This is a genomic window from Clostridioides sp. ZZV15-6388, from assembly GCF_020657755.1.
Classification (GTDB): Bacteria; Bacillota; Clostridia; order Peptostreptococcales; family Peptostreptococcaceae; genus Clostridioides.
Map to the genome: position 1 here is coordinate 173,014 of NZ_JAGWCU010000002.1, position 41,382 is coordinate 214,395.

The window sequence follows — 41,382 nt, forward strand, 5'->3', positions numbered from 1 at the left end:
TGCAATCTCATTTATACTTTTTGTAGTATTTTCAAGTAAATCAATAGATTTTTCTATTCTTATATGATTTAGATATGATATAAAAGTCGTATTCAAATTACTTTTAAAAATCCTAGATATATTAGATGGATTGGTTAAAAATAATTTAGCACAATCATTTAACTTTAAGTCATTGCTATAATTTAGATTTATATATTCCAGTATTTCATTTAATAAATCATTATTAGTATATTGATATCCGATAATCTTTTCTACAGACTTAGTAAATTCTTTCATATCTAATGGTTTAAGGAGTATATCTTTCACATTTAATCTCAAAGCTTTTTGAGCATATTCAAAATAGTCAAAAGCAGTTATTACTACAAAATTTATTTTTTTAGATAGGTGAGATGTTTTTTCTATTACTTCTAACCCATTGTATATTGGCATTTGAATATCTATAAAAACTATGTCTGGCTCTAAATCAATTATTTTCTCTACTGCTTCATCGCCGGATGTTGCTTTATCAACAATTTTTATTGGCATATCTTTCATTTCTATAAAGTGTGTTATTATTTTTAGAACAGCTTCTTCATCATCTATTATTAGTGCTCTTCTCATGAGAATTCCTCCCTTTTAGCTTAATAATATAAAAAAGCAAGATATATAAAACAACATAAAAACATCTAATATATTTCTTAATATTTATAAAACTTATTAATTTTATATAGGTTCTATACATACTCCTTATAATTTTCAATAGGAATTTTAATCATTATGTAAGTCCCATCATTATCACTTGACTTTATATCCATATCAAAATTATTTCCATAAGCAGATGTAAATTTTGTATATATTAGAGATAAACCATGACCATTATTACTACGAATACCTGCCTTTATTTTGTCTATACTATTTTCTTCTAAGATAGTTCCATTATTATGAATTTCTATAATAGCATACTGGGAATCTACTCTAGCAATTATTTCTATTCTCTTTTTTGAATCAATATCTCTAAACCCATGTGTAAATGCATTCTCTACAATAGGTTGCATAAAGTTAAAAGGTACAGAAAGGTTATATAGCTTCCTTGGAATAAGGTACTTTACTTTAAGTTCATCTCCATAACGCAATTTCTGTAAATTCAAATAATTTTTAATATATAATATTTCAGCTTCTAACTCTACAAATCTTAAATCCGACCTCATTGTATATCTAAACATTTTAGACAAATCTATTATCGCACTGTATAAATCATAACAACCATCATCAAGTGCTATGCTTGCCATTGAATTTAAAGTATTAAATAAAAAATGATGATTTATTCTCAGATTAGTAACTGTATCCTGTGCTACCTTTAGATTCATTTCAAGTTGTTCTCCATAGTGATAAGTTCTTGCAATGGTTTGTTCTTTCTCTTGTAAATCTTTCCTTATATCATTAAATGAGCAAAAATTTATTATATTTTTAGATATTTGCTTTAATAATCTTTTTATACTTCTAGCAGCACCTTCTGGAATATCATATAAATTACTATGAGTAGTATCTAGATTTAAGTCAGATAACAATACATACCCTCCTCGAATAACTCCAATACTATTGTTCTTGTATAATATTGGAATATTATATATAGTTATCCCATACTTACATATGAATTGATTGCTACTTTTTTGATTCATACAATCGCAATTTTTAGGAAACTTCATAGGATTACACTTTTCAAAACAAAATAATGGAAAATATGGATTTTTTAAAACTATATTCCAAGAATCATCATATATAATTAGTGGAATTTTAAATGGGTCAATAAACTGACCACGAATTGATTCCACTGCTGCATATAAATTTAAAGTACTTTCACTATAATTTATTAAGGTCTTTTTTAAATCACTATTAGGATTGATTTCTATAACTTCACTTTCTCCTATATTACCTACATTATTTGAAACAATAAGCTCTTTTATTGGTCTATCTCCTGTATTTATAGACTCATGTGTGCTACCAGATTCTATATAAAAAATCATACCTTGGGAAAATGGCTTCCAAACTCCATTTATAATATACAATCCCTCTCCTTCTAAAATATATATCATCTGTTCTTGCCCATAATGAACATGATTAAAATGTTTTTTACCTGGCATGGTAACTGCAATGTATATATTCATAGCTTGTTTTGGGTTATTCTCATCATAAGTATGTTTCCATTCAATATATCCCCACTCAGTATTTTGAATTTTCATAAAAAAACCCTTTCTGTTTATAGATTATTTATATTCATTTATCTTTAAATAAATTAGTAAATAAAAATGTGCACATACTCTTTCATATGATAGCTATACTATATCAATATTCATTAGTTTGTACACATTATTATATTAATTATTATTTTTTTAATTATTTATAGCTTACTTTATTATTTAAAAATATATATTTCAATTATTATTTAATAACAGAAACACCCATATATGGTCTTAAAACTTCTGGAACTATTACAGAACCATCAGCTTGTTGGTAATTTTCCAATATAGCTGCTACACTTCTTCCAATAGCCAATCCAGAACCATTTAATGTATGTGCATATTCGGCTTTAGAATTTTTATCTCTTTTAAATCTTATTCCAGCTCTTCTAGCTTGAAAATCTTCACAATTTGAACAAGATGAAATTTCAACATATCTGTTGTAGCTTGGCATCCAAACTTCTACATCATATTTAAAAGAAGCTGTAAAACCTAAGTCACCTGTACATATTTTTACTACTCTATATGGTAAGTTTAATAATTGTAGCATAGTCTCAGCATTATTAGTTAATTTTTCTAATTCATTGTAAGATTCTTCTGGTGCTACTATTTTTACCATTTCTACTTTATTAAATTGATGTTGTCTTACCAAACCTCTTGTATCCCTTCCAGCAGAACCAGCTTCTGACCTAAAACAAGGAGTATATGCCGTATAATTTATTGGTAATTGCTCAAATTTAAGTATTTCATTAGCATGTATATTAGTTAAGGGAACTTCTGATGTTGGAATTAAAAAGTAATCTAATCCTTCTATCTTGAACATATCCTCTTCAAACTTAGGTAGTTGCCCTGTACCCAAAAAACTATTTCTATTTGCCATAAATGGTGGAATAATTTCTGTGTATCCATTTACTGTTGTATTTGTATCTAGATAAAAATTTAATAATGCCCTTTCTAATCTAGCTCCTAATCCCTTATAAAGTGTGAATCTTGAACCAGTTATTTTCCCAGCTGTTTCAAAATCAAGTATACCTAACTCAGTTCCTATTTCCCAATGAGCTTTAGATTCAAAATCAAAGCTAGTCGTCTTACCCCAAGTTCTCACTTCAACATTATCTTCATCAGTTTCCCCTTGTGGTACTTCTGGATGTGGTACATTTGGAATTCTCATTAACAAATATTCCATCTTGTCCTCTACATCTTTAAGATTTTGGTCTATAACTTTAATCTTGTCAGATAACTCTTTTAATTTAGCTTTTTCATTTTCTACATCTTTACCTTCTTTTATAAGATTTGGTATATTTTTGGATGCAGTATTTAACTCATTTTTCATAACCTCAACTTCTTGAAGAATTTTTCTTCTTTCATCATCTAACTTAACTACTTCATCAAGATTAAAGGCTTTTTCACCCCTTCTTTCCATTGCTTTCTTTATACAATCTAAGTTTTCTCTTATTCTTTTTATATCAAGCATTTTTTCCTCCTCAATACTTTAAGATTGGATGTTATCTCTTAATCTCAGTTAACTTTGATAATAGTATATTTGCTTAAGGTTAAGAAATCTTTTTCTGTCTTATCCGAACCTATTATTTTTATTTAGTTATATTTTACTCACTTTTTTACACATTGTCAAATTATATTTAATTAAATTAATATTATTTAATTTTTTGTCATTAACCTTACTTTTACTTTCATTATAATTATACTAATTTTAGCAATCAATTATCTATTTTGACTTTTTCTTTATCAATCTTATATAGTTATCAATTTTCATATAAATTTTTTTACCTTATGATATAATTCTTTATATATTCTTTGTCAGATTTTAGAATAGGAGGATTTTAATGAGTAATTCAAGTATAGGCAGAAAATTGACTTTATGTAGAAAAAAATGGGCATTCTGGAGACGAAGTTGCTTATATACTTAAAGGAAGTGTTGAGCTTAGTTTGGAAGATGATATATTTGAATTAAATGAAGGTGATAGTGTAAAAATACCTTTTGGTATGAGACATAAGTGGGGAAATCCAAATGAAGTTGAAAGTAAGGTAATCTACATAGTAGTGTCCTAAAAATATAAATTTTCAAGGTAGAATTAATAAAATTATGGCAATGACCCTTTAGACCTAATAAGCTAACCATTCAGTCATATATAATATTATTAATTCTACCTATTTTATTAGATTAGATTTTATTTTTACATAATATTTTTTTACGCAATATTTTTACACAATCTCTAAAATAATATAATTCATATCTATTTTAATGAATATAATACTTCCCCTTCTACTATTGTTTGTAAAACTTTAATATCTTTTATTTTAAGAGGGTCAACTGTAAGTGGATTTTCATCTAGTATTATTAAATTAGCTAGTTTACCTTCTTTGATTGAACCCTTTTTATCTTCTTCAAAATATTGATATGCCGCATTTATAGTAACACCCTTTAAAGCTTCCAATGGGCTTATCTTTTCATTTTCACCTATCAATACTCCTTTTTTTGTAATTCTATTAACCGCACACCATATTGTTTCAAGCATATTAGGTGCTATTACAGGTGTATCTTGATGTAAAGTATAAATCAAACCTTTTTCTATAGTTGTTTTAAGGGGACTAATCTTGAATGCTCTACCTTCTCCAAGATTTTTAATATGAATATCTCCCCAGTAGTATGTGTGAGCTACAAAATATGATGGTATCATGTTTATTTTTTTCATTTCATCAACTTGGTCTTCTCTTACAGTTTGAGCATGTATCATCACAGGTCTCATATCATCTTTGATATTTTTTTCCTTTATAACTTTTTCAAATGAATTTATTAGTTGGTCTGCTGCTGCATCTCCATTACAATGAGTTAAAAGTTGCATTTTTTCTTCTACTGAAATTTTTATAAATTTCTCTACTTCCTCATCTTTATATATAGGATACCCACGATAACCATCTTCTGAATTTTCATATGGTTTCGTTAACCATGCTGTCTTTCCTTGAGGAGAACCATCCAAAAATATCTTATATCCTCCTATTTTAAATCTATTTACATATTTCTTTACAAAATTTTTATTATCATCTTTCACAGATTTACTATTTTTTAAATCTATATATCCTACAATATCCATTTTTAGTCTATTTTGATTTGACATTAATTTTAAAAGATTAAATTGATTATCTGCCATTAATCCTTCTTGCGCTGTTGTAATACCATAACTTAAGTAAATATCTTGTACTTTTTCAATTAGATTACAAATTTCATCTAATGATGGTTGTTTTATTTTAGAGGATACTTTAAAAAATGCATTTTCCTCCAAATATCCATTTGGCTCTTTACTCCCTTTGACTCTGCCTATATATCCTCCTTCTGGGTCTTGTGTTTCATGAGTAACACCTAATTTTTTTAATCCTAAAGTATTTGCAACTCCCATATGACCAGAAGCATGTGAAATTAGTATTGGGTTTTCTAAAGACGCACTATCTAATAAATCTTTATCTGGATGCATATTTTCTTCTAAAAAATTGTTATCATATGAAAACCCAATTATCCATTCACCCTTTTTTATATCCTTTGAATCTTTAAAATCTTGTATTTTCTTTACTATATCTTTAAAGCTAGTTGCATCTTCTAAAGGAACTAATCTTAGTGTAGTAGCAAAAGCTGTCAAATGACTGTGTGAATCTATAAAGGAAGGCATCAATGTTTTTCCCTGTAAATCTATGACTTCTGTTTCATCATTTTTTAAAGCTAAAATTTCTTCTTTTGTTCCTATTTTTTTTATTATTTTATCTTTTATAAGAATAGCATCTCCACATATTGAATCTTCCATTGTAATGATATTTCCATTATAATAAATTTTTTCTTTCATAAAATTCTCCTTAAACTGATGTATAAACTCTATAAATTTATATAAATACTTTATATTTTTTACAGTTTTATTTTCTTTTTCATCCTGCTCTATTTTGATAAATTTATTTTATTGTTTTCTAATTAATTATTCGTATTTCATTAAGCTTATTTTTTCATATATTAATATATGAAAATCTCATTTTTAATTATTGTTCACCAAGAAATAAATACTATTCATTATAAATATGATAATTTAATAGTCATTATAATTAATATAAAGAATTATTATATGCTTATAGAAGAAGATACTTAGCATGAATTATTTTTTTGTATAATTGTAATTTGCTAAATCATGATGTATCATTTTAAATATACAGCTGCATCATTATTTACAAGATAAGATACTTTTTTCTCAAATAAAACTTGATGTAATCTGTTGAAATCAACAAATTCAAATATTTTTTAGGAGGTTTTTATGAAAAAAGAAAATAAAAATGTAAGAGTTGCCGTTGTTCAGGCATCACCAATTATAATGGACTTAGATAAAACTGTTGAAAAAGCATTAGAATTAATTAAAGAAGCTGGTAGAAAAGGGGCAAATATAGTAGTTTTCCCAGAAGCATTTATACCTGCATATCCAAGAGGACTTTCATTTGGATTTGTTGTTGGAAGTAGAACAATGAAAGGTAGAGAAGATTGGAAAAGATACTATGATAATTCTGTACCAGTACCTAGTGCTACAACAGATTTATTAGGAAAAGCGGCCCAAGAAGCAGGGATATATCTATCAATGGGAATAACAGAAAGAGATGGAAACGATATAAATTGCACTCTTTATTGTACAAACTTATTTTTCTCACCAGAAGGTAAACTTATTGGTAAACATAGAAAGCTTAAACCTACAGGAACAGAAAGATGCATTTGGGGTGAAGGTGATGGAAGCACCCTTACAGTTGTTGATACTCCATATGGAAAAATGGGTTCATTAATTTGTTGGGAAAACTATATGCCATTAGCTAGAACAGCTCTTTATGCTAAAGGTGTAAAACTTTATATAGCTCCTACTGCTGATTCAAGAGAAGAGTGGCAATCAACTATGAAACATATTGCTTTAGAAGGAAGATGCTTCGTTATTGGATGCAATCAATATGTTGAAAAAAATATGTACCCAACTGACCTTAACTATTATAGAGAACTTGATGCAGAACCAGAGATTATGTGTCCAGGTGGAAGTTGTATAGTTGACCCTTTTGGAAAATATGTAGCAGGTCCTGTTTTCAATAAAGAAGAAGTATTAATAGCTGATTTAGATTTAGAACAAATAGTTCTTAGCAGACTAGATTTTGATTCAGAAGGTCACTATTCAAGACCTGATGTATTTGAATTAATTGTTCACGAATAGTCTTTTTATCCAAAAGCTTGCATAAATTTTTTACATAAAAATTAAAATGAGATACTCTTAAATAAAATAAATTTAAGGCATCTCATTTTTTATTTTATGATTTGATATTATAGTTTTACATTAAAACTTATTTAACTATATATTAAAAATCAATTATATATTCAAAATTAGTTAACTTAACTATAAACCTAACCTTAACTACACACCTAAATCAACTACTGTTCTTCCTACATGCTTTCCTTCTATTATTGAATCTATACTCTTACTCAATTCACTTAATGATACTACAGATACCATGTCATCTAAATCTTCTAGCTTCCATTCATTTGATAATAAATCCCATATTTTTAATCTTAAATTCATTGGGCATTCTACAGAATCTATACCATATAAAGTAACACCTTTTAATATAAATGGATATACTGAACTTGTAAAATCAATTCCACCTGCATTGCCACATGTTGTAACTGCTCCACAATAATTAGTTGTCTTTATTGCTGTTGATAAAGTATTTCCTCCTACTGTATCTATTGCTCCAGCCCATCTTGGTCTAAGTAGAGGTCTCCCTGAATTATCATCTACTTCTGATCTATGTATAACATCTTTAACTCCTAGCTTTAATAATGTTTCTTTTTGTTCTTCCAATTTTCCTGTTGAAACCACAACTGAATAGCCTAATTTAACTAATATTTTAGTTGCAATCACAGCAACTCCTCCAGTACCACCAGTAACTAGCACATCTCCCATATCTTTGTCTACAGTATTTACAAATTTATATACAGATAAAGCTGCTGTAAATCCTGCTGTACCATAATCCATTGCTTCTTTTAAAGAAAGATTATTTGGAAGTTTGACAACCCAATTAGAAGGAACTCTTATATATTCTGAAAAACCTCCAGATGTATTCATACCTAAATCATAACCTGTTACTAAAACTTCATCCCCAACTTTAAAATCATCACAACTACTAAATTCTACTACACCAGATGCATCTATTCCTGGAGTATGAGGATATTTTCTAGTGACACCCTTATTTCCATTTGCTGAAAGTGCATCCTTGTAATTTAATGAAGAATATCTTACTTTTATTAGAACATCTCCTTCTGGTAGTGCATCTATATCTCTTTCTATTATATTTCTCTTAAAACTTCCTTCTTCTTCTGTAATATATAGTGATTTAAAATTTTTACTCATAAATTTCCTCCCAATACATTTAGTTTTATGTTAAACTAATTATAGTTGAAAAATAGTTTTATGTCAAACTACTTTTTATTTCAAAGCACTTCAAATAATTTAAAGATTGGAGATTAATTTATGGAAGATAAATATATCATACATTTTATAAGTAAAACAAAAGCTAATATGCTTAAATTTATTGAAAATAGACTCAATAAAAATGGTTTAAATGAATTGTTGCCTACACATGGAAATATACTCACTGCACTTTATGAAAATAATGGAATACTTACAATGAAAGAAATTGCAACTAAAATAGGAAAAGACAAATCTACTGTTACAGTATTAGTTAATAAACTTATAAACCTCGGATATATAGAAAGACAAAAATGCAATAGTGATAAACGTATTACATATATAAAACTTACAGAAAAAGCAATACTAATAGAGGATACATTCAATAGTATTTCATCACAAGTTAAAGAAACAGCCTACTGTAACATTACAGAAAAGGAAAAGCAAGAATTCCTTAGAATCTTAAAAAAAATCAATAATAATTTCAAAAATGCTGACTAAATCGAGCATAATTATATCTAGTCTTGGAATAATAAATAAAAAGAATCAAATATTGTAAAAATTTATTGTTAATAGAGAGGTATAATATGAATTTAAAAGACAGTAAAACTAAAGAAAATTTATTAAGAGCTTTTGCAGGTGAAAGCCAGGCTAGAAATAGATATAATATTTCTGCATCTGTAGCAAAAAAAGAAGGATTATATATAATAGAATCTTTATTTAATTATACTGCTGACCAAGAAAAGTCACATGCAAAACAATTTTTTACTAAATTAAAAGAATTTGCTGGAGAAAATATAAGTATATCAGGAGCATATCCTGTAGATTTATATGATAAGACAGCTCAACACCTTAAAGCTGCACAACATAATGAGCTTCAAGAGTGGGATGATGTATATAAAAATTTTGGAAAAACAGCACGTGAAGAAGGTTTTGAAGCTATAGCTAAATTATTTGAAAATATAGCTGAAATAGAAAAAGTTCATGGTGATAGATTTGGTAGATATGCTACTGATTTAGAAGAAGGTACTTTATTTAGAAGAAATGAAGATATCCAATGGATATGTACAAACTGTGGACATATTCATATTGGTAAAGAAGCTCCAAAAGCTTGCCCTGTTTGTCTTCATCCACAAGGGTATTTCTTAGACTTTAAAAATTCATTATTTGAATAAATAAAAATAATCTGCTGTATTTAAGCAATTTATTATATTGATACTAACCAATTTTATAAATATTAAATTATTTGAATAATAAAATGAACCATAGAGATTATTATAACTATACTCTTTCTATAATTTATAATAATTCAATATGGTTCATTTTGTAATTTTTTAGAAACTATAATCTATCTATATCTACTTATAATAAGTAATTTACAATAACCTACTATGATAACTTAATACTTATATCATTTATTTCTTTCATTAGGTCAATTTCAACAATTTTAACTACATCCTTTTCAAATTTCACTTGTTTATAATCCAAGCATCCTATTACAAATGGAACACCAAACTTTCTAAACAAATAAATTCTTCCATTTTCATTGTATATTGATTTAAAATTTTCTTCTATTATATTGACTATCAATTTTAATTCTTCAAATGTTATTGTAGATTTAACTAAGAATTTCTCTATTATGCTCAATATAAGTAATTCTTTTTTACCTATACTCTGCTCTTTTTTATACAAATTTTGAAATATTTCTTTTGTATATTTACATATAGCTTCCTTCTCAAAAATAAAGTCAATATCAAACTCTTTATTGGTATCTTTTTTTGTAAACATGTTTGCAATATCATCAAGAGATGTTTCTTCTTTCATAGATAGTATTAACTCTATTCTTTCTAGTATTTTATCTCTTGGAAAAAAAGTCTCTTGACCTGTAAAAGCTGATTTTTTTATAAACCATTCTTCTGGTATTATATTTTTTCTTTTCCATCTATATAGCTGCCCATAAGATATATTAGTTTTGCTTAATAAATCTTTCTTAGATATCAATTCTTCCATAATTTTTCTAGCCCACCTTTGTACTGTTTTTTACACTCGAATTATCTGAAACTACCAACTTATCACTGTATTCAATATTTTCAACATCACAATTGCTTACTAAAGATATGCTTTTTCCTCGTATATCTTTTATTGAAACATCTTCTAATTCAATAGTATCTCCCTCTATTAAATTGCATTTAAATTTGCCTGAAAAAATGTTAATAAATTTAATCCCAAATGTAAAAATATCTTTACTTCTACCTATTTCTATATTAGTTGCTCCTATCTCTTTACAATAAGAGCCTCCTCCTGAATAGATATATATGTTTTCTCCATTTAAAAGACCATCACATTTTATTGCTCCATGAACCTTTATATCTTCACATTCTATATTTTCTTTATTTTTCATTTCACCATAAACTTTTATATCCTGTGCATAAATACTTTCACTTACAATTAATTGACCTTTTACTGTAACATTATTACACTTTAAGTTTCCATTAATTTTCTGTTGAGCAGTTATAATCAAGTCATCTATTTCTGCATCTCCATCTATACTAAGTTGCCCATTAACTCTTACACGTTCAGCTTTAAGATTACCTTTTATAGTGGCCTTTCCATTCACTACAAAGTTTTTTATACTAATGCCTCCGTCAAACTTTACATCTCCAAATACCTTTACTTCATTACATTTTATATTTCCTTTTGACCTAGCACTTCCCATAATTTTTATACTTTCATATTCTCCACTATTGATAAATCCTTCTCCAAGTATTTTTATAGATCCATTTTCCATATTATTACCTCATTTTAAATTTTATTTTAAACTTAAATATTACTTATCTTTATTTAGATTTACTTTTTCATTACTTAGATTTACTTTTCCATTTACATTCTTTATTTCAATAACTATTGAGCTTTCATCAATATCTATACTTTCACTATACTCCAAACTCTCAATATAACATCCTTTACCTATTTTAACATTTTTACCTCTTACAATTTTAACTTCACTATTTTCCAAGTTGATTTCATCTGCTTCTATAACATTTGCTAATAATCTACTTTCTGTGTATTTTTTAACTGATAGTAGACCTAGATTTCTAAGATTAGAAGATACTTTTTCAAAATCCCCACTCTTTTTTTCGGTTCTATAAAATCTTTTACAATAATCACCATGTCCTTTTTTTATATTTACACTACTTGCACCAACTTCGTTTAGATTAGAAGTTCCATGCAAACTTATCTTAAGCTCTTCACAATTTAAAAATCCATCACAATCCAAAATTCCACTTAAGTCAACACTTTCACATTCTATGCTCTTATTGATTTTTAGACATCCTTCTCCGCTAATAATATCTGACTTTAAGTTTCCTCCAACATTGATAATTCCTCCAGATTTAACTTTACCTGATTTTATGTCTCCAGTACATTTAAGAAATCCAAATATTGTCATTTGTGATGCCAATATATTGCCTTCAATTTTACTCAATCCTGCTGTAAAAAATTCATTACATTCCGTTGTTCCAATCACTTTTGCCGAACCTGAAGAATCAAATTTATTACATTTTATATTTCCATCTATTTTTCCTGTACCTGCTATATTAACTTCATCAAAAATTCCACCTTTACATTTTCCCATTCCATTAAAATTCAGTGAACGTAATTCTCCATCCATAATGATTTCCTTTCAATAACTTATTTTGTTCTTGAATATAATATAACAAAACATTGTTACGTTGTCAAGTATAACAATCTTGATGAATAAAACAATGCTCCTTTAAAGACAGATAAATAAAAAAAATAATAGAGAAGATATTTTATATGAACTATGAATCCTTCTTTCTTAGATTTCCAATTCAAATAAAATACTCCTCTATTATTTAACTATTTATATATTTGTCTCGTAACTCTCTAAACTTTATAATCTACCAATGAACTTCTATAATCTACATATTGATAAATTTCTCGATTACATCAGCCAGTCTATCCATATCTTTCGGATACACTTCTCCTATACTTCCTATTCTAAATGTATCTATGTCAGTCAATTTACCTGGATAAATAACAAATCCATTTTCTTTTAAATAAGTGTAGAATTCCATAAATTCAAATTTTGCATTCTTAGGATATAGGAAAGTTGTTATTACAGGTGATTGAGCATCATCATTCACCAATGTATCAAACCCTAGAGATTTTAATCTTGAAGATATTGTAAATTGATTTTCTTTATATCTAGCATATCTTTTTTTGACAGAACCTTCTTCTCCTAGCTCTAGTAATGCTTGATAAAAAGCTCTTACAATATGTGTAGGAGAAGTAAATCTCCATTTACCATTATTATTCTCCATAGTTTCCCACTGAGCGTATACATCAAGAGATAAAGATTTAGAAATTCCTTTGCATTTAGCTAATTCGTCTCTATTAGCTATTATAAAACCAAATCCTGGAACTCCTTGTATACATTTATTAGAACTACTCACTAGAAAATCTATATTAAAGTCTTCAACATCAATTTCAATTCCACCAAAACTACTCATTGCATCAACTATGTAAACCTTATTATATTCTTTTGCAAGTTTACCTACATTTTTTATAGGATTTAATCTACCTGTAGTAGTTTCACAATGAACCATTGATATATGTGTAATATCTTTATTTTCTTTCAATAAATTTTCCACTCTATTTAGGTCAACTGCTTCTACATCACTAAATGTACAATCAACATATTCTATATTTAAATAACTGCATATATCCTTCATTCTCTTTCCATATGCTCCATTTGCAATTACAAGAAGTTTACCATTCTTTGGAATAGTGCTTCCTATTGTAGCTTCCACTGAGAAAGTACCACTACCTTGCATTAATACACTTGTGTATTTTTCTGTATTCTTTGTAGCTAAAGACACCAATCTTCTTCTAACATCTTGTACCAAATCATTATACTCAACATCCCATGTACACCAATCTTTTAACATAGATGCTCTTACTGATTTAGTAGTAGATAATGGTCCTGGTGTAAGTAATATGTAATCATTTTCTGGTACAAAATCTGACTTAATTGTTTCATTTTCTATTTTTACTAGAACATCTTCTAATTCAGCCATAGTTTCTATAACAAAATGTGCTCCTGCTTCTTTAAACTTCTTTGAAACTGCTTCCATCTTAATTTTTAATTCTTCTTTATCCATATTTTCTACTTCTTCTTCTGTAAGACCTAATTCACTTGAACCTTTTATTACAGCAATACTCCACATTCCTGCATTTATACCTTCTTTTACATCACTTAATGTATCTCCTACTTTTACCATGGCACTCATTGGAGATACACCCAAAGCTTCAGCATTTTTATAACACATCCAAGGATATGGTCTTCCTTGAGATACTTCTGATGGTGTTACAAGAAAATCTGGCGAATATCCCTTTTTAGCTGCATTTGGTTCAACTATATTCATCATTTCTCTTGTATAACCTGTTGTAGAACCTATTTTTAATCCATTTTTTCTTAATTTCTCAATAGTTTCAACAACATGAGGAATTGGAGTTGTATACTCTTCTAGAGTTTCAAATAACATAGGTTCAAATTCAGCATAAAGTTTGTTTACATCTTCCTCTGTTGGAAATCCTCCAAAATTCTCTGCCCAAATATTTTTTATCCTATCCATTTCACACATTTCTCTTATATGGTCTATTTTTAATTTCCCCATAGGTTTTCTTGCTTCTTCCATTGTTACATCTATACCTCTTCTTTTAAATATCTCTATAAATACATTAAGAGGTGCAAAACATCCATAATCTACTGTTGTTCCAGCCCAGTCAAATACTACTGCCTTTATTTTTTCTCCATATAACTTTTTCATATTTATAACCTCCATAGATTTTCAGTTAGAATTTTTGTGTTTTTAGTTGTTTTTACTTTTAAAGTATAACTTTTTTATGTTAATTATACATCATATTTAGGTTAAATGTATATTAAATTTATGTTTTTAGTTGTTTTTAATTGATTCTGTTTGTTTTTAATATCTAATATAAAAATTCCACTAAAACTCTACAAAAAAAATTAAAATTTGTAATCTTATTTCTAGGTTAAATATATGAATTTGTTAAATTTTATAAATTTATTACTTCTATTTTGCTTCTATCCATGTTATATTTGATTCATTTAATTTATCTTTCCATTCACTTGGAGGTTCTGCGTCACAAATAACAAAATCTAATTCATTCAAATCAGCTATCTTGTACATACTGACAATTCCAATCTTAGAACTATCACATAATACAAAACTTTCCTTTGAATTTCTTATATACTCTTTTGACAATAATGCTTTATTTTGGTCTATGCTACTAATTCCAAAGCTATCAATTACACCTTCACTAGATATAAATGCTTTATCTACATATAAGTTTTTCATAGCATCTATTGACATTTGACATGCTGTTCTTTGATGTTTTAAATTTACTTTACCACCAATAAATATAACCTCTCCATCAAATATGCCTTGGTTTTCATATGAAATCAACTTTGATAGCACAGGATAGGAACTAGTAATAACCTTTAGATTTTTTACAGAAACTATGTAATCCACAATTTGTAAATTAGTAGTCCCTTCATCTATTACAATTGATTCATTATCATTCACAAATTTAGCTGCATACTTAGCAATACTTTGTTTCTTTTCTAAATTAGTACTATTTCTTTTTATATGTTCTGGCTCAATTACTCCATAATTTATTTTTACAGCACCACCATAAACCTTCTTCAACTTATTTTCACTTTCTAATTCTTCCAAGTACCTTCTTATTGTTTCTGATGATACTTCTAGTTTTTTTACTAATTCTTTAGTATTTACCTTTCCTTTTGCATCTAACAGTTCTAATATTTCTTTTTTTCTATCTATTGAATTTAAAGACAATTAAGTTCCCCTCCTAAATGTGTATTCTACTTTTATAAAATTATAATTAACATCTACGTCCATAAAGTAATTCTAATCTATGACAAAAGATATTTCACTCAATTAAAGATAGTATATCTTACAATAGATATTACTATTAATTTATATAGCATGCAATCTTTCATTCATACTTTAAATTTTTCACTATTTTATATATTTATACAACTAAGTTATATCTCTTTACAATAAAAAATCCATCAAATATCAATATTAGATGGACTTTATAATCTTTTATTATGTAAATTAATAATTAAACATTTAGTCATTAATTTATTTTCTTGTCTCTAAGAATTTTACTAAATTATTTACAGTAGACATGTCTTTTCTTTCTAAATCAGTTGGTTGAAGTTCTATTCCAAGTCTATTTTCAATCTCAAGTAAAACTTCAATTATAGCTAATGAGTCTAAAAGCTCTGTTTCAAATAAGTTAAGGTCTAAATCATCTTTTATCTCATCAGTTCCTAATACATCTTCAAATATTTCTATAACTGTTTCCTGCATAAATTTACCTCCTTAAAATTAAGCTAAATATCCTGAGAATATCAATAATCCAAAACATACAATATGGAATGTAATGAAAATTTGAACTCTCTCAAACCATTTTTCTTTTTTATGCTTCTTATAAAATTTAGATTTTCTCTGATATATATCAGTTAAGACAAGTGCTAAACCTTGATACACACCATAAGCAATGTAAAACCAAGTTAGTCCATGCCAAAATCCCATTGTTATCATTGTTATCATCTGAGCTACATGAGCAGCAGTAGTTCTTTTCTTAAATCTTTTCTTTCTCATTGAAGACATAACAAATCTTGAAAAAATATAATCTCCAAACCATCTTGAAAGACTTATATGCCATCTTGTCCAAAACTCTTTCATATCTTTACTTATAAATGGTTTATCAAAGTTTATAGGTACTTGTATTCCAAATATATATCCTGTCCCTATAGCAAATAAACTGTATCCTGCAAAATCAAAGAACAGGTATAAACTATATGCATACATATAACTTAAAACATTTATAAACCTCATATCTTTAGGTATTATTGATACCCAATATGTATTTATCAAAAATGCTATAACAAATTTATAACCTACTCCCATAACAATGTTTTTTATTCCAGGCAATAAGTATTCTTCTATATACTCTTTTCTAGGTATTTTCTTCTCTAAATCCTGTTCAAATCGTCTTGACCTGTCAATAGGTCCAGAACTCAGTGTTGGAAAAAATAACATAAAATAAAGCATATTTGAAATCTTAACCTCTTTTATAGCACCATCATAAATTTCAATAACCATTTGTATAGCCCTGAAATTTAAGTATGATATTCCAATAAATCCAATCAATCCAAAAGATGTAACTGGAGATATTTTATTAATTATTATTGGAAGCATTGATGCAAACAAAAAGCCCCAATATATATATTTATTTTTAGTTTTTCTTCTTACATATTCGTATCCTTTGACTATTATTACTTCTAAAATGATAAATATCAACAAGTATTTAAATTGAACATCTATTCCTACAATCAAAAATATCATAAATAAACTTGCCAACATACCATAATACTTTATATTTTTACCCATTAAGCCCAAAATCACTGCTGGTATTGATGTTAATAATAATATGTAAAGATAAAAATAATCTCCATACTGTGAAAAAACCATTAAATTTCCTCCATAAGTTTCTTTCTGTCTATTTTACCATTGATATTTGTTGGAAACTCGGAAATTATTGCAATATTTCTTGGAATCATATACGAAGGTATATACTTTCCTAGTTCCTTTTTTATCATCATCCCATTTTTGATATTACCTAAATCATTCTTCTCATTTAACTCAACAATACCTTTTAAATAAGCAATTTTTTCATCCTTATATATTGGTAAAACTACTGCATTTTTTACATTATGAACTTTTCTCAAATTATTTTCTATATCTTCTATTTCAATCCTAAATCCATTTAACTTAATTTGAAAATCTTTTCTTCCACAATAGTATATATTTCCATCTAAGAGATATCCCATATCACCAGTTTTATAAGCTCTCCATTTTATACCATCTATTTCATCATAGAAAAATACTTCATCAGTCTTCTCTTTATTATTGAAATAACCTTTGGAAACTGATGGTCCAACTATTATAATCTCACCTTTTTCATTTTCTTTCAGCTCATTTCCATTTTCATCAAGTATTTTTATTTTACAATTTTGCATAGGATATCCAACTGGAAGACTCTTTTCATCATCTATAGCTTCTTGAGTCATGTCATTTACACTTACGCCAACAGTGGCTTCAGTTGGTCCATATCCATTGATAACTCTTGTATTTGGAAATCTACTTATAAGCTCTTTAGTAAGATTCTTTGAAAGTGCTTCTCCTATAAATATCATTGATTCAAGCTTAGGAAGCATCTTACTATTAAACTCTTTTTCTGTTACACATACACCTGCAAAAGAAGGAGTTGATACCCATACTGCAATATTAGACTCGCCAAATTGTCTGAATAGCTCTTTATAATCTGCTAGCACATCTTTTGATATTGAAAATAATGTAGCTCCATGAACAAGACCAGGGTATATTGTTGTCACTGAAAGGTCAAAAGAATATGCTGCTTGATTCATTATTACTTTTTCACTTCCATCTATATTTAAATATGGGCTTATCCAATCTACAAAACTATCTAAGTTATTTGAGCTTATTTGAACTCCTTTTGGCTTTCCTGTACTACCTGATGTAAATAGTATATATGCATTTTCATCATCTTTTACCCAGTTTTCTTTATCTAATGACTTTCCTTTATATTCGCTTATTACATCATTTAATTTATCCTTATCAATTACATTGATATCGCCAAAATCTTTTTCATCACTAAAGTTAAACAACACCTTTGGTTTCACTTCCTTAGTAACTTCAAAAACTCTATCTAATGGAAAGCTAATATCAAGAGGAACATACGCTCTACCTGATTTTAAAGCTCCTATCATACACGCCATTATCATATTTTCTTTATTACCATAGATTACTATAGGAGTATCTTCTTCTTTGTATACATTTTTTAGAAATACTGATATAGCATCTGAACATTCATTTAAATCTTTATAAGAAAGTTTATCTCCATTACATGCCAAAGCTATTCTATCTGTATTTGAATATTTTTTTATTCCTTCAATAATTTTCATATAAAAATTCTCCTTTAAAATCCATTATAAATAAATGGCAACTCTTTAAATGGTGTAAATGTTAAAACACCTATTGCCAATATTATAATCATAGTTAAACAAATACTAGTTACTAATTCTTTATTGCTCTTTAAATATTTTAAATAATCTCTCACAGACATCTACCCATCCTTTCGTTCCAAGATGCATTACATCTCTTAAATAATATTTCTCTGTCCCTTTATCTTTAAGATTCATAACTTCAAAACCTTTACTTTCTGCTATGTTCTGCGCCTTATCATAAAACTGATTTCTTTCTTTCTCAGAAATACCAGTTAAATCATAAAATTTACCCATACTTGGAATTAATACAACAACTGGTTTAATATCTAAGTCCTTACATACATTTAATAAAAGCTTATAACTTTCAAATTCCTTAGATGTTACTAAGTTTACACCCTTATCTCTTCCTCTATATTGCTCTAGACCATCTTTAAAATGTTCATTGTAATAATACTTGTCAATGTTTAGAGGATTATTACCTACTCTCTTTTTAGCATCTTCAATAGCTTTCTTTTTCTCATGTGACCAATTTATAGGTTTTTTTCTTCCTTCTTTTTTGTGTTTATCTAGCCTAATTAATTTCTTATAAAGTATCCCTTTTTCTTTAAGCTCTATACAGTATTTTCTCCCTTGAAAATAAGGCTCTAACAACGCCTTCTCAGCTTTTTCATACACTGTCTTAGGTTCATATAGCTTGGCATACAATGCTTCTGCCTTATATTCGTCACTACCCCATAAAAGCTTACTTGATTTTTTTACATATTCAATCTTATTTTGTTTAGATATCTTTGGATTATCTAAAAAACGATAAAATTGTATTGGTGAAAACCTAGACTGATAATGGTGACTTGTAACTCCATCTTTTTCCATAAACCATTGCATAGAAATTAACAAGACAACCTTCTTATTATCAATATTAGGATTCATACTTCCTAACACTGCAGCATCTTGTAATGTCTGAGTATAAGCTCTACCAATTGCAAACACCTTATTTTTACTCCTATCTGTATTAAAATAGTACTTTGGATGTTGTTTTGTTGAATTACTAAGTTCTGATGACCCCAAAATCATAATATCTTTTTCTCTTAAAAAATGATTATTTGCTGTAACACCTTTATCCTTTATATCACTTAAAGTATCATCCATAATTGGAAGTAGATTTTTCTCCCTCAAAAGTTCATCAGTTTTAGAATCAAGAAATTTGTCTAACCCAAATAAAAATACTACGCCTATTATAAATGGTGTAATAAAGTATATCAATTTTCTCATATTTTCTCTCCTCTAAAAATATTCAAATTTATGTTATTATTAATCATATTAGTTTTAATGTATATATTCAACTACAAAATTGTAATAAAATCTCCAAAACTTTTTTTTATTCTGTTACAAATTTGTAAAAAAAAAGAAGAAAATAACTGAAAAAGGAATCTTTTTAGTGATTTTCTTCTTTTTATAATTTGACATTTTAATACTTAATTATGTATACAATTTAACTTATTTTAAAATTAAATTTATTCAAAAGTATATCTTAGTCCCCATTGCTTTCTTATTTCATCCATTAAATTCATGACATCTATAGATGATTCTAAAGTATTTGCTTTTATTTTATTTGATATACAATTGTTAACATATTCAATTTCATACTTTAAAGCTTTTTTTGTGTCACCATATTCTAGAGTTTCAACTCTTCCACTATCTATATAAGTTATTGTAGCCTTTGATGCTCTTGGGAAATTTTCTACGGTTATAAATCCTAATTCACATGCAACAATACCTCTTTTTGGCATCTTAGCTCTCATAGTCAATGATATTACAGCCATCTCATTCTTAGAATTTTTTAAAATTATTCCAGATTGTTCATCCACACCTGTTTCAAAATTCTTAACAGTTGTTAAAATTTCATTCGGTTGAACTGACATAAAGTATCTAGTAAATGACAGTGCATATGTACCAATATCAAGCAATGCCCCTCCAGCTAAATCTTGACTAAAAAATCTATTATTAACATCATAATCCTTACAACTTCCAAAGGATACTTGTATCATTTTAATTTTTCCCAAACTTCCAGACTCCACTATCTTTTTTAATTTTTTATATAACGGCATATAATAAATAGTCATAGCCTCTGCTACTATTAAGTTCTTTTCAATAGCTAAAGTTACAATATCACTTAGTTGACTTCCATTTACTGTTATAGCTTTTTCACACAACACATGTTTACCATTTTTTAGGCTTTTCATTATATATTCATAGTGATTACAATGTGGAGTAGATATATACACTACATCTATATTCTTATTCTCTAGCATTTTATCATAATCATCATACACATTTTCTATATCAAACTTATTTGCAAAGTTTTTTGCTCTTTCAAGACTTCTTGAAGCAACAGCATACACTTTACAACCCACCTCACTCATGGCTTGTGCAAATTCTGATGCAATAGTTCCAGGACCCAATATAGCCCAATTTATATTCTCCATATTTACCACCTCATATACTTATATATTATTATATGTTTTTAAATAAATTACACACTGTCAGCTGGATAAACAATCTTCCCTTGTCTTCTTATCTCATCCATAATCCCCATTACTATCTTTGAATTTTCATGTGAGTTTATATCAGACTCTATTTTGTTATTATTTATAAGAGTTCTGAAACTCAAGAGTTGTAATACTCTATAATAAATAATACTCTATATAAACGTTTGAAACTTATTAAAATATTAACTTCATCAAATAAAAAAGAAAGCTAACTTTAAATGATTTCACCATTTTAGCATAGCTTTCTTTTAACTACAATCTAAACTTATCTTATACTTCTAAAGTTATATTATATCTCTATTTCCTCTCAAGAATTTTATAGTAAAAATTTCATCCACAAACAATGCTATCAATAATATAGTTGCTATAATTGGCCAATAAGGCATTATTAAACTATACAAATTATCAACTACATACACTTGAAGATACCTTACTCCAATAAAAGTCAATATAGTCCAGTACATAGAAAATTTTACACATATTATCCCTCTATTATTGTACTTATAGTCTGAATAATCCCAATATACTTTATTAAAATATACCTTCATAATTATACCTGTGATATACTCTACTGTTGTTGGCACTACTAAACATAGTAAAAGCAATGCAAATATATTATTTGGGTCAATAAATCTTGAGACCTCTATTATAATAGACATTGCAATTGCATACATTGGCTTAAATGGACCATTTAAAAATCCATCTTCTTGAAAATGACCTTGAGTAAAATAACTATATAAATTTTCAATTATCCAACCTATAAAACCATACAAGAAAAAATTAAATAAAAAATATAATAGAGAACCTACACTATCCATGAATATTCCTCCTAATTGTTTATAATTATTTTTTCTCATATCCATGGATTTATTCTAAATCAAAGAAATTAAATTTAAATTCTTTGATTTAATATTTCATATTATAGGCTACAACATTCTTTAGAATCTAAACTTTTCAGGTATTCTCTAACTTCCAATAAATTTTCAAGTATCTTATGTGATTGTGCTTTAATTTGTTCATCTGGCTCTTTTAAGTCAGGTACGTTTATACATTTTATACCACCATTATAAGCAGCCTCTACTCCCATAGGGGAATCCTCTATAACAATACAATTTTTTGGATTAACATTTATCTTTTTAGCTGCTTTTAAGAATATTTCTGGATTTGGTTTAGAATTTACAACATCATCTCCACAAACTATAGCATCAAAGTATTCTTTTAAATTTGCCTTAGCCAATCTTTTAACTGCTCTTTCTCTTTTTGTAGATGTTGCAACTGCCATTTTATATCCATTTTTCTTTAAAAAAGATATTAATTCATTAACTCCTAATTTAATAGGAGCTCCTTCTCTATCCATAAATTCAATCATATTTTTAGTTTTCTCATCATACAAATCTATTATTGGCACAGAACTATCGTATATCTTAGTAAGACCTTCTATTATCCCTTTACGATTTCTTCCCATAACAGATGTATATATTTCTTTAGTCATAATGTATCCATACTTTTCAAATGTCTCTATCCAAAATTCAAGAGATATTCTCTCTGAATCAAACAAAACTCCATCCATATCAAAAATAATTCCTTCTACTTTTTGCATACAATTCCTCCAATATTTTTTGATATAATTATATTACACTTTTTATGATTAATTTTACAACCCTCAATTTATCCAATTCTAATATAGTGAAATTGTAATTTTCAAAAGTTACACTTTGATTTACTTTAATGTTTGAACCAAGCATATAGGATATCCAACCTCCTATACTATCAAATCCATCATGCTCTATATCAAGACCAAAATACTTATTAATATCATTGATTGATTCAGTTCCATCAACCAAGTAAGAACTTGTTCCTATTTTCTTAATATGAGTTTCTTCTTTATCAAATTCGTCTTGAATTTCTCCAACTATCTCTTCCAGTATATCTTCAATTGTTACTACACCAGATGTTCCACCATATTCATCTACCACTATAGCAAGTTGAAGCTTTTCTTTTCTTAATTTTTCAAGAGCCTTATCTATAGTCCAATTTTCTGATATATATATAATATCTCTAAGCATTTCTCCTAGTTCAATTTTATTTCTGCTTATTTTTTGATTATACAAATCTCTTATATGTACAAATCCTAATATATCATCCTTATTTTTCTTACATACTGGATACCTAGTAACACCTTCATCTCTCAAAATAGATAATATCTTTTCCTCTGAGTCACTTTCATATATACAGACCATATCAGTTCTAGGTACCATTATCTCTCTAATTTTCTTTTCTTCAAATTCAAAAATATTGTCAACTAATCTTTGCTCTGATTCATCTATAAGCCCGCTTTTATAACTTTCTTCCACTAATAATCTTATTTCATCACCTGTATGTGGTTCATCAACTTCATCAGCTTGTGAATATCCAAATGGTTTAAGAAATAAATCAGTACTTAGATTGAAAAAGTATATTATTGGGTATGTCAATTTATAAAATCCAATCAGCAAAAAAGATGTACTTAGCATTATTCTCTCTGTATTATAAAGTGCTAAGGCTTTAGGAACAAGCTCCCCTATTACAACTTCTACCATTGTTATAATTAAAAAGGAAATAGAAATTGATATTGTATATATAACACTTTCACTAAGATTAAATATACTTATTATTGGCAATATTAACTCTTTAACTGTAGATTCTCCCATCCACCCTAGTGCAAGCGAACAAAGTGTTATCCCAAGTTGACATGCAGAAAGATAGGAATTTAGATTATCTTTTATTATTTTACATCTTTTAGCATTATTATTACCTTCAGCCATCATAGTATCTATCCTAGAACTACGAAGCTTTACCATAGCAAATTCACAAGCTACAAAAAATGCATTTATTAAAACAAGTACTATTATAAGTGTTACATTTAATAACTCCCGCATAAAATATTGGCTCTTATAACATAAGAAATTTATAAGAACTCAAAGTTCCCCCCTTATATTTATAAAATTTAATTTATAATATATATTCTATCATATTTATTAATATATCTTATTTTATTACAAATAATTTTAAATACAAAATTACCCCTCTTAATATTTATGATGGGTTGTCTCATATATTAAGAGGGGCTAATTAAATTTTACGTATGGGCAATATAAATTTTAGTGGTCTTTTACAGGACTTTTTTCAGTTTCACTTGTTATTCCTAATTCTTCTTTTTCAATATTCCACTTTTCAAGACCATATTTAGATATTTTAACAGCTTCAGCTAGACCTCTCCCAAGTCTTTTTATGGTATTCATGCCTACTTCGTCATCTTTTGCACCTTGTTCCTTTGCATCTTTACTCCAAATACTAGCACCAGTGTATCCTCCAATAAGTCCTCCTGTTACCAATACCTCATGCATTAAAAAGAAATTTATTATTGGTAATCTAGCCATTTCTTGTCCACCATATCTAGTCCCACCAGTAGTTATGGCAGCTCCTACTTTATTTTGCAAATTACATCCATGTACTAAATACATATGTCTTAATCTATTTAACACAGCAGTCAATTGAGCAGTTATTCCCATATCATAAACAGGAGAACCTATTATAAATCCATCTGCTTCTAGCAATTTTTTCTCTAGTTCGCCCATATCATCTTGTATAGTACATTTTTCTGCTTTTCTCATACAAGCATCACAATGTATACATGGACCTATATTTTTTCCTCTTACAGTCCAAAAGTCAATTTCTATACCTGGTATTTCTTTAGCTTCCTCTAAAGCTTGTAGTATTGCATATTCAGTTGCTCCTTTTCTTGGACTTCCACATATTCCTAGTATCTTAGCCATAACTCTATACCTCCCACAAATTTTAATTTAAGCCTCTATTTTTATATCATTAGACTTATTCGATTTTATTGATAATATATATTTAATTATCATCGCTATAATAAATACTGATACTATACAAGAATTTCCAACTAAAGTTCTAATAATCTCTGGAAACTTTTCCAAAGTCTGAGGAACTGAAGTTATACCTATACTTAAGGTAATTGAAACTCCTGCTATAAGATTGTTATCTGACGTAAATCCACATTGACTTATCATATCATAACCAGCCATAGCAATTGATGAAAATACGATTAAAGTGACCCCTCCTATTATGCATGAAGGTATAGTCGTTATGATTGCTCCCAATAATGGTGAAAATCCAACTAAAATTAATACTACTCCTGTAATTGACAATACAAATCTACTAGTAACTTTATTTATAGCTACGATTGCAGCATTTTGACCAAATACTCCTGTTGGTATTGAACTAAATACAGATGCAATTATAGATGTTAATGCATTTCCCATTGTAGCAGACTCTAATTCTTTATCTGTAACCTCTCTATTCATAGCTCCCATTGTAGCAATTGTTGCTGCTCCCATCATATCAGCTATAGCTACCATAAATAAAATGGCAAACATTAATATTAAATCAAGTCTAAACTCTAGACCAAATGCCAATGGTTTTGGAAAAGAAAATATTGGTGTCCCTTGAATTGCAGAAAAATCAACCAATCCAAATGCAAGTGACACTAAATAACCAAATATTATACCTATTAAAATTGCAGCATCTTGAACCAAACCCTTGCCAAATTTCATAAGCAAAATTATAGCTATAACAACTATAAGCCCTATTGCAAAATTTATAGGTTCTCCAAATGTGGCTGAGCCTTCTCCCCCAGCTAAATTTTTTACAGCAGTTGGAAATAGACTAATACCCATACAAGCAATCATTGTACCTGCTATAATTGGAGTAAATAAATGTCTTATCTTCTTAATTCCAAAGGCTATAAAAAACACTACTATTGCTCCTCCAATTTGAGCTCCAAAAAGAGCTTTAAGTCCGTATTTGCCAGCCACTGAAAGACAGGCTCCTAAAAATACGTAATTTGTTCCCATTATTACAGGAAGCTTTGAACCCAGTCTATGCCCTTTAAATAGTGGTATTGAGTACAATTGTAGTAAAGTTGCTATTCCAGCTACCAACATAGCACCTTGCATAAGCATAGTTGACATCTGTTTATCAAGCCCTACTATATTCGATATAAGCATAGCTGGAACCATATTACCAGCTATCATTGAAACAAAATGCTGTAATCCTAAGGGTAAAGCTTCTTTTAAAGGCGGTTTTCCCTCTAGATGAAATTTTGATGTATCGTGCTCTTTCATAAAATAAATCCTCCCATAAATTTTATTTTTCTTTACGACCATGAATTTATTAACAATTAATTTTGAGCTATACACATCTTAATCTAGTTAATTCTTAACTTAAATGATATTTATTTTAACTAAAGTATTATTTATGTATAGTTGTTCAGTGCACTTAATCTTATTATTTATATTCTCTAAGCTTATACTTTTTATTGACATCATGCTCTGCTCTTACAAACTCTAAATTTCCTTCTCCCATTAATTCAGACATTCTTTTCTTTCTATCACTTAGCCAGTCTTTATCAATATTTTTATAGTACTTATAATCTGTCCAATATATTATTGATGTTATTTCTTCTGGATTACTTTCACTAATCCATATCTCAGAACCAGCAAATCCTTCTAATAATTCTAGACCTTTAACCCAAATCTCATAATCTAATTGTAAGTACTTTTCTATTAATTCAGTATTTATCCTAAAAGTTAGTTCTTCAATAAATAAAGGTCTTTCAAATGATTTTAATTTCATATTATATACTTCCCTCTTTAATATTTGACTACTTTTTTATTCAAATGATTTTTTATTTAAATACTTTCAACATAATGCTCTTACATATAATTACTTTTTATTTACTTCTTATAATTTTACTTTCTAACAGGAGGTATGTGTATTGCTTTACCTACTATTCCCATAGTAGCTTCTGCAAAAGCTTCTGGTAAAGTTGGATGTCCATGCATAGTACTGGCAACTTCTTCAACTGTCAACATTGCTTTCATCGCAATTACAGCTTCATGAATTAAATCACTAGCATTGGGCCCTATGATATGAACACCATATATTGTAGTCTTATCTTTTGAAGCAATTACCTTAACCATACCATCTGAATCATTCATTGTAAGAGCCTTTCCATTGCCAGAAAACTGAAATTTGCTAACGACATAGTCTAAGTTTTTATTTTTGGCTTCTTCTTCAGACAATCCAACTGTAGATACCTCTGGAAAAGTAAAAATGGAATTTGGTACTAAATCATAATCTACACTTGTTTTTTCCCCTACAATTCGTTCAACAGCTACTTTGCCTTCTTCAGATGCAACATGTGCAAGCATTATTCCTCCAATCACATCTCCAATTGCATAAATACCTGGTACAGACGTACAGTAATTTTCATCAACTTTTATTCCCTTTTTATCATATTTGATGCCTAAATTATCTAGATTTAGTCCTTCTACATCTAACTCTCTTCCTGTAGATACAAGTACATTATTACAAGCAATCTTTGTTTTTTCTCCATTCTTATTTATATCTACTACTAGTTCTTTATCACTCTTAAATATTTCTTCTACTTTTGATGAAAGTAGTATTTTAATCCCCCTTTTATTAAGTAGTTTAGTTAACCTATTAGATACCTCATTATCAACCATAGGAATTATATTATCCAAGAACTCAACTATAGTTACATCTGAACCAAATTCATTTAAAATTCCTGCAAACTCAATTCCTATAACTCCTCCTCCAATTATTACTACTTTCTGAGGCAAATTAGTTACTTCTAAAGCTTCTTTACTTGTTATTACTCCCTCTAAATCAATTCCTTTAATAGGAGGCTTAGAAGATTTTGAACCAGATGCAATCAAAATATTTTTTCCTTTAATTATCTTCTTTGAACCATCATCTAATTTTATTTCTACAGAATCCTTACCTATTAACTTTGCTTCCCCCTTTTCTACAGTCACTTTATTTGCTTTTAATAATCCTTTTACACCACTAGTTAATGTCTTAACTATATGTTTCTTTCTTTTCTGCACTTTTTCCAAGTCTAATTTGTATTTATCAACTTTTATCCCATATTCTTCAGCATGATTAAAATAATTTAAAACCTGTGCATCTTTAAATAGTGTTTTTGTAGGAATACAACCTGTATTTAGGCAAGTACCTCCAAATTCATTTTTTTCTACAATTACAACTTTTAACCCCAGTTGAGCTCCTCGAATCGCTGCAACATACCCACCTGGGCCACCACCAATTACGATTAAATCAGTGTTCATATTTATTTTTCCTCCTTTTAAGTTATAGATATTAATATCTATAATTAAAATTTTAGTATCAATATTTATAGCTTGTTAAATCTACTTGATTTTTAATACCATAGCAAAGTTTCTGACGTGTAAAAATAAAATTATTTCTATGCATTCCTACTGTCAATAATTCCGAATGTGGATGTTCTAAGTGGCTATAAGCTGTTGTACAACCTGGAGTCATTTTTCCACCAACAAATACCATAGAATAATTCATAAAATATTCGTCTAATAATTCATTTTCAATTAGATGAGTACAATATGAAGGAGATTCTATACACATTTTTTCTATCCCTAGACTTTTAAGTACATAAAGTAATATCTTAGAGTCTGGAGTACTATCTTTACCAGTTACAATTACAGGACAAACATCAAAATCTTTGTATAATTCTTCAAATTTATAATCATCAACATCCTTAATTGAATTAAAGCTTCCTATACATCTGTGTTTTAAAGGAGAATTTTCTTTTATATAATCCCAACCATTTGGAGATGTAGCTATAACCATTTTATATTCCTGACTCTTATCAACTCTAAATGTATAATGGTCAAATGGAATATCTGTAGCATCAAAAGAAACTACTACTCCACATGGCTGATATTTTTTATTTAAATAGTCTTTTCTTTGCTGTGTCAAACTTTCATCAAATACATGACATGTTATCCCAGGTTCATTTTGCAACGTTCTAGCCCCTATAATCACAGCATCTGAATATGCTCTTAGAACATTTAAAACCCAAAAATCTGCCAAGGCTCCATCTGGATCAACAAAATTATTTTTTCCAATTAAAGGTCCTGCTTTATTGTCTTCATATGCCATTTTTCCATCGGATGAAAGCACCATAGATGAAAATATATATGGTCTTTTATCTTTTGATTTTGGAAAAAACAACTCCGTATAATACTCTAAAGCATCTGGTATACAGACATTTTCATTAGATTCTTCTTTTATAGTGTCTAATATCTTTTCATTTCTATTTAATACATTTATTTTTAAATTATTTTTTGGTATGTTGAAAAACTCAAGCTTATTCATACTTTGACCGCCCTCTCCCAAGTATTTTTTACAATCCATAAATTCTTTTTCCCCATTGTACATTTCCTAGACCAACATCCTCTATTAACTTACTTGATATTTTTTGAGTTTCATATATTACTTTTTCTTCATCTATATTAACTATCTTGTTATTATCCATAACTACTTTTCCATCTATAATAGAAGTTTCTATATTATTTGGAGTAGATGAATATATTAATGAACTAATTGGGTCGTGAACTGGTATAGAAATTGCACTTTTATATGGATTATAAATTATAATATCAGCATTTTTTCCTATCTCTATTGACCCTAAGCAGTCTAATTTATTTATGGATTTTGCTCCTCCAAGTGTTGCCATTTCCAGCACACTTGACGAAGGTAAAAGCTTTGCATCTCTATGAGTAACTTTTTGTAATAATGTAGTCATTTTCATTACTTCTAACATATTTTGAGTATCATTACTCGCTGAACCATCGCAAGCTAAACTTATAGTTAATCCATTTTCAATAAGCTTTGGAATTGGTGCTACTCCTGCCGCTAAAACCATATTAGATACTGGATTATGAGATATTTTAACATCATATTTTTTAAATAGTTCTATGTCTTCATCTGACATTTGTATGCAGTGAACTGCAATAAAGTCAGGTCCTAAAATTCCTACTTTTTCAAGATATGGTACAGTCTTCATACCTCTATCTTCTAAACAGTATTTATCATCGTCCTCAGTTTCAAGTAAATGCATAGTTATTGGAATATGAAGCTCATTGGCTATATTTCTCATTTCTTTGTATCCTTCTTCTGTGTTATCCCATATAATTCCAGGAGCTAATGCTAAACTTATTCTCGAGTGGTCTCTATATTTTTTCTCTAATCTTCTAACATCATCAAAAAACTTTTGTTCTGTATCATGATAAGTACAGCCAAATTCTTTTGGAAATTTACTTGTGTCTGTAAACCCTCTACCAAGTATTCCTCTTATTCCTAAGTCTTCAAATGCTTGAATTATGCTATCATCAAGCCCTTCTTTTCCATGGCAATACATATAGTCAAGTATAGTAGTTGTGCCTGTTCTAATTGCTTCTATACATCCTGTTAAGGCTGCATAATAGCAACACTCTTCATCTATTTTATGTATAGCCCTTCTAACAGAGCTATCAAGCCAGTCTAACAACAGTTTATCTCTTCCTAATCCCTTTAACAAAGTCTGAAATAGATGAGAATGAGTATTTATAAATCCAGGTAAAACAAATTTACCTCTAGCATCTATAATTTTTTCAGAGATGTATTCTTCTAGTAAATTCGTCTTTCCTATATCAATTATCTTGTTCTTTTCAATTATTATACAAGCATCATTTAGTATTTCCCTCTCATTATTCATTGAAATTAGATAAGCGTTTTTAATTATCAAATCTACTTTTCTCATGCAGTAACCTCCATATAATTTTTTGCTATGTCTTGATTTTGACAGATAGTTTGGAGAGAAAAAATCTTTCGAGAAACGCATAACAAACTATCTGTCAGATTACTGGTGTACTATAAAATTATTTTACATATATTTTAATTACATCCATCTAAAATCCAAAAGATTTTGTGTAACTTCTTGAAGAAAACGTGCTCCAGGTGCTCCGTCTACTACTCTATGGTCATGAGTTAAACTCATATTCATTATTAAACCAGCATAAAATGCACCATCTTTTACAAGAACTTTTTCTATTATACTTCCAATACCTAAAATTGCACTTTCTGGTGTATTTAACACTGGGGTAAAGTATGTTATTCCAAACATCCCTAAGTTAGTTATAGTGATAGTTCCATTACTCATTTCATCAGAATTTAACTTGTTATTTTTAGCTCTTTCACTTAAATCACTTAGTTCAATACATATTGTTTTTAAATCTTTTAAATTTGCATTTTTTATTATAGGTACCACCAAGCCATTTGGAATGTCTACAGCTACACCTATATTAATTTCGTTACTTATTTTAAAATGATTTTCATCAACTATTTGCGTTCTAAGTTTAGGATGATTTTCAAGAGCTTCAGCTACAGCCTTTATTATAAGAGCTGTATAACTTAATTTAACTCCTACTTTTTTATACTTTTCTTTCAATCCTTTATATATTTTTGATAAGCTAGTAATTTCTAATTCAGTGGCAATTGTAGTTTGAGCTGTTGTCAACAAACTCTCATGCATTTTTTTTGCTATTATATTTTGCATTGGTGTCATCTTAGTTACCAAATCATTTTCCCCTATATTTACCTTAATGTTATTAACGTGAGAAATAGGAGTAACTTCTTGCCGTACTTCTTTTTCTACTACTTTATTTTTATTGACTTTCATAACTTCTTCTACTGAATTACTATTCATAAAATTTTTCAAATCATCAATTGTTATTGCACCATGTATTCCTGTTCCCTCTATATTTGAATAGTTAATTCCTTTTTCCTCAGCTATTTTTTTAGCTCTCGGAGTTATTCTTTTCTCTATATTTAAACATTTTGCCTTAGTTGTATTTTCTAAATTTAAAATATCTGCCTCTTTTTCATTATCAGTTTTATCTATCAAATCAAATCCACTAATATCTTCATTAGCTTCTGCAATTATACAAATTAGTTCTCCACAATTAGCAATATCGCCCTCTTCAAAAAATATTTTTCTCAATACCCCACTTTCTGGCGCTTCAACAGTATTAGTAATCTTATCAGTTTCAACTTCTAAAATTTCATCACCCTTATTTACTACGCTTCCTTCTTCAATCAACCATGTGCCAATTGTTCCTTCCTCCATAGAAAGACCAAACTTAGGCATCTTAACCTCTGTAATCATTGTTTATCCTCCCCTGACTAATATTGCATAACTTCCTTACAAGCCTTAATTAGATTTTCTAATTTTGGTAAAACAAAATCTTCTAAAACTGGTGCATATGCTACTGGAGCATCAATTGATGTAACTCTTTTTATCGGTGCACTTAGGTACTCAAATACATCTTCATTTATCATTGCAGATATTTCAGCTGCCCATCCTCCAACTCTTGGACCTTCTTGAGCAATAACCAATCGACTAGTTTTCGCAACTGACTCTACTATAGTTTTTTTATCATAAGGAAATACAGTTCTAAGGTCGATTATCTCTACATCAATCCCTTCTTTTTCAAGTTGACTTGCTGCTTTATGTGCTAATCCTAACATCATTTGAGTAGCTACTATAGTAATATCACTTCCAGTTTTCTCAATCTCAGCTTCATATAGAGGAATCTCATATGGCTCAACTGGCACTTCCCCTTTGACATTGTATAGCATCTTATGTTCTAAAAATAATACAGGATTATCGTTTTTTATAGCTGAAAGCAACATCCCTTTAGCTTCATAAGGTGTTGTTGGTGAAACTACTACAAGCCCAGGTGTGTTCATAAACCATGACTCTGCACAAACTGAATGATGATATGCACAGCGTATACCACCTCCCTGTACAGCACGAACAGTAATTGGACAATGTGCTTTTCCTTGGAACATAAAATTTAATTTTGCTGCATTATTTACAAGTTGGTCAAAACAAACTCCCAAAAAATCTGCAAACATTATCTCTGGAACTGGTCTTAACCCACAAAGTGCTGCACCATTTGATAATCCTAATATAGCTGATTCTGATAACGCTGTATCTTTTATTCGATTTGGCCATTTAGCCATTATTCCTTTGGTAATTCCAAAATCTCCACCCATTTTAGCTACATCTTCACCTAGTATAAAAACTCTATCATCATTTTCCATAGCTTGATGAAGTGCTTCATTTATTGCCATTCCATATGAAAGTTTTCTTCCCATTATCTTATCTCCACCTCTCTATCAACATATGTGTGTGTAACTGCATCTTTAATATCTGGTGATGGACTCTCCAATGAGAATCTCAGCATTTCTTGAACATCAGCCTCTATTTCTTCTTCTATTTGCTTAAGTGATTCATCTGACATGCCTTCTCTTTCAATAAGTATCTTTCTAGTTAATTTTATTGGGTCCCTATCTTTCCAATACTTAACTTCTTCTTCTGGTCTATATGCTGCTGGGTCTCCTGCAAAATGACCTTGCCAACGATAAGTAAGAAACTCTATTAAAGTTGGTCCTTCACCTTTTCTTGCCCTATCTGCTGCTATTTCCACTATCTCAATTACTGCTTCTACATCATTTCCATCTACCCTAAAACTTGGAATCTCATACCCCTCACCCCAAGTTTTTAACTCTTTTTGAGGATGTGAATCTGTATAGTGTGTAGATATAGCATATTGATTATTAAGTAGGCAATATATTATAGGAAGCTTCCATGTTGCTGCCATATTAAGACTTTCGTGGCAAGCTCCTTCTCCTAAAGTTCCATCTCCTAGAAATACTGCTGTAACATCATCTGTTTCTTTATACACAGATGCAAAAGCTGTACCAAGACAAGTTACCATAGTTGAACCTTGTATTCCATTAAATCCCATATTTCTACATTCAATATCATTTATATGCATTGAACCGCCTCTACCACCATTTATCCCTGTAGCCTTAGCAAAGATTTCTGCCATTACAAGTTTTGGGTCAGTACCACAAAGTGCTATAGTTCCATGACCTCTATGGTCTGGAAATTTATAATCTGTTTTTCTAAGTGCATCAACTATACCTGCTTGACAAGCCTCTTGCCCTATACTTAAATGAACAAATCCTGGTATTGTTCCATTGGCAGCATATATTTCTATTACTTCTTCAAATCTTCGAATCATAACCATGTCACGGTATAATTTTTCTAATCTTAACTTACCTAATGCCATCTTATCTCCTCCTGAATCAATAAATTTTTAAGTTGTTTATTTTAAGAAACTTTTTTCGAGTACTGAATAATTTATTTCTCCTGCCGAAAATGATTTTCCAGTGTTTATATTATGTATTTGTATTTTGCCTATTGAATGTACATCATGGTCTACATAGAAAAAGTCTCTTCCTGCCTTCACAAATACATCTTCAAACAATTCCCCATAATTTGGAGATGAAGTTTTCCCTGCTAACTGGTGTATAGTCTTTGCAATGGCAGTATCAGTTGAATCTACCCAAAACTCAGTTTCACTACCATAAATCAATGCATCATTTATTCTTCCCATAGTCTTAAGTTCATCTTTTACTATAGGTGCTATTGGTGCTTTTCCTCTCGCAAGTACAATTTGACCTGCATCAAAGTTTTTTTCAAACATCTTATGACATACTTGCTCAATGATTCTTGCTGATACTTGCATTGATGCTACAATACATGTACTTGGTGAAATTAATATATATGTGTCTTCTGGTTTTACTTTACAAGCATTTGCAACCTCTAAGACTGTTTCATTATTGGGATATTTTATATCTTGGATACATAAAACTGCCTCATGATAAGTATCTTTATATGGAGTCATTTCAAAATACCAGTCTGATTCAACTCTTGCTAAAGCTCTTGCTGGTCCTGACCCAATAGTTGCAAATTCACCTTCTCCAAGTTTCCATCCAGCAATCTGTGAACCCATACATGCAATCAATGGTTTATCTATAAATACTTCAACTGCTGAGAAAGAATATTCATCATTTAATTTAAAATCTCCTAATGACACTGTTCCTAGGTCACCTATAGAAGCCCTAGTAAATAAAACACCTGCTTTCCAGCTTCCACTACAATTTAAGCCCATATCAATTATAGTTGCTCCACAATCCATCTTAATAATTTCACATCCCAATGCTTCTGCATCTTCTATTATCTCTCTCACTACCACCATAGCTTTCTTGTTTAAACTTATCATCTTTATACCTCTCAATATATATTTTTATGCTTTCTTACCACATACATCAATTGCAGCTCCCATTATTGGACTTGCTTCATCAGATGCTAAGAAAGTTACAACTTTTGATACTTCTTCCACTTGCAACATTTCTTCAAGCGGTATCGTAACTGCATCATCATAGTTAAATCTTTTTCTTGTATATTCAGTGTTAGTCATCCCTAAATATATCGCATTTACATTGATTCCATACTCTTTTACTTCTTCAGATAATGTTTGAGTAAAACTTACCATTCCTCCTTTAGAAGCAGCATATGCTCCAAAGCCTGGAAAAAAGTGTTTTGCTGCTGTAGAGCTAATATTTATTATTTTTCCATACTTTTTATCAATCATTGTTCTAAGGACAGCCTTAGTACAATAAAAAGTTCCACTTAAATTAGTCTTTATCTGAGCATCCCAATCTTCAATTGTAGTATCAACTACTGGAGCTGATTTATGGAGAGCAACATTATTAATCAATACATCTACACTCTCAAATTTATCTATTACCTCACTAAAACAAACTTCTACATCTTTAGGTTTACTTACATCACAAACTGAAACAAAAGCTTTACCTCCAGATTTAATAATTTGTTCTGCAACATTATCCAATTTGCTTTTGGTTCTACCAATTAAGACTACTATTGCTCCTTCGATAGCAAAATCTAAAGCAAATCCTGCTCCTAACCCCTGCCCTGCTCCTGTTATCACAACAACCTTATCTTTAAACCTTAAATTCAAAATTCATCACACCCTCTACATTTATATAATTTAAACTTACATTTAGAAAAAGGTCTTACATTTTAATATCTAAAGTATTTTAAATAAATATCTTTTTACTTTGTATAACTAATTTCTTTTGTATAAAGCAACATTAAATATTTATATTATCTAGTAAAATACTTTTCTTTATTGGCAAACTATAAAAATCACAATTTAATGCGTTTGCTACTGCATTTGCTACTGCTGGTGCTGATGGTACAACAGAACATTCACCTATACTCTTAGCTCCAAATGGACCTCCAGGTTCTCCACATTCTATCAGGCCAACTTTTATTTGGGGCATTTCACTAGCCTTTATCATATGATACGAGCGAAATGAATTAGCTTTTATTTTTCCTCTATTGTCAAATTCAAGTGCTTCAGTCAACGCATATCCTATTCCCATTTGAATTGCTCCTTCAATCTGACCTTCTACAGACATTGGGTTTAAAGCTTTCCCTACATCATGAACTGCAACATATTCCAAAACTCTTACACTTGCCAGTTTAGTATCGACCTCAACTTTAGCAAAATGTACACCATATGAACTTGCTCCAGTTTGAGATGCAAAAGTTTCAGCTCCTATAATCTCTCTTAAACTTACCTTTTGAGCATGTATCATGACATCACATAAAGTGACTTGTTTGTTGTTATTTTTGATAGAATAGACTCTATCATCCTTAAATTCTATATATTCTTCATCCTCTTTTAAAAGTTGGGATGCTTCCTTTAAAAGTTCTTTTTTTACTGAATTTGCTACTTTTAAAGCTGCATTTCCAGATACAAAAACTCCTCTGCTTGCGTAATCTCCTAAATTCCATGGTGATGCTTCTGTATCTGCCTGTATACATTCTATTTTTTCCTGGCTTATTCCAAGTACTTCAGATATAATTTGTACTTGAACACTTACAGATGCATTTCCCATATCATGAGTACCTGTATATAATACAGCTGAACCATCTTCATTCATTTTCAACATTAAAGCTGTTATATCCCTATGTGCTCCAAAGCATCCATTTCCATGTGAACCAACTGCCATACCTACACCAATCAAAAATCTACCATTTGATTCATTTTGCTGTCTAATTTGTTTTTTCCAGTCAAACATTTCAGCACCTTTTTTTATACAATCTATTGGTCTTGGATTTCCATGAGGACTTTTAAATCTTTGATCTATTCCATCTGGTTCGACTAAGTTCTTAAGCTGTAAATCTAAAATATCCATATTTAGTTTTTTTGCAATTTTATTTAGTTGGGATTGTTGAGCAAAAAAAGCTTGTGGAGAACCATACCCTCTCATTGCTCCTGCAATTGGTGTGTTTGTATACACTGGTATCCCTGTATATCTCATATTTTCAATCTTATATGCTTTAAACACTTTATGACTCATTGCTCCAATTACATTTAAAGCACTTGATGCATATGCTCCTGTATTTGTCAGAACTTTCATATCTTGTGCTATAACTTGACCATCCTTCATAACACCCGTTTTTAGATATACAACTGCGCCATGTCTAGTTCTTGTCGAAGCAATAGTTTCTCTCCTGTTAAGCTCTAGTTTGACTGGCCTACCTGACAGTTTTGCTAATAATGCTACAATTGGCTCAATTGTAATCTCTAATTTACCTCCAAAAGCTCCTCCAATAGCTGGACTTACTAGTCTAACTTTATTCATTGGTAATCCAAATAAATTAGATAAGATTATCCTAAATCCAAAAGTGTTTTGATTAGGACTATAAACAGTAAGTTTCCCACTGTAATCATAATCTGCAATCGCCACATGAGTTTCTATTGCACCATGATGTATAGCTGGAAGTGTATACTTATCTTCAAAAATATAATCAGCTTTTTTCATGGCTTCTTCAATATTTCCACACTGCTGTACATTTACTGCAAGCTTGTTTCCCCCTTTATGTATTGGATATGCACCCTCTTGTATTGCTTCTTCTGGATTAAATACTGAGGGTAATTCTTCATATTCAACCTCAATAAGCTTCAATGCTTTTTCAGCCGTTTGTAAATCTTCAGCTGCAACGGCTGCAACTTTATCACCCACAAAACGAACAGTATCATCAAAGATATGTTCAACCTCTGGCAACTCATGTTCATAAAATCTCATGGCACTATTAAAGGCTTTTTGAGGTGAGTTTTTATAAGTGGCTATAGCTTTTACACCTTCTAATTTTTCAGCTTTTGATGTGTCTATTTTTTTAATTTTTGCATGCGCTATAGGGCTGAATAAAACCTTAGCATAAAGCATATTTGGAATTTTCATATCTGCAGTATATCTAAGTTGGCCAGTAGCTTTAAGTACAGCATCTCTTATTGGGACTCTTTCACCAATAACTTTAAAATTATTACTCACAGGTTATACCCCCCATCCTTTTTGCTGATAAAAGTATAGCCTCAACAATTTTTACATATCCTGTACATCTGCAAAGATTATTGTCTATAGACTTTCTAACCTCTTCCTCAGAAGGATTTGGATTTTTATCTAACAGGGCTTTTGCCGACATTATCATCCCTGGAGTGCAATACCCACATTGAACAGCTCCACAATCAATAAATGCTTGTTGAATTGGATGTATATTGATACCATCTGACAACCCTTCAATTGTCAATATCTTTTTCCCAACTGCATTTCTTGCTAGAATCAAACATGAATTAACTGCTTCTCCATCTAAAATTATTTTACAAGCTCCACAATCACCAGTACTACATCCACACTTACTTCCAGTTAAATTAAACACTTCTCTTAAAACATAAAGTAAAGTCCAACTTTTTTTTATACTCACCTCTCTCAATCTGCCATTTATATCAAGCTCAATAACATCTATAATCTCCACCTTCTCTCCACATAATTTAATTTTTAATATTTTCTATGAAATTTAATCTTTGATTAATAATTTATCCAAGTTATTTACACTCATTTGACAAGTAAAATCCATAATTACTGTTAAAAAAGGAGGAGCAAGGCGCTCCTCCTGGATATCCTTTCAGATTATACTTTTATTAAAATGAGTATCATATCTTTTGATTATTTAGTTTTTTAAGGTTTTTGGGTAAAAAAAATAGAAGCAAGGCGCTCCTTCTTGGATATCCTTTCAGATTATATTCTGCTCAAATGCAAGCTATTAGGTTTCCTTCAAAGTTCAATCCTATTTTTGGTAAAAAAAATAGAAGCAAGGCGCTCCTTCTTGGATATCCTTTAGAATTACGTTCTCTAAGCTTTACAACTTACTTTACTTTCCACTACATCCTCTTTTTCCTTAGGCAATACGATATTTAGTATTAAAGATAATAGAGCTGTTCCAGATATACCAGTCATTAAAGTGACTACAATGCTTGGTAAAAATGCTAATGCAGCTTGATTAAAATAACCACCCATACCAATGCCCAGCGAAACTGCTAAAATTGTTATGTTACGATTTGTCATCTTTCCCATTCCAATAACCTTAATACCTGATGATGCAATTGTTCCAAACATCATAACTAATGTACCTCCAATAACTGGGTCTGGTGTTAAAGCTAATATTTGGGCAAACTTTGGGAAAAATGCTAATATACCTAACATTACTCCCCCAAGTGCTACTATGTACCTACTTGCAACTCCTGTCATACAAATTATTCCTATGTTTGGACTACCTGATATGACTGGAAGCCCATTAAACAAAGCTGCAAAACAACTTCCAACTCCATCTGCTCTAACAGCTCTCATCAATTCTTTTTGCGTAGGTAGACGGTTTTCAACAGAACTAACAACCCCTGTCGTATCTCCTATTATTTCCATAACTGTTACAATATGAATTGTACATATGGTTATAATAGCGCCCAAGTTGAACTCCAATCCCCAGTATATAGGCTTTGGCACTGCAAACCAATTTGCTTGTGCCATACTAGAAAAGTCAACCATACCAAATATTACTGCTACTACATAGCCTATTACTATTGAAATTATTATGGATGCTACTTTGAGAAAACCTTTTCCAAATTGATTTAAAATAAGTGTCAACAACAATGTAAATACAGCTAAAGAAAAATTAGCAACTACATTAGGTCCATGAGCATCAAAAGATACTGCGTAGTCAAATGAAGAGCTCATAAGTGATAAACCTACTGCCAAAACAACACTGCCTGTAACTGTAGGTGTAAAATATTTATGTAAATATTTTACTGCAAGAGGTCCTACTAAAGTTAAAACTAGACTTCCTACAAGTACTGCTCCAAAAGCTCCAGCAATACCAACATCATTATTTGTACTTAAGGCAATTAATGGTGCTACAAAGGTGAAACTTCCACCAGTAACAATTGGCAACCGTGACCCTATTGGTCCAATTCCCATAGATTGCAGTATGGTGCTCACCCCTGCAATCAACATCGAACATTGAATCAAAAATGCAGTCTCACTTAGTGAGAGACCCATGCCCACAGCTACTAAAATGGCACCCGACATAGTACCTGCAAAAGCAGAAAAAACATGTTGCATACTAAGTGGTATTGCTGTTAGAAGCTTTGGCTTGTCATTAAATCCATACTTGTAATTTTCCATATCTTACCCCTTATCGCTCCCGCCATTGCCGCCAAATGTATGGAGCCATGTAATAAATTATTAGTAACCTTAAAAGTTAGAGCCTAATAAATATTGCACAGTTACATTATGAAGTTTTAGTAATACATTTTGAAATTAGAAAAGCTCTAATTTAAGGAGTGGCGGAGGATTAGTTACTAAAAAAATAAAACGTTTGCTTTTAGCATTATTTTTATTTTTTGTAAGCTAGGTAATTAATCCGATTTTTAATTGTATTATACAGTCACGATTTTAGACTGTCAAGATTATTCTGATAATTTAATTTTAGTTTTATTTAGAATTGTTAAAGTAAAAATAATAATCAATCTGTAGAATAAAATCAGTATTAAAACACTTTAATTTTTAAATTTGCGTTATTTTTTTATCAATTTTCGTTTTAATATTTATTTCTATAAAATATATGCAACCTCTTATTTTCGCCATATAACGCTATTTCAGTAAATATAATAAATAATAAATAGTAACTAACATTTATTAAATATCATAAAAATCTTAATTATTGGATAAATATAAAT

Annotated in this window: 37 protein-coding genes and 1 pseudogene (1 of these 38 only partly in view); 4 read left to right on the top strand and 34 right to left on the bottom strand. The window is 29.4% G+C overall.

Annotation, left to right across the window (positions count from 1 at the left end; genetic code table 11):
- The 3 genes from KGF48_RS02595 to serS all read right to left on the bottom strand — a co-directional run.
- Window positions 1-600 carry the 5' portion of a response regulator gene (locus KGF48_RS02595; RefSeq protein WP_227839568.1) on the bottom strand. It extends 105 nt beyond the left edge of the window, so only the first 600 of its 705 coding nucleotides appear in the window; the start codon lies at window positions 598-600; its stop codon lies beyond the left edge, outside the window.
- A 113-nt stretch (window positions 601-713) separates the two neighbouring features.
- Window positions 714-2,219, bottom strand: a complete 1,506-nt coding sequence (locus KGF48_RS02600) for a histidine kinase (protein WP_227839569.1) — start codon at window positions 2,217-2,219, stop codon at window positions 714-716.
- Window positions 2,220-2,418: 199 nt separating this feature from the next.
- Window positions 2,419-3,690 (bottom strand): serine--tRNA ligase, encoded by a 1,272-nt coding sequence (gene serS, locus KGF48_RS02605; RefSeq protein WP_227867722.1) that lies wholly within the window; start codon window positions 3,688-3,690, stop codon window positions 2,419-2,421.
- Window positions 3,691-4,121: 431 nt separating this feature from the next.
- Here serS and KGF48_RS02610 point away from each other — a divergent pair.
- Window positions 4,122-4,286, top strand: a pseudogene (locus KGF48_RS02610) (cupin domain-containing protein); the annotation flags it as partial.
- 185 nt (window positions 4,287-4,471) lie between these two features.
- Here the strand turns inward: KGF48_RS02610 and KGF48_RS02615 are convergent.
- Window positions 4,472-6,070 carry an amidohydrolase gene (locus KGF48_RS02615; RefSeq protein ID WP_227867723.1) on the bottom strand — a complete coding sequence of 533 codons (1,599 nt, stop codon included), beginning with the start codon at window positions 6,068-6,070 and terminating at the stop codon, window positions 4,472-4,474.
- A 456-nt stretch (window positions 6,071-6,526) separates the two neighbouring features.
- Here KGF48_RS02615 and KGF48_RS02620 point away from each other — a divergent pair, with 456 nt between their 5' ends.
- Complete coding sequence (locus KGF48_RS02620; RefSeq protein WP_227867724.1) at window positions 6,527-7,453, top strand: carbon-nitrogen hydrolase family protein; 927 nt, start codon at window positions 6,527-6,529, stop codon at window positions 7,451-7,453.
- Window positions 7,454-7,651: 198 nt separating this feature from the next.
- On the opposite strand, the gene KGF48_RS02625 is transcribed toward KGF48_RS02620, so the two are convergent.
- Window positions 7,652-8,647 (bottom strand): YhdH/YhfP family quinone oxidoreductase, encoded by a 996-nt coding sequence (locus tag KGF48_RS02625; protein ID WP_227839573.1) that lies wholly within the window; start codon window positions 8,645-8,647, stop codon window positions 7,652-7,654.
- A 120-nt stretch (window positions 8,648-8,767) separates the two neighbouring features.
- Between KGF48_RS02625 and KGF48_RS02630 the strand changes: the two genes are divergently transcribed.
- Both KGF48_RS02630 and rbr read left to right on the top strand, forming a co-directional pair.
- Window positions 8,768-9,205 (top strand): MarR family transcriptional regulator, encoded by a 438-nt coding sequence (locus tag KGF48_RS02630; RefSeq protein WP_227839574.1) that lies wholly within the window; start codon window positions 8,768-8,770, stop codon window positions 9,203-9,205.
- An 86-nt stretch (window positions 9,206-9,291) separates the two neighbouring features.
- Complete coding sequence (gene rbr, locus KGF48_RS02635; RefSeq protein ID WP_227434375.1) at window positions 9,292-9,879, top strand: rubrerythrin; 588 nt, start codon at window positions 9,292-9,294, stop codon at window positions 9,877-9,879.
- Between the two features lie 214 nt (window positions 9,880-10,093).
- Here the strand turns inward: rbr and KGF48_RS02640 are convergent, their stop codons facing one another.
- The 29 genes from KGF48_RS02640 to KGF48_RS02780 all read right to left on the bottom strand — a co-directional run bounded on the left by KGF48_RS02640 (window position 10,094) and on the right by KGF48_RS02780 (window position 40,828).
- The gene (locus KGF48_RS02640; RefSeq protein WP_227827625.1) at window positions 10,094-10,714 is read right to left on the bottom strand and encodes a YhbD family protein; all 621 of its coding nucleotides are present in this window, start codon (window positions 10,712-10,714) and stop codon (window positions 10,094-10,096) included.
- A 7-nt stretch (window positions 10,715-10,721) separates the two neighbouring features.
- Window positions 10,722-11,492, bottom strand: coding sequence for a polymer-forming cytoskeletal protein (locus KGF48_RS02645; RefSeq protein WP_227839575.1), 771 nt, complete (start codon window positions 11,490-11,492; stop codon window positions 10,722-10,724).
- Between the two features lie 39 nt (window positions 11,493-11,531).
- On the bottom strand, window positions 11,532-12,374 hold the full coding sequence (locus tag KGF48_RS02650) for a hypothetical protein (protein ID WP_227839576.1): 843 nt from the start codon (window positions 12,372-12,374) through the stop codon (window positions 11,532-11,534).
- A gap of 271 nt (window positions 12,375-12,645) precedes the next feature.
- Window positions 12,646-14,556, bottom strand: coding sequence for a 2-aminoethylphosphonate--pyruvate transaminase (gene phnW, locus KGF48_RS20600; protein ID WP_227839577.1), 1,911 nt, complete (start codon window positions 14,554-14,556; stop codon window positions 12,646-12,648).
- Between the two features lie 267 nt (window positions 14,557-14,823).
- Window positions 14,824-15,609 (bottom strand): DeoR/GlpR family DNA-binding transcription regulator, encoded by a 786-nt coding sequence (locus tag KGF48_RS02660; RefSeq protein ID WP_227839578.1) that lies wholly within the window; start codon window positions 15,607-15,609, stop codon window positions 14,824-14,826.
- Between the two features lie 309 nt (window positions 15,610-15,918).
- Window positions 15,919-16,149, bottom strand: coding sequence for a D-alanine--poly(phosphoribitol) ligase subunit DltC (gene dltC / locus KGF48_RS02665; RefSeq protein WP_227839579.1), 231 nt, complete (start codon window positions 16,147-16,149; stop codon window positions 15,919-15,921).
- An 18-nt stretch (window positions 16,150-16,167) separates the two neighbouring features.
- Window positions 16,168-17,316 (bottom strand): D-alanyl-lipoteichoic acid biosynthesis protein DltB, encoded by a 1,149-nt coding sequence (dltB, locus tag KGF48_RS02670; RefSeq protein WP_227839580.1) that lies wholly within the window; start codon window positions 17,314-17,316, stop codon window positions 16,168-16,170.
- Window positions 17,316-18,830: a D-alanine--poly(phosphoribitol) ligase gene (locus KGF48_RS02675; RefSeq protein WP_227839581.1), complete on the bottom strand. Its 1,515-nt coding sequence runs from the start codon at window positions 18,828-18,830 to the stop codon at window positions 17,316-17,318. The genes dltB and KGF48_RS02675 overlap by 1 nt, the downstream gene beginning before the upstream one ends.
- Before the next feature lie 14 nt (window positions 18,831-18,844).
- The gene (locus tag KGF48_RS02680; protein ID WP_227434522.1) at window positions 18,845-18,985 is read right to left on the bottom strand and encodes a hypothetical protein; all 141 of its coding nucleotides are present in this window, start codon (window positions 18,983-18,985) and stop codon (window positions 18,845-18,847) included.
- A complete protein-coding gene (dltD, locus tag KGF48_RS02685; RefSeq protein WP_227842554.1) occupies window positions 18,951-20,141 on the bottom strand; it encodes a D-alanyl-lipoteichoic acid biosynthesis protein DltD in 1,191 nt (396 codons plus the stop codon). The genes KGF48_RS02680 and dltD overlap by 35 nt, the downstream gene beginning before the upstream one ends.
- A gap of 242 nt (window positions 20,142-20,383) precedes the next feature.
- Window positions 20,384-21,355 carry a Gfo/Idh/MocA family protein gene (locus KGF48_RS02690; RefSeq protein ID WP_227839583.1) on the bottom strand — a complete coding sequence of 324 codons (972 nt, stop codon included), beginning with the start codon at window positions 21,353-21,355 and terminating at the stop codon, window positions 20,384-20,386.
- Window positions 21,356-21,402: 47 nt separating this feature from the next.
- Complete coding sequence (locus tag KGF48_RS02695) at window positions 21,403-21,540, bottom strand: hypothetical protein (protein WP_227839584.1); 138 nt, start codon at window positions 21,538-21,540, stop codon at window positions 21,403-21,405.
- A gap of 162 nt (window positions 21,541-21,702) precedes the next feature.
- Window positions 21,703-22,236 (bottom strand): putative ABC transporter permease, encoded by a 534-nt coding sequence (locus KGF48_RS02700; protein ID WP_227827635.1) that lies wholly within the window; start codon window positions 22,234-22,236, stop codon window positions 21,703-21,705.
- A gap of 101 nt (window positions 22,237-22,337) precedes the next feature.
- Entirely contained in the window at window positions 22,338-23,018 is a 681-nt protein-coding gene (locus KGF48_RS02705; RefSeq protein ID WP_227839585.1) for an HAD family hydrolase, read from the bottom strand.
- Window positions 23,019-23,046: 28 nt separating this feature from the next.
- Complete coding sequence (locus KGF48_RS02710) at window positions 23,047-24,336, bottom strand: hemolysin family protein (protein ID WP_227827637.1); 1,290 nt, start codon at window positions 24,334-24,336, stop codon at window positions 23,047-23,049.
- A gap of 222 nt (window positions 24,337-24,558) precedes the next feature.
- On the bottom strand, window positions 24,559-25,233 hold the full coding sequence (locus KGF48_RS02715; RefSeq protein WP_227850229.1) for a flavodoxin family protein: 675 nt from the start codon (window positions 25,231-25,233) through the stop codon (window positions 24,559-24,561).
- Window positions 25,234-25,260: 27 nt separating this feature from the next.
- Window positions 25,261-26,604 (bottom strand): solute carrier family 23 protein, encoded by a 1,344-nt coding sequence (locus KGF48_RS02720; RefSeq protein ID WP_227839587.1) that lies wholly within the window; start codon window positions 26,602-26,604, stop codon window positions 25,261-25,263.
- Window positions 26,605-26,767: 163 nt separating this feature from the next.
- Window positions 26,768-27,115: a TIGR03792 family protein gene (locus KGF48_RS02725; protein WP_227827640.1), complete on the bottom strand. Its 348-nt coding sequence runs from the start codon at window positions 27,113-27,115 to the stop codon at window positions 26,768-26,770.
- Between the two features lie 116 nt (window positions 27,116-27,231).
- Complete coding sequence (gene lpdA, locus KGF48_RS02730; RefSeq protein WP_227867725.1) at window positions 27,232-28,632, bottom strand: dihydrolipoyl dehydrogenase; 1,401 nt, start codon at window positions 28,630-28,632, stop codon at window positions 27,232-27,234.
- A gap of 58 nt (window positions 28,633-28,690) precedes the next feature.
- Window positions 28,691-29,737, bottom strand: a complete 1,047-nt coding sequence (locus KGF48_RS02735) for a dihydrofolate reductase family protein (RefSeq protein ID WP_227839589.1) — start codon at window positions 29,735-29,737, stop codon at window positions 28,691-28,693.
- The gene (locus KGF48_RS02740) at window positions 29,727-31,124 is read right to left on the bottom strand and encodes an amidohydrolase family protein (protein ID WP_227827643.1); all 1,398 of its coding nucleotides are present in this window, start codon (window positions 31,122-31,124) and stop codon (window positions 29,727-29,729) included. Before KGF48_RS02740 ends, KGF48_RS02735 begins: the two co-directional genes overlap by 11 nt.
- A gap of 138 nt (window positions 31,125-31,262) precedes the next feature.
- Complete coding sequence (locus tag KGF48_RS02745) at window positions 31,263-32,528, bottom strand: dihydrolipoamide acetyltransferase family protein (RefSeq protein ID WP_227867726.1); 1,266 nt, start codon at window positions 32,526-32,528, stop codon at window positions 31,263-31,265.
- 17 nt (window positions 32,529-32,545) lie between these two features.
- Window positions 32,546-33,523, bottom strand: a complete 978-nt coding sequence (locus KGF48_RS02750) for an alpha-ketoacid dehydrogenase subunit beta (RefSeq protein ID WP_227827645.1) — start codon at window positions 33,521-33,523, stop codon at window positions 32,546-32,548.
- Entirely contained in the window at window positions 33,523-34,503 is a 981-nt protein-coding gene (locus KGF48_RS02755; protein ID WP_227827646.1) for a thiamine pyrophosphate-dependent dehydrogenase E1 component subunit alpha, read from the bottom strand. The genes KGF48_RS02750 and KGF48_RS02755 overlap by 1 nt, the downstream gene beginning before the upstream one ends.
- A 36-nt stretch (window positions 34,504-34,539) precedes the next feature.
- Complete coding sequence (mch, locus tag KGF48_RS02760) at window positions 34,540-35,499, bottom strand: methenyltetrahydromethanopterin cyclohydrolase (protein WP_227827647.1); 960 nt, start codon at window positions 35,497-35,499, stop codon at window positions 34,540-34,542.
- A gap of 24 nt (window positions 35,500-35,523) precedes the next feature.
- A complete protein-coding gene (locus tag KGF48_RS02765) occupies window positions 35,524-36,258 on the bottom strand; it encodes an SDR family NAD(P)-dependent oxidoreductase (protein WP_227827648.1) in 735 nt (244 codons plus the stop codon).
- Between the two features lie 133 nt (window positions 36,259-36,391).
- Window positions 36,392-38,644 carry a molybdopterin cofactor-binding domain-containing protein gene (locus KGF48_RS02770; RefSeq protein WP_227867727.1) on the bottom strand — a complete coding sequence of 751 codons (2,253 nt, stop codon included), beginning with the start codon at window positions 38,642-38,644 and terminating at the stop codon, window positions 36,392-36,394.
- The gene (locus KGF48_RS02775; RefSeq protein WP_413894779.1) at window positions 38,637-39,125 is read right to left on the bottom strand and encodes a (2Fe-2S)-binding protein; all 489 of its coding nucleotides are present in this window, start codon (window positions 39,123-39,125) and stop codon (window positions 38,637-38,639) included. Before KGF48_RS02775 ends, KGF48_RS02770 begins: the two co-directional genes overlap by 8 nt.
- A 377-nt stretch (window positions 39,126-39,502) precedes the next feature.
- The gene (locus KGF48_RS02780; protein WP_227827650.1) at window positions 39,503-40,828 is read right to left on the bottom strand and encodes a uracil-xanthine permease family protein; all 1,326 of its coding nucleotides are present in this window, start codon (window positions 40,826-40,828) and stop codon (window positions 39,503-39,505) included.
- Between the last annotated feature and the right edge of the window lie 554 nt (window positions 40,829-41,382).

What these genes read in the sequence shown, in the direction of transcription:
- KGF48_RS02600 (WP_227839569.1), bottom strand. Translation starts at nt 2,219, where the DNA reads ATGAAAATTCAAAATACTGAGTGGGGATATATTGAATGGAAACATACT.
- serS (WP_227867722.1), bottom strand. Translation starts at nt 3,690, where the DNA reads ATGCTTGATATAAAAAGAATAAGAGAAAACTTAGATTGTATAAAGAAA.
- KGF48_RS02615 (WP_227867723.1), bottom strand. Translation starts at nt 6,070, where the DNA reads ATGAAAGAAAAAATTTATTATAATGGAAATATCATTACAATGGAAGAT.
- KGF48_RS02620 (WP_227867724.1), top strand. Translation starts at nt 6,527, where the DNA reads ATGAAAAAAGAAAATAAAAATGTAAGAGTTGCCGTTGTTCAGGCATCA.
- KGF48_RS02625 (WP_227839573.1), bottom strand. Translation starts at nt 8,647, where the DNA reads ATGAGTAAAAATTTTAAATCACTATATATTACAGAAGAAGAAGGAAGT.
- KGF48_RS02630 (WP_227839574.1), top strand. Translation starts at nt 8,768, where the DNA reads ATGGAAGATAAATATATCATACATTTTATAAGTAAAACAAAAGCTAAT.
- rbr (WP_227434375.1), top strand. Translation starts at nt 9,292, where the DNA reads ATGAATTTAAAAGACAGTAAAACTAAAGAAAATTTATTAAGAGCTTTT.
- KGF48_RS02640 (WP_227827625.1), bottom strand. Translation starts at nt 10,714, where the DNA reads ATGGAAGAATTGATATCTAAGAAAGATTTATTAAGCAAAACTAATATA.
- KGF48_RS02645 (WP_227839575.1), bottom strand. Translation starts at nt 11,492, where the DNA reads ATGGAAAATGGATCTATAAAAATACTTGGAGAAGGATTTATCAATAGT.
- KGF48_RS02650 (WP_227839576.1), bottom strand. Translation starts at nt 12,374, where the DNA reads ATGGATGGAGAATTACGTTCACTGAATTTTAATGGAATGGGAAAATGT.
- phnW (WP_227839577.1), bottom strand. Translation starts at nt 14,556, where the DNA reads ATGAAAAAGTTATATGGAGAAAAAATAAAGGCAGTAGTATTTGACTGG.
- dltC (WP_227839579.1), bottom strand. Translation starts at nt 16,149, where the DNA reads ATGCAGGAAACAGTTATAGAAATATTTGAAGATGTATTAGGAACTGAT.
- dltB (WP_227839580.1), bottom strand. Translation starts at nt 17,316, where the DNA reads ATGGTTTTTTCACAGTATGGAGATTATTTTTATCTTTACATATTATTA.
- KGF48_RS02675 (WP_227839581.1), bottom strand. Translation starts at nt 18,830, where the DNA reads ATGAAAATTATTGAAGGAATAAAAAAATATTCAAATACAGATAGAATA.
- dltD (WP_227842554.1), bottom strand. Translation starts at nt 20,141, where the DNA reads ATGAGAAAATTGATATACTTTATTACACCATTTATAATAGGCGTAGTA.
- KGF48_RS02690 (WP_227839583.1), bottom strand. Translation starts at nt 21,355, where the DNA reads ATGGAGAATATAAATTGGGCTATATTGGGTCCTGGAACTATTGCATCA.
- KGF48_RS02700 (WP_227827635.1), bottom strand. Translation starts at nt 22,236, where the DNA reads ATGGATAGTGTAGGTTCTCTATTATATTTTTTATTTAATTTTTTCTTG.
- KGF48_RS02705 (WP_227839585.1), bottom strand. Translation starts at nt 23,018, where the DNA reads ATGCAAAAAGTAGAAGGAATTATTTTTGATATGGATGGAGTTTTGTTT.
- KGF48_RS02710 (WP_227827637.1), bottom strand. Translation starts at nt 24,336, where the DNA reads ATGCGGGAGTTATTAAATGTAACACTTATAATAGTACTTGTTTTAATA.
- KGF48_RS02715 (WP_227850229.1), bottom strand. Translation starts at nt 25,233, where the DNA reads ATGGCTAAGATACTAGGAATATGTGGAAGTCCAAGAAAAGGAGCAACT.
- KGF48_RS02720 (WP_227839587.1), bottom strand. Translation starts at nt 26,604, where the DNA reads ATGAAAGAGCACGATACATCAAAATTTCATCTAGAGGGAAAACCGCCT.
- KGF48_RS02725 (WP_227827640.1), bottom strand. Translation starts at nt 27,115, where the DNA reads ATGAAATTAAAATCATTTGAAAGACCTTTATTTATTGAAGAACTAACT.
- lpdA (WP_227867725.1), bottom strand. Translation starts at nt 28,632, where the DNA reads ATGAACACTGATTTAATCGTAATTGGTGGTGGCCCAGGTGGGTATGTT.
- KGF48_RS02735 (WP_227839589.1), bottom strand. Translation starts at nt 29,737, where the DNA reads ATGGATTGTAAAAAATACTTGGGAGAGGGCGGTCAAAGTATGAATAAG.
- KGF48_RS02740 (WP_227827643.1), bottom strand. Translation starts at nt 31,124, where the DNA reads ATGAGAAAAGTAGATTTGATAATTAAAAACGCTTATCTAATTTCAATG.
- KGF48_RS02745 (WP_227867726.1), bottom strand. Translation starts at nt 32,528, where the DNA reads ATGATTACAGAGGTTAAGATGCCTAAGTTTGGTCTTTCTATGGAGGAA.
- KGF48_RS02750 (WP_227827645.1), bottom strand. Translation starts at nt 33,523, where the DNA reads ATGGGAAGAAAACTTTCATATGGAATGGCAATAAATGAAGCACTTCAT.
- KGF48_RS02755 (WP_227827646.1), bottom strand. Translation starts at nt 34,503, where the DNA reads ATGGCATTAGGTAAGTTAAGATTAGAAAAATTATACCGTGACATGGTT.
- mch (WP_227827647.1), bottom strand. Translation starts at nt 35,499, where the DNA reads ATGATAAGTTTAAACAAGAAAGCTATGGTGGTAGTGAGAGAGATAATA.
- KGF48_RS02780 (WP_227827650.1), bottom strand. Translation starts at nt 40,828, where the DNA reads ATGGAAAATTACAAGTATGGATTTAATGACAAGCCAAAGCTTCTAACA.